The sequence below is a fragment of the Candidatus Limousia pullorum genome (assembly GCF_057405065.1).
Genome location: NZ_CM171614.1, coordinates 1,380,041 through 1,436,264, shown reverse-complemented (window position 1 = coordinate 1,436,264; position 56,224 = coordinate 1,380,041). Strand labels below are relative to the sequence as shown.

Here is a 56,224-nt window from a genome sequence, read left to right as displayed (position 1 = left end):
CTTTTTCTCCTGAGGCTTTTCTTTCTTTTTTTCCTCAGTTGTTTTTTCCTTAAAATCCTCGGAACTTATTGAAATAAAAAGCCACCTGAGCTTATATTTCATTTTTTTATCGTAGGAAAAACTCACATGTACGGAAGAAATCAGAAAAAGTATCAGCAGCAGCGCAACAGAACCTAAAATCCACAGCCACGCCAATGTACCACCCCAATTCTTTTATTAAGCCTGCGCCTGTTTTGTTATGATAAAGACTTATTTAGCCATATCAAGAAGGCTTTGAGCCTCACCGGCAAGGGCGGAAAGCTCTTCTCCGGTAAGGGGTTCTTCTTTTTCTCCCTCTTTTTCAGGCAGGCTTGGCAAATCATCCAAAGAGGAAAGACCGAAGCATCTCAAAAAGTTTTCAGTCGTTCCGTAAAGCAGAGGTCTGCCGGGAAGTTCAAGTCTTCCTCTTTCTTCAACCAAATCCTTAGCCGCAAGGCTTGACAGAACGCCGCTGCAGTCAACACCTCTCACCTGCTCCACAAAAGCCTTGGTGACAGGCTGATTGTAAGCCACAACCGCCAAAACCTCTAACGCCGCCTGGGATAACGGTGTGTTTCTCTTCAAATCCATAACGGTGCGTATCTGAGGCGCATAAGCTTTTTTAGTAACCATCTGATAGGAGTCGTTGAGCTTTATAATCTCAAGTCCTCTTTTCTCACTGTTATATTCTTCCACAAGCACTTTGATATATTCAAGTGCCTGAGCCTTTTTTATGTCCAAAGCCGACATTATTTTATCTATGGAAACAGAACCGCCGGAAGCAAACAAAATCGCTTCTATGGCGCAAATATTTTCTCTGTCTGTCATACTTTTTCACCACCTGCTTCATTTTCCGGTTCTTCATCTTTAGAGTAGGACAAATCCGCCTCTCTCTGGAGCTGTTCTATATCGCCCAAATCGTCCTTAACAACCACCTGAGCATTTTCTCCGTCGCCCTCTATTCGTATGCGCTTGCCCTTTACAAGCTCCAGCACTGCCAGGAATGTGGCAACAAGCTCTCCCCTTTCGGTACTTGTTTCAAAAAGATTTCCGTAGGTAAGGTTGTGTTCGTTTTTAAGGCGTCTGAGCACATGGACAATCCTTGAACCGACCGAAACAATCCTCTTTGCCACAATTCCGGAAAAAGCCTCTGCCGGCGGCGGAAGACGTCTTTTTCCCCTGCCGCAAGCGCTCTCGTAACCTCTGGCGATATCCTCGGGAGGATGCTTTCTTTTATAGGTGAGGTCGTACTCGACCGGAGAAGCTCCCCTGTAAAAGGTGTCAAAGTTTGCAATAGTTCCCAGCATAGCGGCTGTTTTTCTGCAAAGCTGATACTCTATAAGCTGACCCTCAAGCTCTTTTTTAAGCTCCTGAGCCTCTTCCTCGTGCTTTGGAAGCAGGAAAACCGACTTGATATAGACAAGTCTTGAAGCCATCTCCAAAAACTCGGAAGCTATATCCATGTCCTGCTCCTGCATTTTTGAAATCTGCTCCATATACTGCTCTAAAAGCTCGCTTATTTGAATATCGCAGATATTTATTTTATTTTTGGAAATCAGAGTAAGCAGCAAATCCAGCGGCCCCTCAAATTCAGGCAGCTTGTATTGCAGCACAACCGGTGAATGTTCCAACAATTATCCCTCCGCTGTAAAACTTATTATAAGAAACTAAAAGGCAAACCAGTAAGCCACATAATGCCGTTGTAAATATAGTTTGCAACAAAGTTGATAGGATAAGAAAGCACTCCCACCCACATCAAAGCCAAAACTATAAGGATAAAGTATCTTTCATAAGGAATAAACTTATAAAGTATTCTGTCAGGCAAACATGCATAGAGCACCTTTGAGCCGTCAAGGGGCGGTATTGGAATAAGGTTAAACACCGCCAAAATAACATTGATAAACACATAATTCACTAAGAAACTTAAGATGATATATCCTGCGGTATTTGTATAAATAAATCTTGCACAGAATGTAACATACATGTTTAAAAACAGTCCGCCCACAGTGGCGGCAATCAAATTGGCAAGAGGACCTGCCAAAGCCACAAGAGCCATATCTCTTTTTGGCTTTTTGAAATAGCGTGAATCAATAGGTACAGGCTTTGCCCAGCCGAAACCAAACAACAGCAGACACAAAGCGCCTAACGGGTCTATATGCTCAATAGGATTTAATGTAAGTCTTTTTCTGTATTTGACGGACACATCGCCCAGCTTGTAACCAACAAAGGCGTGAGCCCACTCGTGAAATGGCAGAACCAAAAAGATAATAAGCAGAACCGCCAGAATTGTAGCTATAGCGGATTCAAAAGTGAGTCTGCCGTTAATCAAATCGAAAAGCATAATATACCTCCTGATATACTTGATTTTGTAGTATTTTTGTTTTATACTCTGTATTTGAATACAGAAATACAGTTTAATTATATTACATTTTCCTTTTAATTACAATAGCCATAAAGGTATACATGTAAATAATGCACAAATATTGGTAATATAAAAAAATTATTGAAATAAAAAGTTAAAACCCCTTGCATTTACAGATGAAATCTGTTATTATAGCATAGTTAAAATGTTTATTATGATTCTAAGGAGGTGCAGAAGCATGGCAAAATGTGATTTCTGCGGTAAGGATATTGCTTTCGGTATAAAGGTTTCCCACTCACACAGACGTTCAAACAGAACATGGAAGCCAAATGTAAGAAGAGTTAAGGCTGTAGTTAACGGTACACCTAAGCACGTACACGCTTGCACCCGCTGCTTACGTTCAGGTAAGGTAACAAGAGCTGTTAGCGCTCCTAAGGCAGTTTAATATCAATACGCACACTTAAATCCCCGAGCAGGACTCGGGGATTTTTATTTTTGTGTTTTTTCTACAAATACATATATTAAGGTTTGTACATAATGATATCGCGAACCCTATTGACAGTCATGCGAACTCATGATATAATCTTCTCAACTCAATAAAGGGAGTGATGAATTTGATATTAACAATCCCGGGAACGGCAATATCATATAAAGAAGGTAACGAGAACAATGTATACGGTTTAATCGAACCTGTATTCAAGGCAACCGGAGGTCTTACTCTCGCCCAGGTAAGAGAGATTACGGGACTTGAAACCACCACAATCCAAAATTGGGTAAAGCGTGGCTGGGTTATGAAACCCGAAAACAAGCGTTACAAGGAACGCCATGTTATAAGAATTATTCTTATAAACAGTATAAGAGGTTCAATACAGATTGAAAAAATTATCCGCCTTATGGAATACATAAACGGCGACGTTGAAGACACCTCCGACGACCTTGTTCCGGACAGCACTCTTTTTAACTTGTTTTTCAAAACTGTTTGTCTGTGCCAAAGAGATAACTTAAACAGCGAAGAAGAAATGCTTAGGGCAATCGAAAATGAAACCCAAGGTATTGATTATCTTAATTCCGACGGAAAAGAAAGATTATCAAAAGCTTTGCTTATTATGACTCTGGCATACCAAAGCGCCGTTATAAGACAAAAGGCAGAACGTATTATAAATAATTTATTATGATTTTTAAATCAAAAAGTGAGGAAGTAGAAATGGAAGGATTCAATCCGGTAAACAAAGTAAATTCAAAGGTCAAAAAAATTATCCCCATAGTTGCGGTCATTATTGTAATAGCAATTATTGCATCATTTTCCATAGTAATCGTTCCCGCCGGAAGCACCGGCGTTGTGATGACGCTTGGAAAGGTTTCCGACAATGTAATGCAGGAGGGACTTCATTTTAAAGTTCCTTTCGTTCAGAATGTGGCGATAATAAGCAACAAAATCCAGAAACAGGAAGTTCAGGCAAACGCTGTTTCAAAGGATTTACAGACAGTTGAAAGCGAAATTGCGGTAAACTACCGTGTGGGACTTGACTCCAGCGCAAACATTTATAAGAACATCGGCGAAAGATACGAGGAAATAGTTCTCCTCCCCGCAGTTCAGGAAAGCATGAAGTCAGTAAGCGCAAAATACACAGCCGAAGAGCTTATAACTCTCCGTGCTCAGGTGGGCGAAGAAATCAAATCTTCTCTTGAAGAAAAGGTAAGCGAATACGGTATTGTTATCGAGAAATTCAGCATTGTTAACTTTGATTTCTCAGAGGAATTTAACGAAGCAATCGAAGCAAAGCAGGTTGCCGAACAGAACCTTATAAAAACCAAAACCGAGCAGGAACAGGCTATAGTTATAGCTGAGGCAGAAGCCCAGAAAAAGCTTATTGCCGCTCAGGCTGAGGCTGACGCTATCACCGCAAAGGCTCAGGCACAGGCGGACGCCAACAAGCTTTTGGCAGAATCCCTCAACGACAATGTTGTTGAATATGAAAAAATCCAGAAGTGGGACGGAAAGCTTCCGACTGTTACAGGCTCAGACGCTTTGATAAGCTTTGACCCCAACCAAAACGAAGAAGAATAATCACAATTAAAAACAATTTAGTTTTCGTCAGGCAGTGAAAACTGCCTGATTTTTTATATAATCTTGTGCAAAAAACAAGACTTAAACTCCCTCTTTTCGGCAATTATTTTTTTTGGTGTTGCACTTGACAAAATCCGGAGACATGCTATAATAATTAAAGTTATGTTAATTTTACCTGCATAACTTTCCTTGCGGCGAAAGCCGCCAAAAGTCCAAAAGGAGGTGCAACAAATGGCAGTAAAGGCTAATTACGAGACAGTAATGGTTATTTCAATGAAGCAGGGTGAAGAAGGAATCCAGGCAATCGTTGAGAAGTTTAAGGCTTTGATTGAAAAGCACGCTACACTGCTCAACGTTGACGAGTGGGGCAAGAGAAGACTTGCATACCTCATCAACAAAGAGAGTGAAGGCTATTACGTTTTGATGAACTTTGAGAGCGAAGCAGAGTTCCCGGCAGAGCTTGATCGTGTTTACAAGATCACAGACGGCGTTCTCCGTTCTCTCATCATCAAAAAAGGTGAATAATTAAGGTATTGGAGAACAACTATGCTAAATAGAGTTATTTTGATGGGCAGACTTGTTTCAGACCCTGAACTCAAGACAACATCATCAGGCATCAGCGTTACAAGCTTCAGAATTGCGGTTGACCGCAGTTATGTTAAAGCAGGCACAGAACGCCAGACAGACTTTTTTGATATAGTTTGCTGGAGAAGTACCGCAGAGTTTGTATGCAGATATTTCTTTAAAGGCTCTCTTATCGCCCTTGAAGGTCAGCTTCAGAGCAGAACCTATCAGGCAAAAGACGGCTCTAACAGATATGTTGTTGAAGTTGTGGCTGACAACGTTTCATTCACCGGTGAACGCAGAGAAGGCGGCGGATATTCCCAGGGAGGCTACTCACAAGGCGGCTACTCTCAGGGTGGTTATTCACAGCCATATGACGCAGCTCCTCAGCGTGGTTATTCTGCTCCGGCAGAACCGGCAGCTCCTTCCTACTCAAACGGTTCGGTAGGAGATTTTGAAGAGATGCCCCTCGACGACGACTTACCGTTTTAAGACCTTAACACCTTAAACAAAAACTTAACGATTAAATATATGAAAGGAGACCTTTACCATGGCTGAAAGACCTATGAATCGCAGCAGAAAGCCACGCAAGAAAGTTTGCGGTTTCTGCGTTGACAAGGTAGAAAACATAGATTACAAGGATATCGCAAGACTCCGCCGTTATATGTCAGAGCGTGGCAAGATTTTGCCTCGTCGTGTAACAGGCACATGCGCAGCACACCAGAGAGCTCTCACAGTAGCAATTAAGCGTGCTCGTCACCTTGCTCTTCTTCCTTACACAACAGACTGATAATTGTCTATGTGACTTAAAAATTACACCCTATCCAAAGGATAGGGTGTTTTTTTTTAATTAAATCAAAAGCGGCTCCAAAATATTAGAGCCGCTTTATTATTTTATAAAGTTATTACATCAAAGACTTGTAAAGAGCCTTTATCTCCTCAACTGAGGTGTCACGTGGGTTGCCAGGACGGCAAGCGTCTGCATAAGCTGACTCTGCGAGGAAGTCCAAATCCTCTTCCTTTACGATTTCTTTCAGGTCAGCAGGAATACCAACATCAGCGGAGAGCTTCTTAACTGCGTCGATAGCAGCCTTTCTGTACTCTTCAACGGTCATTTTCTCTGTTCCCTCTACGCCCATAGCTGCGGCAATGTACTTATACTTGTCGCCTGTTGCCTCTGCGTTGTACTCCATAACTGTTGGAAGAATAATAGCGTTGGCAACGCCATGAGGTGTATCATAAACTGCACCAAGAGGATGAGCCATTGAGTGAACTATACCCAAACCAACGTTGGAGAAGCCCATACCTGCTACATACTGACCGAGAGCCATTCCCTCTCTGCCCTCCGGTGTGTTTTCAACTGCACCACGGAGGTTTTTAGAGATTATCTCAATAGCCTTCAAGTGGAACATATCTGTCATATCCCAAGCGGCTTTTGTTATAAAGCCCTCGATTGCGTGGGTCAAAGCGTCCATACCTGTAGCAGCGGTAAGTCCCTTAGGCATTGATGACATCATGTCAGGGTCGATGATTGCAACAACGGGGATATCGTGTGTATCAACACATACAAACTTTCTGTTCTTCTCAACGTCTGTGATAACGTAGTTTATTGTAACCTCAGCAGCTGTACCTGCTGTTGTAGGAATAGCGATTGTAGGAACTGCTTTATTTTTTGTAGGAGCAACGCCTTCAAGGCTTCTTACATCTGCAAACTCAGGATTTTCAACAATAATGCCGATAGCCTTTGCTGTATCCATTGCGCTTCCGCCGCCGATTGCTACAATGTAATCAGCACCGCTGTTTTTGAAAGCTTCAACGCCTGTCTGTACGTTTTCGATTGTAGGGTTAGCCTTTACATTGCTGTATACTTCATAGGCAAGGTTGTCCTTATCGAGAACATCCAAAACCTTCTGTGATACTCCGAATTTAAGCAAATCAGGGTCAGTAACAACAAAAGCCTTTTTAAAGCCTCTTGCCTTTGCCTCTGTTGCAACATTGGCAATAGCGCCTGCTCCATGATAAGATGTTTCATTTAATATAATTCTGTTAACCATATGTATATCCTCCATTTCGTTATGGCTATTATTTACAATATATATTGTGGCACAGCAAATGTTAATTGTCAATATAAATCTTTTAAAAATCACCTATATTTCTATTTATATATTATGAATTTTCACACATATATCCATATTATTCTAAAAAAATCGGGACAACCGCAATGCAGTCATCCCGTGAATATCAAAGTATCATTTTGTCTGTAAATGAATCGTTGGCTGTATCTGAGTAAAGCTTCATAAGCTTTTCAAGGGTCATACCCTTTCTCTCTTCCCCGCTGAGGACCATAACAATTTTACCGCCTGACATTACAATTGTTTTATTTCCTGTTGTGAGAGCGTCGGAAATATTGTGAGTTACCATCATTGTTGTTATGTTATTTTCCTTGACAATGCTGTTTGTCAAATCCATAACCTTTTTAGCGGTAACAGGGTCAAGAGCGGCTGTATGCTCGTCCAGCAAAAGAAGCTTAGGAGTAACTATTGTAGCCATAAGCAGTGTAAGAGCCTGTCTTTGACCTCCTGAGAGCAAACCAACCTTTGTTTTAAGTCTGTCCTCAAGTCCCAGACCCAGTCTGCTGAGTGTATCCTTATAAAACTTCTCGTCGCTTTTTCTAACTCCTATTCCAAAGCCACGGCGTGTGCCTCTGCCGTAGGAAAGAGCCAGATTTTCCTCAATAGTCATGTTGGGAGCAGTTCCCTTTAAAGGGTCTTGGAAAAGTCTGCCCATATACTTTGCCCTTTTGTGGTTTGGCATATTTATAATATCCATACCGTCCAGAGTTATTTTACCGCTGTCGGGAATAAAAGTACCGGCAATAGCGTTGAGCATTGTGGACTTTCCCGCTCCGTTGCTTCCGATGATTGTTACAAAATCGCCTTTTTCCAAATTAAGAGAAACACCGTTGAGGGCAACCTTTTCATTTGCGGTATTGGGATTAAATGTAAGGTAAATATTTTCAAGACTTAACATTCTTTGTCACCCTCCTTGTTTTCTTCTTTGCTATCTTTTCACCGGTAACCTGTACACAGATTGCAATTACAACAATCAAAGCGGACAAAAGCTTGAAGTAAGAAGCCGGCAAACCGAACTGCAAAACGATTGTAATGAAAATTCTGTAAACCACAGCACCTAAAACTGCTGAGATTATGTTGTTCAAAATAGAACGCTTTCCGAAAATAGTTTCACCGATAATGATTGAAGCTATTCCCACAACTACAGTACCTGCGCCGGACTTTGCATCTGCAAAGGTCTGGTCCTGAGCCAGTACAGCTCCGGAAAGAGCCACAATTCCGTTGGCGATTGCAAGTCCCAAAACCTTCATATTGTCGGCATTTATAGAGCTTGCCTTAACCATTTCCTCATTGTCGCCTGTAGCTCTCAAAGCCATACCCACCTGAGTGCGCAGGAACCATACAAGAGCGATAACAGCAATTAAAAGTATTACAAACATAACCGGAATAATTGCAAGCTTTCTTGACACAGCGTCGCCGCCTATAAGGTCAATAGCAGGTGTAAACACTGTAGTCATTCCGTTTATGGAAACTGTAGGCTTGTCGCCCATGATAATCAGGTTGATTGAATAAAGTCCGGTCATTGTAAGTATTCCGGCCAAAAGTGCAGGAACTTTCAGCTTCGTGTGCAAAAGTCCTGTGATAACACCGGTGATTGCTCCGGCAAGAAAAGCCAAAATAAGGGACAAAATCGGGAACAAAACTCCGCCGCCGAAAGGCTGCTGAAGCTGAGTGACCATAACTGATACTGCGGCACCTGTTATAAAGGAACCGTCAACTGTCAAATCAGGTATATCAAGAACTCTAAGGGAAACAAATACGCCCAAAGCCAAAATAGCGTATATAATTCCCTGTTCTATAGAGCCAAGACCCAAGGTTAAATACTGCAAAATAAACACCTCTCAAAAATTCTTCATACATACTCATCCGCCGGAAAACTATTTTTGTTAACCGGCGGAATTATTTTAATTATTCAAAAATCACTGTCTTGTCGCTGTTCAAAATCTCATCGCTGAGTTCAACTCCGATAGCGTCTGCTGTTGTTGTATTTACATATGTGTACAAATCCTCAAAAACCATAACAGGAATATCGGAAATGCTTGTTCCTTTAAGAACCTTATCAACCATATTGGCTGTTTCAATTCCCAAATCCTCATAGGTAATACCGATTGATGCAAAACCGCCGTCCTGAACAAGAGAATCTGCTCCTACATAGCATGGGATTTTTGCATCCTTACAAATCTGAGAGAGAATTGACATACCCTCGGCAACAGTGTTGTCTGTCGGTGAGAATACTGCGTCGCACTTTGTAACAAGTGATTCAGCCGCCTGTTGAATAGCTGTGCTGTTCTCAACGTTGGCTTCAACATAGCTCAAGCCCTTTTCCTCACAATATGCCTTTGCTCTTTCAATATTTGCTACAGAGCTGTCCTCACCTGAGTTGTAGATAAATCCAAAGGTTTTGATATCCGGTGTAAGCTCCAAAGCCATGTCGATTATCTTTTCAACAGGAACGCTGTCTGAAGTACCTGTGATGTTTTTGTCAGGCTTTTCAAGGCTTGTGGTAAGGTTTGCGGCAACCGGGTCTGAAACTGCTGAGAAAATAACAGGAATCTGTGAGGAATAGTTCATAGCGGCTGTGGCAACCGGTGTGGAAATTGCAACAACGATGTCGTATCCGTCTGCTACAAATTTATCCATCATAAGAGGAATTGTTGTTGAGTCATTCTGAGCTGACATACAGGAAATCTCAGCATTTTCGCCGTCCTTATATCCAAGCTCCTCCAGTCTGTTGATAATTGACTGTTCAATGGTATTGAGGGAAGAATGTTCAACTATCTTGATAATTCCGATTTTAACTGATTCACCTGATGACTGACCATCTGTGTTTCCGCTTTCGCTGTTTCCGCCGCATCCTGTGAAAATCGCTGCGCACATAAGAATTGACAATACTATAGATAAAAACTTTTTCATTTTTACTCACCTTTCATACTTCAAAAAATTATTTTATACTGATATTTTTCTAAAAAACTTTTATGAAATACGCCATCGTTCTTTAAGTAAAATCATATTATCACCTTAAAAATAAAAATAAAAAAGTCCTCGGGTTATACAATAACCCAAGGACAGACAATCAAAATATCTGCGGTGCCACCTTGTTTGGCGAAACGCCCACTCATCGAATGCAAACACATTCTATCTCTGTAACGTGAGAACACGTTGCGGGATACTTTGTTCCCCCGCACCCTCCGAGGTCCATTTGCAATACCGGTTTCTGCCTCAATTCCAGCACCTGAGGCTCTCTGTGAGATCGTATAATGCGTTATCTCCTCATCAATGGTTTAATGTATTAAAATATTAACTGCCATTATTATATTCTCATTCATTTTAAATGTCAAGCTTTTTTTGACAATTTATTCAAAACATTACAAAATTACGTCATTAAACTATGTAACCCGCTATTATCAGCTGTAAGCAAGTCACGTCTGTCACGTTAAATTTTCCGTCTCCGTTAAAATCATAAGTTGATTTTCCGAAAAAACATTCCTTCTTTTTTGTAAGAAACTTTTGAAGAAGTTCACAGTCAAGGTTATTAACAACTCCGTCGGCGTTTAAATCTCCGGCGTTGTTGTTTTCAAACTTGTTGTAGTTCCCACCTGTGACAAAGGAATTCCCGCCAGCCTCATTAGCTTCCTGAACTTCACCTACAGAAGAAAACTCAATCCCCTTTTCATTGGCAAAGGTTTCGGCATAGGAACCGCTGTAGCCGTATATTACCAGCTTATCACAGCCGTCAAAAGCATGCTCTTCAATATATGTAGTTGCCGGAGGTATATACACATATTCAAGTGATTTACAACCGTAAAAAGCATACTCTCCTATTGACTTAACAGTTTCCGGAAGAGTAATTTCCTTAACAGAAGAACATCTGTTAAAAGAATATTTTTCTATACTTTCCGGCTGTCCCTTAATTTCAATGGTTTCGGCAGATGAACAGCTGTAAAAAGCATTTGCGCCGATTTTTGTTACCGAAGCCGGAATAATTATTTTTTTAAGATTTATACACCCTGAAAAAGCGCTGTCGCTTATGGTTTTTATAGTTTCAGGAAAGTTTACCTCTGTTATGTTTTTGTTACCGTAAAAAGCGCTCCAGGATATTTCGGTCACATCTCTGTTTGAAATCTGACTGGGTATATCCAAAACGGAAGAAGTCCCCATATATCCTGCAACGGCAATAGTTCCGTCATACCTGTATGTATACTTATAATCATCACTGGCAAAATATGTCTCTGCGCTTACAGGAAAATGGGTCAATACTGTAATAAAAAAAAGAACTGCCGCTGCCGGCAATACACCTTTTGCGCATTTCATTGATATTCCTCCCTATCAAAGGAAAAACATTTTAGTAATCCCATAGTTCCTTTTAATTCTATCTGATTTATCAAAATAAATCAAGATAATATCCTCTTTTGCGCTAAATTTCATTAACCTTTCACATAATGCGACATATTTTTCACATTAAAGCAGCAAAGAGAAACCCAAACCGAAAAACGGTTCGGATTTCTCCTGTAAATATGTTATCTTAAAAAATTATTCCTTTATCATGTCAAGAATAATTGCCTTTGCCTGCATAATAGCCTCGTCAACCTTTGTTGGGTCTTTAGCTCCTGCCATAGCCAGGTCTGGCTTTCCGCCGCCGTTACCGCCTGCAATCTGAGCAACTGCCTTAACTATCTTGCCTGCATTTGCGCCCTTCTCTCTTGCTTCCTTGCCGCATGCGCATCCGAAAGTAACCTTACCCTCGTTGATACCTGCAAGAACAATTACAGCCTTTGGAGCAACGTCGAGAATTTTTCCGCACATTTCCTTAATCATGTCACCTGTAACGTCAGTCATAGCTGCACAGATAATTCTAACGCCCTTTTCAAGCTGGCTGTTAGCCATAAGGGAATCAATCTGAGTTGCAGCAATCTTATCGCTGAGCTCCTGAATTTTTCTTGACTGCTCTTTAAGCTCGCCGGCAACTCTTTCTGCGCCTGCAACAATCTCTCTCGGATTTGAGATTTTAAGTGTAATAGCTGTCTGTGCAATCATGTTCATTGCGTTTTCAACCATAGCCAAAACGCCGTGGCCTGTCACTGCCTCTATACGTCTTACGCCTGCTGCAACAGAGCCTTCCTGTCTGATTTTAAACAAGCCGATTTTTGCTGTGTTATCAACATGAGTACCGCCGCAAAGCTCTGTAGAGATATCTCCTGCCTTTACAACTCTTACGATGTCGCCATACTTTTCGCCGAACAAAGCCATTGCGCCCATTTTCTTAGCCTCTTCAATAGGCATTTCCTTAACCTCAACAGGCATACCTGCAAGGATAACCTCGTTAACTCTCTCCTCTACAGCCATAAGCTCCTGAGCTGTCGGAGCTGAGAAGTGTGTAAAGTCAAATCTTACAGAATGTTCTGTAACAAGCTGACCTGCCTGCTCAACGTGATTTCCCAAAACCTCTCTCAAAGCAGCCTGGAGCAAGTGAGCAGCAGTGTGGTTTCTCATAATATCCATACGGCGCACAGCGTCAATTTTAGCGTCAGCAGACATACCTACAGCCACGCTGCCTGACTTTACAACACCAGCCTGGAGGAAAATTCCGCCCTGGTCCTTAGTTGTGTTTGTAACTTCAATATCAAAGCCCTCGCCGGAGATAACGCCTGTATCGCCAATCTGGCCGCCGCTTTCACCGTAGAAAGGAGTTTTATTGAGAACAAATATTGCGCTCTCGCCCTCGCCTGCAGCCTCTACACGCTCGCCGTCCTTTACAATAGCGAGAATTTCAGCCTGAGTTTCATTTTCGCTGTAGCCTACAAACTCAGTTTTTGCAACGTCTGTAAGGTCTGTGCTGTCGCTTATCCAAGCATCTGCGCCTGCATTCTTTCTCATATCACGTGAACGCTTTTTCTGCTCTGACAAAAGCTCATAGAAACGGTCTATATCAACGGAGATACCCTTTTCCTCAAGGATTTCTCTTGTAAGGTCAATTGGGAATCCAAAAGTATCGTGAAGCTTAAAGCTGTCCTCACCGGAGAGAACCTCAACATCGCCTCTGTCGATAATGCCCTGGAGCATATTCATGCCCTGCTCAACAGTGTTAAGGAAGTTTTCCTCCTCAACCTTAATAAGCTTTGTGATGAACTCCTGCTTTTCTCTAAGCTCAGGATATGCGCTTTCGTTTTCCTTAATAACAGTTTCGCAAACCTTGTAGAGGAAAGGCTCTTTCATACCCAAAAGTCTGCCGTGACGTGCAGCTCTTCTCAAAAGTCTTCTGAGAACATAGCCCTTGCCCTCGTTTGATGGCATAACGCCGTCGCCAATCATAAAGGTTGTGCTTCTGATGTGGTCTGTAATAACACGAAGTGAAATATCGCTCTTTTCGCTCTCGCCGTACTTAACACCTGTAAGCTCGGAGATGTGCTTCATAATGTTCTGAACTGTGTCAACCAAGAACAGGTTGTCAACACCCTGCATTACACAGGCAAGACGCTCAAGTCCCATACCTGTATCGATGTTTGGATGGTCAAGAGGTGTGTAGTTGTTGTGTCCGTCGTTGTTGAACTGAGTAAATACCAGGTTCCAAACCTCAACAAATCTGTCGCACTCACAGCCAACATGGCAGTCAGGCTTGCCGCATCCCTTTTCAGGGCCTCTGTCGAAATAAATCTCAGAGCAAGGGCCGCATGGACCTGAACCGTGCTCCCAGAAGTTGTCCTCTTTGCCCATTCTTACAATGTGGCTTGGGTCAACTCCAACTTCCTTTGTCCAGATGTCAAAAGCCTCGTCGTCGTTTTCATAGATAGAAACATAGAGAAGCTCCTCAGGCATTTCCAAAACCTTTGTAAAGAATTCCCATGCCCAGGCTGTAGCCTCGTGCTTGAAATAATCGCCGAAAGAGAAGTTACCCAGCATCTCGAAATATGTTCCGTGACGAGCTGTAATACCAACACGCTCAATATCAGGTGTTCTGATACACTTCTGACATGTTGTAACACGCTTTCTCGGAGGTGTAACCTCTCCTGTAAAATACTTTTTCATAGGAGCCATTCCGCTGTTAATAAGCAAAAGGCTGTTGTCGTCCTTTGGAATAAGGGAAAAGCTTGGAAGTCTTAAATGACCCTTGCTTTCAAAGAAAGAAAGAAACTTTTCTCTCAATTCGTTAAGTCCTGTCCACTGCATAATTATTACTCTCCTTGTTTTCCTTTTATCTCATTCAATAAAATAAAAAACTCCTGCCCCAAAATGGGACAGGAGATAAACCTGCGGTACCACCCAAATTGCCGTTTTAAAATTAAAACGACCCCTTGAATTTCTTTAACGCAGAAATACGTCCGGCTCATCACCGAAAGCTCAGGGGCGGCCCATAACCTTTTCCGAAGAACTTTCCACCAGCCGTTCTCTCTCTTTGCGGAAATAAAAGTTAATTAACCCCGTCAACGCCGTAATAGGTTATATAATTTTATCTTGATTATTATACTCCCAATAAATCCTGTTGTCAATACAAAACATAAATCATTCCGCTGAATAAAATTCCATTGACACACCGGAGTCAAAAACAAGCACATCCTTTGGCATTTTTGAAATCTTATGTACAACATACATATCCCCGGTAGAACCTGCGATATTATAAATCTGAATCAGATATATCACCCAAAACCATTCAATACCGCAAATCAGGTTAAGTATCATCAGCACCACGCCCCAAATCATCATGGGAGCCGGCGCAGTAACAATGTACATATTTTTATTGAAATAATCCTTGCTGCCGGCATATGCATACAAGAGAGAAAATCCGTATTTAACGGTCTTTGAACCGAAAAATTTCATTGCCATTCCATGGACAAGTTCATGCAATACCAAGTAGATAAACATGCCGGCAAATATAATTATAATTTTTACAATGTCAAAATACAGAAAATATTCTCTTGTAGTAACCACGCCGGCGATTATTCCCATTACAGCGGCAACAGCCAAAGCGGCTATATTTATTCTAAGCGCAAGCTTTTTATCCTTTTGCAAGTCCAAGGATAAAATCCTTCTGTAGCCCTGCGGCAATTCAGATAAGCATTTCATTGTTCTAACCCTCATATTTAAAACAAATTATTTTTCTCTCGCAAGTGACTGAGCCATTCTGTGGTAAGTGTGTCTTATTCCCCTTATAGCCACACTGTAAGCCATAATATTTTCAGGCAGAGCCATTCCCACATAACCTGAATCGCCTATATGGTGAATATCGGTTCCTGTCATCTTACACTCAAGGGCAATTCTCTTTATTGTGTCTGTGTCTGCGCCCTCCTGGGATGTTCCTATAGATGTTATTGTAAGCTTTCCAAGGCTGTGGGCATAGCTTACAAGTCCTCTGATATACTCTGTAGTTATACCCGGAACTGTTCCCGGCGCAGGAAGAAGAATAATATCTGCTCCCGCATCGGCAAAGCTTTTTATATCATCCTTGGTTATAATATTTTCTCCGCCCTCTCCCACAATACCGGAAGCGTGCATTTTTCCTGCGCAAAGAGCAATTCTATCCCCAACTCTTTCGGAAATTGATTTCAGAGAATCTACAATAGCCTTATTGCTTACGCCGTTTCCCGGATTGCCGGTGAGAACAATCATATCAACGCCCATATCTGCGGCAATTTCAGCATTATCTGCTGTTGCATATCTTCCTGCGCTCATTTCCCACAAGGTTTCTGCGTTTTCCTTAGCTGCTTCATCGTCAACAGGTTCAAGGTTTATTCCCACCATTCTTCCTGTAAGTCTTTTAACCTCTCTCACAGTGTCCTCCGGCTTTACTTTAGGCAGAGCCATTATATTCGGTGTTCTCACGTCAAACATATTTAAAAGTATTAAATCTGCCCCCATAGAAGCTGCAAACTCTGCATTTGTAACATCTGTAAGCAGAGGTATTGTAACGCCGATAGTTTCAGAAGCAAGTACTCTACCCTCGCTTCCTGCTATAGCGGTTAAAAACTCGTCCTTTGTAAGATTTATAAGCTCCTGTGGAACCATATTCAAAATTCTTTTTGCCAATTTTAATTCCTCCTTAATGTGGATTTTTTATTTTAATTATACCATAACGCAGACTTAACGTACAGCTTTTATTATGTCCATAATAACCGAAAAAACAGCTTTAATTTTTCACATATAAAATAAGTAAAAAACATATAATCTTATTGTAATTTTCACATAATTAGACTATAATAAAAATGTAACAAAAAACCAAAATATATGTAAGACTCAAAATTAAAGGAGGATAATAACATGAAACAAAGATTTTTTAAATGTGAACACTGCGGTAACATCATCGCATTTGTAGAGGACAAAGGCGTTCCTGTTGTATGCTGCGGAGAGAAAATGAAGGAACTCATTCCTGGTTCTACAGACGCTGCAACAGAAAAGCACGTTCCTGTTATCGCTGTTGACGGTAAGAAAGTAACAGTAACAGTCGGCGAAGTTCCACACCCAATGGCTGAAGAGCATTTCATTGAGTGGATTTCCATAGAAACAAAAGAAGGCAACCAGCGCAAAGAGCTCAAGCCGGGCGCAGAACCAAAGGCAGAATTTGTTCTCTGTGACACAGACGAAGTTATCTCTGCTTTCGCATACTGCAACCTCCACGGCCTTTGGAAAGCTGACAAATAATACTTTTATATCCGCCTTGGATGGGTTCATCTGGAGGATTACCTCCGCCATGCGGCGGGGTTAAGTTTGTTTTCCTGACTGGGAGTGGTTTACTCTATCAGAGGTGCGATTATAGTTCAATCTAAAAAACACCATATATCAGGACTAAGTTTGTTTTCCTGACTGGGAGTGGCTTTCTCTATCAGAGGTGCGATTATAGTTCAATCTAAAAAACACCATATATCAGGACTAAGTTTGTTTTCCTGACTGGGAGTGGCTTACTCTATCAGAGGTGTGATTTATGTAACTATAAAACAACACTTATAGTTCAATCTTAAAAAACACCATATGTCAGGGTTAAGCTTATTTTCCGACTTGGAACCGTTCATTTATAATTTTTAAAAAAGCTAAAACTGCCGGAAAAGTTTTTACACTTTCCGGCAGTTTATTTTTTATCTTTTTTTATAAAGCAGGTATCTTATTATAGCCAAAACGATTACACCGCCTGCTATCCAGCAAAATATATACTCCATAAAACGCCTCCGAAATCAAAGCTCACGTTTTTTCATTATTCTGACGCTCATCATATAGGATATTACAAGTATAATAACAGTTCCAAGAATTCCAGCCGCTGTCATAAGCACCATATTTTTCATAATCTCGTTTACAAAGAAATTCAATGTCTCTTCACTGTAATTTCTCAGCACCAAAATCATTGCCGCAAGCACCAGCATACTTCCGATTATAATGCACATAAGAACAGTCTTTCCGTTTATAGAACCGAATTTCAGCTGTACAGGTATTAAAACTGACATTAAAACAATCATAACCAGCCACAAAAGGCAAACTATAAGCATAAGTCCGTTAATATCCAAAGTATCTCCCTTTAAAAAGGTTACAGCCGTTACAACAGCTATTGAAAGTACTACACCTAAAATAAGACTTACAACACCCAGCAGGTATTTGCTTTTGACATATTCTTTCCTGCTGACCGGCATTGTCATCAAAAAAGACGTGCCGTTTTCCATATCATCAAAGCTTATGGTTGTTGTAAGCAGAGAAATAACCATAACTGCAACATATGCGAATAAATACACTGCCAGTCGGGTTTTTGAGAAAGCAGCCATAGACACTAAAATCGGAATAAATAGAAAAACATTTTTATTGCTGAATATAATCCTTATATCCTTTATTATAAGACCTTTCATTTATTCTCACCGCCAGTCTTTTCTATCAAAGCTCACGTTTTTTCATTATACGATTGCTTATTGCGTAAGAAAGACACAAAAGAAATGCAACTACCAAAACGCTTATAACAGTTGACATAACAGCATTTCCCAGAATTACAGTTTCAAGAAACCAGTTCAAATCCAAATTCAAGACCTCTAAAAGCTGAATAGCTCCGAAAGCACCTGCAACGCTCAAAATAACCACTGCTAAGAGAACCACTCTTCCATGTTCTCCTCCAAATTTAAGCTGAATTGGCAGTAAAATTGATATAAAAACAAGCATCATGAAAAATATCACGGCACAGGAAAATACCAGCTCGTTAAAATCAACCTGACCCTTTTTCAGCATATTTATAGCTACATTCAGAACCACAGACAACAAAATACCACAAAGCTCGGCAACAACAGCGAATACATATTTTCCCCTTACGTAATCCTTTCGGCTCACCGGAAGAGTCATCAAAAATGATATACATCTGTCGTAATCGTCATAGCTGATTGTTGTAACAACCAGAGTTGTAAAAAGGATTGATATATAGGAGGTTACAAAAGCTGATATAGCCACATCGGTAAAGGCAACCATACCCATAATCACAAGTATAACTAAAAACATACTCTTGTTGCTAAGTATGATTTTTAAATCCTTAATTAACAGGCCTTTCATGGATTTTCACCGCCTATCATCATTGTAATGACGCTGTCAATTCCTCCACGCTCCACAACTATTCCCGGATAATTATCCAGATAGAACTGTTTTTCATCGGTAAGACAGCTGACGCCGAAGTTTTCTTTTTTAATCTTCAAAATATGTGATTTATCAAGCTTTCTGTATTCTTCATCCCTGAGCTTTAATATTCCGTAACTGCTCAAAATAACGTCGGTATCCTGATGAAGAATAATTTTTCCGTTATCAATCATGTATATATCGTCGCATAAACCTTCCAAATCTCCGGAAATATGGGAGCTTATAAGTATCGCTCTCTCCCCCTGCTCCATATATTCCCTAAGCATATCAATTATACTTTCCCTTGCCATAAAGTCCATACCTGCGGTTGGCTCGTCTAAAATCAGCAAATCCGCATTGTGTGTTATGGCGATAATCAACTTAAGCCTTGCTTTCATACCTGTGGAAAACTCTTTTATTTTCTTATTCAGAGGCAGTTTCATCTGTTTGCATTTTTTCAAAAAGTCTTCCTTATCAAACTGTGAATAAACAGCGGACAAAACAGGTATTATATCATTTACCTTTAATTCTCCGGAAAAACCGCTGTCCGAAAGCAAAACGCCTATTTTTTCCTTATCCTTTGACTTAAAATCGGAAAGCTTCTTTCCGAAAATCTCAATTTCTCCCCCGTCAACAGAGATAAGTCCCAAAACGCTTTTAAAAGCCGTGGTTTTTCCGGCTCCGTTTCTTCCCACAAGACCTGTTACATACCCTGGCTTGATTTCCAATGTGCAGTCCAGAGTAAAGTCCCTGTAATTCTTTTTTACGCTTGTCATTTTAAGCATAGTTACTCCTCCAATACAAGCAGGAACAAATCTTTAAGTTCCCGGTCACTCATAGAGCAGCTTCTGCCCTTTCGGACGGCCGTTTCCATCAGAGCTTCCACCTCTTTTTTCTGTTCTTCCAACAGGAGCTGCTGATTTGCGCCGGCTACAAAGCTTCCCTTTCCATGAACGGTTATAACAAAACCGCTTTGCTCCAAAGTGTCGTAAGCTTTTTTAACCGTCAGTGCGCTTATCTTCAATTCCTTTGCCAAAGAACGAACAGAAGGCAGTATAGTGTCAATCTTCAGTGTTCCATCTGTTATCATTGCCTTAATCTGATTTACAATCTGCTCATATATAGGCTGTACAGATGAATTATTTATAATTATCTTCAATGTATATTTCCCTCCTGTTCTATAAACAGTATATAACAGTATATAACACTTGTCAAGATTTTTTTATATCCGCCTTGGAAAAGTTCATCTGGAGGATTACCTCCGTTATGCGGCGGTGGTGACTTTGTTTTCCTGACTTGGAATGGCTTGCCTTATCAAAGGAATAATTTATGTAACTATAAAACAATACCCATGGTTCAATCATAAAAAACCGTGGGTATTGTTTTATAATCAACTTAGTTTAAATAATTTATTAAAAAACTTTTAACTCAAAAATAAAAATATAAACCCCATCGAAAGCGAGCTATTCCCAAAACTAAACAGAAGGTCTCGCCCGCCTTGAAACGACGTTTATTTCATAGCTAAACCTTTGCAAGGCGGATATAAAATTCTCGCCCGACCTGCGCAGAGCCTTGCCAACAGCATAATCTTTGTAGGTCGGATATAAAATAAACCCAACCGAGAGCGAACCATTCCCAAAATTAAACAGAAGGTCTCGCCCGCCTTGAAATGAAGTCTATCTCATAGCTAAACCTTTGCAAGGCGGAAATAAAATTCTCGCCCGACCTGTGCAGAACTTTACCAATAGTAGAACCTTTGCAGGTCGGATATAAAATAAACCCAACCGAGAGCGAACCATTCCCAAAACTAAACAGAAGGTCTCGCCCGCCTTGAAACGACGTTTATTTTTAAGGCAAACCTCTGCAAGGCGGAAATAAATTAGTCGGCAAAAGAGAAATCGCCCATTCTGGCCATGCAGTCGCAGATTGATAGGTATTCGTCGCCGGCGATTATTATGTGGTCTAAAAGGGATAAACTCATAGTTTCGAGCTTTTCGGAAAGAGTGTAAGTCACGTCTATGTCCTTTTCAGATGGCAAAACGCTGCCGCTGGGATGATTGTGGGCAAGGGCTACAGACTTAGCTCTGCTTAAAATAGCCAAGTTTATTATTTTTTCGTAAGGTACGGTTGCGGCGCTAAAGTTTCCGCTGGAAATAGGAACACAGCTTAACTCTCTGCCTTTGGCGTCTAAAAACAGCGCGACAATATATTCTTCTGTTCTGCCGATAAACTTATCCTGAAAATATTCGCCAAGCATATCCCTGGTGATAACCTGTCTTTTCTGCCTTTTGTCGTCGATGTAAATACGGGAAATTTTCGGAATCATGCTGATAAATACGGCGGCGTTTTTGCTCAAACCAAAATCCATAAGCTGACTTATACTCGCATCAAAAACTCCTGCCAATGAACCGAAGTGGTCTATTAAACGGTGCGCTAATGGATTGGTGTCAACTCTGGGAACGGCATAAAAGAGTATCATCTCCAAGACCTCGTGAGGCTCAAAGATTTCAAGACCAAACTTTATGTATTTGTCTTTCATTCTTTCTCTGTGACCGCCGTGCTCATGCTTGTATGCCATATGCGCACCCCCGTTCTTATTTCATGACAATATAATCGAAGCGGAATAACCTCGTTATCCCGCTCCAAAGTAATTTTTAATTATTTAAGATATCAAACCTTACGGCTGCCTGGCTTTACAAGCTCAAGCTTGCCCTCTTTGCACAAAGGACAATTCTCAGGCTCCCAAGACTCAACCTCAACGCTGATAACAGCCTTGAAAGGAACGCCGAAATCAATTTTGCCGCCTGTTCTGTCAACGATAGAACCGATACCAACAACATCAGCACCTGCAGCCTTAACAAGCTCCAAAACTTCCTTAACGGAACCGCCGGTTGTTACAACGTCCTCAACCAAGAGAACCTTCATGCCTGGTTTTACCTCAAAGCCTCTTCTGAGAGCCATTTTTCCGTCTGCTTCTCTCTCTGCGAAGAAGTTTTCGCACTTGAGATGACGGCTAACCTCGTAAGCCATCTGAACAGCGCCCATAGCAGGTCCGATAACAACTTCTACGCCCTCAGAGCCAAACTGCTCTGCCAAAGCTGCGCAAAGTTCCTCGCTGTACTTTGTATTTCTGAAAATCTTAGCACACTGAAGATACTTGTTGCTGTGTCTGCCGGAAGTAAGTCTGAAGTGACCCTCAAGCAAAACGCCTGCTTCTTTAAGTATTTCAATAACTCTTTCATTGCTTATCATGTGAAATTACTCCTTTTTTACAAGTAAATTTTTCAAAATTATAATATCATATAATTAAATCTTTGTAAATAGATTTTTCGTCCATATGTAAAAGTAAACGAAAAAACAACACGGCATTGCTCTGCAATACCGTGTTGAAAGGAGTAAAAGTATGTTTTGTTGGTTTTAAATGTTTCCCTGTTACGATTATAATTATACAGATAGAATATGTTGATTTTTTGAAGAAACATTTAAACTTATGTGAATTAAATCAAATCATCTTCTGAAGAACCAGAGCTTTTTCCAAAGCGCCGTCTATTTTAAGCTTTCCGAAAGTAAAAGCAGTAATCGGATTCATCTTTCCTTTTGCAATCTTCAAAAGAGTATCGGCAGAGCAGGTAAACTGTACATCTCTGTCGTTATATGAATAAGGCTCAACAATAACCTTACCGTCCTTAATCTCAGCATAAAATGTTCCTGCGCCCTCGCCGGTCATGTTAAACTGAAAAGCCAGGTGCTCTTTAATCTCGCTTACATCAGCTTTCAAAAACATTGATTTGATTTCTTCAAAAACTTCCTGAAATGTCATACGTATCAATCCTTTCATAATAGAAATACAATCCTTTTTACCATACACGAAGGTTTCCCTTCACCTGTATTATACCATATCTGCATATACAGGTCAATTATATATAAATATATGAATATAAATATAACAAACAGTCATGCAAAAAGGAGATCCGAACATTGTCGAATCTCCTTGTAATTTTTCTGTTAAATTTGCTACTGGGTCGTTTCAACCTTTGACACCGTTACGTTTGCGTTATAGGTTCCGTAAACCCAAACATAACCGCTGTTCTCCGGAATTTCAATTTTCACCGGCATTTCCGACGTTCCTATAACAATTCCCTCTGTCATCTCTGACCAGTCAACATAAGCCACCAAATCTTCGCTGGTGATAGAGCTCAGAGCTTCCTCGGTACCGATAAGCTGAACATCAAGCTGTTTCAGCGGAACATCCGCCGTATAACCGTCCGGAATATTCTTCTTTTCAAACTGGGTTACCGTATAGGTTTGCATAGAAAGGCTGCTGAAATCAATGGTAACTGTTACCGTATTTATATTGCTTATATTCCTGCATGAGGAAGGAACTGCAACCTGCACTTCCACAGTGTGAACACTGTTGTCATAATTTGAAATATCGATAGGTTCAACCGGTATAGAATCCAGATTATTCATAACCGAAGCATCTCCTGCAACTCTGATAGTTGAAGGTTCAACAGTTATATATTTACTTAAATCCAAATCGCTTGGAACGCCCTCCGGCGGAACAACAATTGGAAGTTCCTTTTCAGGTTCAACAATAATTGTAACCGCAGTGGAGGTAACACTCATGGACAAGTCGCTGTTATTTATAACATCTCCGTCCTCATCCAAAAGTATAATATCGCTGGTAAGTTCTCTGGTTTCGGTGATAGTTCCGCTGATAGTATCCCTGACAACCGCCTTTGACACCTTGGAAACCACACTTTCCGGACCTGAAACCACAACAGAAGTATCCCCTAAAACACTTCTTGAATAATATCCGCTGTCTACCTTATAGACTATCTCGGAAGTTATATCCAAGGTTTTTTCCTGGTATCTGTCCACATTTACAACAATAGTTGAGGGCGATACCGCAGAAGAAAACTCATAGTCCGATTTTACACCGGTTTTGCTTGCGGCTAAGGGCAGAGTGTAAGTGCCGGCAGTTGTAATACTGCTTGTCTGCTGGGCCTTAATCTGAATATCCGATTTTGTAAGTGAACCCACAATCATTCTGTTTCCGGTAACCGAAACAGAGGCGGTGACATGATCCAATCCGAATATCTGATATCCGTTATCTATAGCTTCCTGAGAAAGTTCAACAGTGACAGGTATATCAGAAATTGTTTTAGTAAACTCGCTTCCGCTGCTGAAGCTCATTCCAATCCAGAGAAAAATCGACAACAGAACAGAAATCAAAATAAGAAACTTATCACTCTTTAAGAACTTTCTCATTTATCGTTCCCCTTCCTTTTAGTGAACAGGGACAAAAAGTCCGTTTTGTCGTTATCCTCTTTTATAAGCAGAGTTTCAAGCTCTTTGATAAGCTCGTCCCTGCTGTAATCTCTTCTCAAAACACCGTTTATAGCCAGCGAAATTGTTCCGGTTTCCTCAGAAACCACCAGTACAACTGCGTCTGACTCTTCACTCATACCGAGGGAAGCTCTGTGTCTTGTTCCGAGATTTACGTCTACATCTTTATTCTTTGTAAGAGGAAGTATACATCCTGCGGAATGGATAATTCCGTCTCGGATAATACATGCTCCGTCATGTAAAGGCGCTTTGTTAAAGAATATATTGCCAAGCAGTGCAACCGACGTAGATGCGTCAAGAATTGTGCCTGTTGCGGCAATATCAGAAAGCATTGTTTCACGCTCAAAAACAATAAGCGCACCTGTTTTTGTACGGCTGAATATGGCTGATGTATCAGCAACATCCACAATAGCCTTTTTTACACGTTCTCTCCACTCGTCACCTTTTGCGGGCTGAATGAATTTCAAGGATTTTCGAGAAATTTTGCTTCGTCCTATCTGTTCCAGCGCCTTTCTGATTTCAGGCTGAAAAATAATTGCGATAAGGATAACCGCAAACTCGAAGAACATTTTTAATAGCATGTTCAGCATGTTCAGACTGAACACTGCGGAAAGGAAATAAACCACAAGCAGAACAATTATACCCTTTAAAAGCTGTTCCGCTCTTGTTTCCCTAACCAGCTTAAACATACTGTATATGATAAACGCAATAACCGCTATATCCAGAAAATCTTTAAATTCAAAAGTCCGTGAAATGGAGAAGAAATTAGAAAACCATTCCTGCAAAAACTCCATAATAATCCCCCAAGACTTGCATAAATAGCGGCGAAAAGCTGCAAAATACATTCAAACAAACATAAAATGAACAACATCTATGTAGCAGGCTTGAAAAAACCTGCCTTTTTAAGCTTTCCCGCCGTTACTATAATTGTATCACAATATGAAAGGATTGCAAGATAAAATCTGTTATTTTTCAGATTTTTTTCAGTGCTTTTATTAAGAATTCACAGTTGGAATAATCGGTAAAAACAGAAGGGCAAATTCTTACAGTTCCCGTATTCTCCGTACCCATGCTGATATGGGCAAGTGGAGAGCAGTGAAGTCCGGCACGTGCGGCAATGTTAAATCTTCTGTTGAGAATTGCCGCTGTTTCCTCTGAGCTTTTTCCTTTTATATTAAATGAAAGTACCGGCACATGATAATTCAAATCCGGCTTTTGCGTATATAAAATTATATTATCATTCTGACAGAGCATTTTGTAAACTCTTGAAAGAAAATTCATTTCGTGCTTAAAAATATTTTCCGTTCCTTTAAATTTCACAAAATCAATTCCTGCGCCAAGACCGCAGATTCCCGTAAGATTTGGAGTTCCGCTTTCAAATCTGTCCGGAAGAAAATCCGGCTGTTCCAGACTCAGAGAACTGCTTCCTGTTCCCCCTTCTTTTAAAGGCATTGGAACAGTATCACAGTTTATAATCAAAACACCTATTCCCATGGGGCCGTAAAGGCCTTTATGTCCGGATAAACATAAATAATCTATGCAGTCGCCTTTTACGTCAATAGGCAAAACACCGGCAGTCTGAGCTGCGTCAACGCATATTTTTATTCCGTACTGGTGGCACAAAGCCGCAAGCCTTTCAACGGGAAGTCTAAGCCCGAAAACATTTGACCCGTGAGTACATACCACAAGTCTTGTGTGGTCGTTAAACTTATTTCTGAAATTGTCCAGAGTTTTGTCATGGTCACATTCACAGACCTCTGCCACATCATAAGTTATAATTCCCTCTTTTTTCAGTCTTTCAAGAGGTCGAACCACGGAATTGTGTTCAAGAGAAGATATAACCACATGGTCGCCCTTTTTCAATATTCCCTTTATAACCGTGTTAAGTGATTCTGTACAGCCGGACGTAAAAATCACATTTTCCGGCTCTCCTGCGTTAAAAAACTCCTGAACCTTTTCTCTCACCTCAAAAACCGCCTGAGATGACTGCATAGCTGCATTGTGTCCGCCTCTTCCCGGATTTGCGCCGAACTTTCTGAAAGAATTGCAGACGCTTCTTATAACATTTTCCGGCTTTGGAAATGTTGTGGCGCAGTTGTCCAGATATATCATTTCCTCACCGTTCTTTCAATTACCTTTATATTGTAATTGGCAAGGATTTCTTCGGCATCCTGAATTTTATCGGGTATATACAAACCGTATCCGCAGGACTGACCGGCTTTTTCAATGCTTACTCTTTCAACATAAGCGGTAATACCGTGTTTTCTCAAAATATCTCTTCCCTTCATAGCGTATGTTATGGTGGAAAGTACAAGTATATTATAGTTCAAAATAACACCCCATTAAAAAATTATTGTTCACTTATATAATATGTAGACAGGCTATTTCTGCCACACTGCAAAAAGATATATGCGCCTGTCTTGAAAATAATAACTTTTTTGTGATATAATTATTTATTATAATAATAGAAACGGTTCATTAACAGTAAACGAGGTTATAGGAATTATGAAGGAAATCGAAAACAGCCTTGATACAAAACAGGTATTGACTGTAGTAGAGCGTTACAGTCATGCTCTTGATTTGCTGGACGCATACGATCATCAAAACATGAAGCGTCCAGACGGTACAAAAGCAACCTATGTTTTGACATATGAGGAATGCCGCAAGGTTATTAATGAAATGAAGTTTAGCGACACAAGTTCTCTGTTCGGAAATGAAAAAGACGAGTCCTTTAAAGGAAGTATAGGCGCTGTTTATCAATGCTTCGGCGGTGCAGAATTATATCCCACCTTAGAGGAAAAAGCTGCCAACTTACTTTATTTCGTAACCAAAAACCATAGCTTTTCTGACGGAAATAAAAGAATAGCGGCGACAATGTTCCTTTATTTTCTCGATAAAAACAATGCATTATTCAGAGACGATAAAAAACTAATTGATGACCACACCTTAGTTGCATTGACGATTATGATTGCCCAGTCAAATCCAAAAGAAAAAGAAATGATGATAAGCGTAATAATGAATTGTATGAATTTATTCTAATAAATCCAAATTTCAACGAGGTACAAAGTATGACAAAAGTAATGTTTATCTGCCACGGCAATATATGCCGTTCACCTATGGCAGAATTTTTATTTAAGGACATGGTGGAAAAATTAAACCGAAAAGATGAATTTATAATCGCCTCCTGCGCCACCAGCACAGAGGAAATCGGAAATCCCGTTCACCACGGCACAAGAGAGATACTTTCAAAGCTGGGAATTTCCTGCAAAGGAAAATACGCCGTTCAGCTTACAAAAGCCGATTACGATAAATACGATTATTTCATTGTTATGGACAGCAACAACATGCGCAATACAATGAGAATATTCAAAACCGACCCTGACAAAAAGGTTTACAAGCTTCTTGATTTTGCAGGCGGCGGAAATGTTGCAGACCCTTGGTACACAGGAAATTTCGATGTTACATACGACGACATAACAAGAGGTCTAAAGGGATTTTTAAAGCATATAGACAAACAAAAATAACGGAGTTCTGATATATATGGCAAAGACAAAATACAACAAAATCTATCACGAGTTAAAAATGAAAATTGAGGACGAGGAATACCGACACGGCGACCTTATCCCCTCTGAGTCAGTTTTGGTTGCAGAATACGACTGCTCAAGAAATACCGTAAGACGAGCCATAGCCGAACTGGTGTCATTGGGATATCTTCAAAGCATAAAAGGCAAAGGCGTGCGTGTTATTTACCAGCCTGACGAGCCTTCTTTCTATTCCCTTGGAAAAATCGAATCCTTTAAAGAAGCCGCAATACGCAACAGAAAGAACGTTGTCACAAAAATACTTCTGTTTAAGGAAATCACCGTTGACGAACAGCTTCACAAAAAAGTCCCATTTGAAGTAGGTGCAGAGGTTTATTATCTGCAAAGGCTGAGATTTATAGACGGAAAAGCTTCAACAATCGACCATAACTATTTCCTGAAATCCGTAATGCCCGGCTTTAATCAGACCATAGCAGAACATTCCATATATGAATATCTTGAAGACATACTTCATGTTGAAATTGTAAGCACAAGAAGAATTGTAAAGGTCAAGAGGATAAACAAGCTTGACGAGGAAACCCTTGAGCTTAACGGAGCAAACTGTGTGGCGGCTGTTGAAAACTACACATACAATTCCGACGGCATTATGTTTGAGTTTACGGAATCAAGACACACACCGGATGACTTTGTATTCTATGACAGAGCCCACCGAGTAAAAGAGCTTATAGACTTTTAAATTCGGTGAAATTTTTGATTTTATATCTCGATTTACAAAAAATTCCTTTATAAAAATGAACGTTACAAATTTCTCCACAGTGAATTGACAGCCTGTGGAGTATTTTTTTGCCGATTAACCTGTACCAATTTATAAAATAGGTTAATTTAATAATAACAAATTAAAATTCTAAATTTGGTTATTATGTAAAAGTCAATGGTAATAATAAATAAAGTCATAGCAGGTATTTTTTAATATAATTTGTCTTTTTTCGGTTGACAACCTGTTTGAACAACTGTATAATATAGACAAGATTTAAAACTTGTTTAAACAACGTGCAACTTATAAGAACAAGTTTAAAAAGACAGGAGGTTATTCTTAATGGCAAAGTACGAAAAAGAAGTTAAAGAACTGCTTGAGTATGTAGGCGGCAAAGAAAACATAGCGTCCCTTATGCACTGCGTGACCCGTCTCAGGTTTGTTCTCAAAGACGAATCAAAGGTAGACATCACAAAAATCGAAGCACTGCCCACAGTAAAGGGTACATTTACACAGGCAGGACAGTTCCAGGTAATCATCGGCAATCAGGTTTCCGAATTTTACAAGGAATTTGCGGAATATGCAGGAATCCAGGCGGTTTCCAAAGAAGAGGTTAAGCAGGCGGCAAAACAAAATCAGAATTTAGCTCAAAGAGCTGTTTCAAACCTTGCGGAAATTTTTGCTCCTCTTATCCCGGCAATCATCGTTGGCGGTTTGCTTTTGGGCTTTAGAAGCGTTATCGGCGATATCTACATGCTCAACGACGGAACAGCAACACTGAAAGACGTTTATCCATGGTGTCAGGGACTTTACGATTTCCTCTGGCTCATCTGCGAAGCGGCTCTTCACTTCCTGCCAATAGGTGTTGTTTGGAGTATAACAAAGAAGATGAAGGGTACAGAAATCCTCGGTATCGTTACCGGTGTTACACTTGTTTCTCCTCAGCTTATCAACGCATATCAGGTTGCAACAGCTGAAAATATTCCGATTTACGATTTGGGAATTTTCCAGATTGAAAGAATCGGTTATCAGTCACAGATTATCCCTGCAATCCTTGTAGGCTTTACACTTGTATATCTTGAGAGATTTTTCAGAAAAATCACACCTCAGTCAATACAGATGATAGTTGTTCCTTTCGGAGCACTTGTTCCAACAGTATTCCTTGCCCACGCAGTTTTAGGCCCTGTAGGCTGGCAGCTTGGCGAATGGATTTCACAGGGCGTTGCATGGGGCTTCCAGTCCTCAGTTGGCTGGCTCTTCGGCGGACTTTACGGTCTTTTCTATCCGGTGCTTGTTATCACAGGTCTGCACCACACAATGCTGGCAATCGACCTTCAGCTCTGCGCAGACCCGATAATCAACGGAACATACATGTGGCCGATACTTGTTCTCTGCAACATAGCACAGGGTTCTGCATGTCTTGGCTATATCCTCATGAACAGAAAAAACGAAAAAGACAAGCAGGTTGCAGTTCCGGCAGTTATCTCCGCATATCTTGGAGTTACAGAGCCTGCAATCTTCGGTATCAATCTTAAATATGTTTACCCATTCATAGGCGGTATGCTGGGTTCAGGCATAGGCGGACTTTTCTCAATGTTCTTTGTCTGCAAAGCTTCCAGCGTAGGCGTAGGCGGTATTCCGGGAATTCTTTCCATGAAGATAGAGAGTATCCCAATGTTTGCAATAGCAATGGTAATAGCCCTTGTGCTTCCGGTGCTGTTCACAATGATACTTTCAAAAACAAAGCTCAACAAGTTTGGAAAAGCATAAAACACATCCTTTCTCACAAATATAAATATCGTTTTGACTTAAAGGAGAATAACTATGGAATTTAAAAAACAGACTGTTTATCAGATATATCCAAAATCCTTTAACGACTCAAACGGCGACGGACTCGGTGACCTTAAAGGGGTCACCGATAAGTTGCTTTACTTAAAGGAATTAGGCATAGATTATATATGGCTCACACCGTTTTTTGTATCGCCCCAAAACGACAACGGTTACGACGTTGCGGACTACAGAAACATAGACCCACGCTACGGCACAATGGAGGACGCAGAAAACCTTATTTCAGAAGCTGGAAAGCTGGGTATCGGAATAATGCTTGATATGGTTTTCAACCACACCTCAACAGAGCATGAGTGGTTCAAAAAAGCCATGGAGGGCGACCCGAAGTACATGGACTACTACATTTTCCGTGACCCAAAGCCCGACGGCTCCGCACCCACAAACTGGGTTTCAAAGTTCGGAGGAAACGCATGGGAATACGTTCCAAAGTTCAATAAATACTACCTCCATCTTTTCGACAAGACACAGGCTGACCTTAACTGGGAAAACCCACAGGTCAGAGAAGAATTAAAAGACATTTTAAAATTCTGGCAGAACAAAGGCGTTAAAGGCTTCCGCTTCGACGTGGTAAACCTTATTTCAAAACCTGACACTTTCGAGGACGACTTCGAAGGCGACGGCAGAAGATTTTACACCGACGGAATAAGAGTTCATCAGTATTTAAAAGAGCTTTGCCGTGACAGCGGACTTAACGAAAACGGAATGGTGACTGTGGGAGAAATGTCCTCCACCACCATTGACAACTGCATAAGATATTCAAACCCCGAAGAAAAAGAGCTTTCCATGTGCTTCAGCTTCCACCATTTAAAGGTTGACTATAAAAACGGAAATAAATGGGAGCTTCAGCCCTGCGACTTTATGGCTTTGAAAAATCTTTTGAACAAATGGCAGACAGGCATGGAGGAGGGCAACGGCTGGAACGCACTTTTCTGGTGCAACCACGACCAGCCCCGTGTGCTTTCAAGATTCGGCGACGATAAGAACTACCCGACAGAATCCGCCGAAATGCTTGCCACAATGATACACCTTATGCGTGGAACACCTTATGTTTATCAGGGTGAAGAAATCGGCATGACAAACGCCTATTTCGAGGACATTTCCCAGTATAAGGACGTTGAAAGCCTCAACTATTTTAAAATACTTAAAGATGAAGGCATACCTGAGGATGAAGTTTACGAAATTCTCCGCTGCCGCTCAAGGGATAACTCAAGAACCCCAATGCAGTGGGACAACAGCGAAAACGCAGGCTTCACCACAGGCACACCATGGATTGAGGTAAATAAAAATTATAAAATAATCAATGCAGATAATGCTGTAAAGAACAAAAACTCCGTGTTCCACTATTACAAGAAGCTTATCGCTCTGAGAAAGGAAAACGACGTAATCGCATACGGCTCATATAAACCTGAAATGGAGAACAACACAAATGTGTTCGCCTATTCAAGAGAATATGAGGGCAAAAAGCTTTTTGTAGTCTGCAACTTTTACGGAACAGAAACAAAAATCTCCCTCCCCGATGAATTTGTGGGAAAAGAGATTTTAATATCAAACTATAAGGATGCAAAGGCAGAAAAAGAGGTAACACTCCGCCCCTTTGAAACCTTTGCGGTAATAAAGTAATATAAAAATTCACTCTCGCCTTTTTTTCAATTATCTCCTATCATTAAAACCGGCTGACATGATTTTTTAACATGTCAGCCGGTTTATTTTTTCAAAGTGACTTTGTCAGAATATTTTCATTCAAGTTCTTATTCAACAGCCCTTGGCTTTTCATAAAAGCTTATCACATTTCCGTGGTCCATTTCTCTTACGGTGTCACAGAGGTATTCTATGTCGCCCTTATTGTGGCTGGCAAGGAGGATTGTTTTTCCCTCATTTCTCAGGTTTAAAAACAGCTCTCTCATTTCCTCCACGCCCTCATTGTCAAGGCCGTTCATAGGCTCGTCAAGTACAAGGATGTCCGGGTCCTCCATAATGGCCTGAGCAATTCCCAAACGCTGGCGCATACCTAATGAATACTTGTTAACGTGCTTTTTGCTTTTGGGGTCAAGGCCAACCCTCTCCATTGTTTCCATAATTTTTTTATCGTCAATTTTTCTTTTGATACAAGCCAAAAGCTTCAGGTTTTTAAAACCGCTGTAATTTGGAAGAAAGCCCGGGGTTTCTATGATAAGTCCCACATTGTCCGGTATGTCCGCATCTTTTCCGATAACCTTGCCGGAAACAGTGATTTTACCCGATGTCATTGGCATAAAACCGCAGATACATTTGAAAAGCACGGTTTTTCCGCTTCCGTTTCTTCCGATAATTCCGTGGATTTTACCCTTTTCAAAATTTATACTTACGCCGTTTAAGGCGTTGTTTTCCTTGAATTTTCTAACAACATTTTCAACTTTAATAATAACCTCTGACATTGCTCTCCCTCCTTAATCATGTGGCAATATTTCAACTATGTATCTCTTCATAAATAACCTTGCAATAATAATCAGCGCAATTATTGCAATAAAGAGGAATGTATACGCATACACAAAGCTCACCCTGCCTGTTATTGGGTTGTTGGAAATATTGTCTATTTTACACCAGCAGGTGGGTATTATCTTTTTAAGTACATCCGTAAAGCTTCCCAAGTTGTTGTAAATGCTTGAACCGCCGCCCAAAAACGCAACGAAGAGAGCAAGTCCCGTTCCGAAATATTTAGGCAGTTTCAAATTTAAGGCAAACATCAGCAGGCAAAGAAAAATTGAATTAAGCCAAAACAAGCTTGTTGACAAAAGCGTTGCAATAACAGGAGAGTATCTTCCTATTATTTCCGGTGATACGTTAAAATTCAGAATACTTCCGCTTTCCATTATAAAACCTTGACTTGCAAGCTCTGTGTAAACTCTTCCCCACTGGTCGGAAAGGGCAAACCTGTCGATTATAGGAAGAATTGAAAAAAACACTATTAAAAGCAGGCAGATAAAAGTACCTTTTATTATGTAAACAACCTGTCCATAAAACCAAACCGTTCTGCCGCTTCTGGCTATAGTGTAGGGCTGATGTTCGTCCATAAAAGGTGCGTCGCAAAACCAAACAACCACCATCATAAGAAGCATTGCCAAAGTCAAATCCGTATTGAAAATAAAAGGAATAGACCACGGCGATACGCTCAAACCAAGCTCCGCTGACTTATAGCGCACGGTCAAAAAAGCGTCCCACATATGAAAACCCAGCAGGAAAATCATAACCCAGATTTTGGGATTTCTCATAAGCTTTTTCAGGCTCAGCTGAGAAATAAACCAAGCGACCCTAATTTTATTAGCCATAATAAATCCTCCTTTTCGCCTTATTGACAAAAATATAGGAAAAGAGAGTTGTCAGTAAAAGTGTATAAAGCAAAGTTACAAGATACCCGGGAATAGCTATACCGGAATTTAGATGATTCAATGAAAATACGCTGTGTATATACAAATCGCTCAGCGGCAGATAAAGTGAAAAATAACGCACATAATAGACAAGCAGATAAGGCGATACTATTACAAGGAACTTGCTTTCTGTAAAAGCAGAAACGCACAGAGCACCCAATGCCCAAATCCCCATCTCAATACCTCTTATGGCGGTATCAAGTAAAATTGCCGCATAATCTCCAAACTGATTTATTATCATTCCGCTCAGCGTGCTTGCTCCGGCTTCCGAAGAAGTTGTGAGAAGAAATTGTCCGGTAATTAAAAACACAAAAAAGTAAATAAATACCGAATATAACAAAGACGCCATAAAATAAACTGCATATGCGGAGAGAAAAACCGTTATAATTTTTGAAGCCGTATAACATTCCGTGCCGGTTCGTATTACAACGCTTCTAAAATTCCTGTTTTCAAAGTCTGTGCAAAAGCTATGGGCATATGGCAAAGCAGCTATTGTCGTTGCAAAGATAGAATATCCTGCTACCACATCAGAATACCACACATCAAAAACAGATAAATGTATCTGTCCGTCTGCCATTAAAAGACTTTTTCTTTCCCAAGCCCATGACAACTCAAAATTGTTTATAAAGTCATTTACAAAGAACAAACACATCATAAGGAAAATCGTGGCGATAAACACGGGATTTATAAAAGCTCTCTTTAAGTCCATTCTAAATGCGCCAATAAACCGCTTCATTTCTTATCCCTCCTAATAATATAAAATAAGCTTGCCGGATTCCTTTTGAGAAGCCGGCAAGCAAATAATTCCCGGTTTGGATTTTAAGATAAATTATTTAAATATCGCTTCAAAAAATCAAATTTCAACCAATTAAGCCTGCCAGGAACCCTCAACAACATTAACTCTATAAGGGGTCGGATTCGTTGCAATAATTCTAAGTTTATAATTACTATCATTTGGTACAATATCGTTAGCATCGTAATATGAAACTGTAGCCAATCCTGTTTCGTTTGCTGAGATCTGACTCGCTCCATAATTCCAAACCGGGAAAATATTTCTTTAAATTCTATTCAAATAATATCTAACTATAGCCAAAAGTAAATTCTCCTGTAACAGCGTCAACTGTCCAATCTATAATTTCAGTTTCTGTCAGATTTCCATCCAGAGGCAATGGTTTTTCAGAGATTACAATATCGTCGTTTCCAACCGTCCTTACATATATTTTCCAAACAGGTCGGATTTCATAATTTTTATTTTCCCTTAATGTTCTTCCCTTTTTATAGGGAACATAATTAAGGCTTATCTGGAATACCTCTGCGTCAAACAAACTGCACATTGAATCAATGCTCTCTTTGACATTTTCCAATGCTTCTTCCGGACCTATTATTTTATTTCCCTGGGTCGCAACTGAATTTAACTTCATGTCAAATTCAACCGTCGGTAATGTATAGCTTATAACACCGTCCTCCGTAATCCAAACAAAGGCACAAGTCAGATATTTCAACGGAAGTTCCGACGTCGCATCCGTAACCGAGTTTACATAAGGAAAATCTATTCCGTCAACCGTATATGTATAGTAAATCAGATAGCTGTCTTTTGTTTCATAGGGAGATGTGTAGTCCCATTTTTCATTTAACAAATCCAGCGTCTCCTTTTCTACCGAAAGCACATGGGTTATATTGTAATCAAAATTTGTCACACTGCTTATGATGTTTTCCGCTTTGGCTTTTGCCTCTTCCCTTGTCATAAAGTCAAAGTCCTTTCCGCAGTCCACCTCATCTGCCGACTCCCGGGTTATTCCCAAATAATAAAGACTGCGTATTTCGCACTGCGACTCTGTAAAATCATGATAAAAGAATTCATCTCCGCCCCAGGATAAACTTCCTCTATACATATTTCCCGCATCTCTGTTGTCTGCATTATATATAGTATATCTTTTGACCTCAAATTTAAAATCTTCGGGACAATCATCATAATCGGTTTCGTTTGCCTCATAATAAAGCTCCAGCACTCTGTTGTCCTTTATTTCAAAAAGTTCCATAGGGTCGCTTTCCTTAAACAAGCACGCCTCTGCGTTGTAGGTGTTCATATTTGAAAAGTCCACACCCTCAGGCACAATAACATCCGCATCAACTGTTACCTTATCACTTATAACCATATCAATATGCTTGGGAAACTCTTCATTGTTTGCAAAACCATCCTGTGTTTCCCCTTCGACCGTTGGAGCCTCAGTATAGTCCACATCTCCTCCGCATCCGCTTAAAATTAAAAGAAAAATTGCTAATACTATAGATGTTACTTTTTTAACATTCCTTTTCAAAATAACCACCTCCAACCCTCTATTTATGATAAGATTATAACATTATATTTTAACTCTGTCAATAACTTTAATGTAAAATTAACAAACTTTTAATAATTATAATTATTATAATAGTTTAATTTATAATTGTACTCTTAATCTTTATATTTTTGTACAACAACCGGTTTTTGTACAAAATCAGCCAAAATATGCCATATTGTTTCAAAATTATAGCAATTTTTATTTTTCATCTTGTACAGTAGGTGAAAATTTGATATAATGTTTTTAAATATCGTCTTTAAGCTTAATTGTGACAAGACAAAATACTACAGAAAGGTTTATATTATGAAAAACAATCAATGGTCAAGCAGACTGGGCTTTGTTCTCGCCACTGCGGGAGCCGCAATCGGTCTGGGAAATTTATGGAAGTTCCCCTATATAATGGGGCGAAACGGCGGGTTTTCTTTCCTTATCGTTTATCTTTTATTTATTGTAATCTTGGGACTTCCGGTTATGATGCTGGAAATGAGCTTGGGAAGATATTCCGGAAAAAACCCCGTTGAAAGCTACAAGAAAATCAGCAAGAAAGCCGGTATAGTAGGCTTCTTAGGCGTATTTGCAGCTTTTGTAATATTAAGCTACTACAGCGTTATAGGCGGCTGGATTTTAAAATATCTTTTCAGCTATGTGACAACAGCCAACGCTCCGGCAGATTTTGCGGCGTTCTCCGCAAGCAACGAAACTGTTTTCTGGCATTTCCTGTTTATGGCTTCTGCGGTTATTATCTGCCTTATGGGTGTTAAGGGCATTGAAAAAGCCAGCAAGTTTATGATGCCGGCTTTGTTCATCCTTATGATTATTATTATTGTAAGAACCGTAACACTGCCAAATGCTGTGGAGGGTTTGAAGTTTATGTTTGTTCCCTCCGACAATTCTTCTTTCACATTCACATCCATCAGCGAAGCTTTGGGACAGGTTTTCTACTCTCTGAGCTTATGTATGGGTATCACCATAACCTACGGAAGCTATTTGAAAAAGGACGAAAACATCCCAAAAAGCTGTGCACAGGTTGCTGTTATGGATACAGCCATTGCGGTTTTGGCAGGTATAGCCATATTCCCTGCTGTGTTCTCCTTTGGACTTGACGTTCAGCAAGGCCCTGGACTTATCTTCGGAACATTGCCGAAAATCTTCAGCGAAATAGGCGGCGGATTTATCTTTGCAATCGCTTTCTTTATTCTTGTATTCTTTGCCGCTGTAACAAGCGCCATCGCTTTACTTGAGGTTCCGGTTTCCTACGTAACTCAGAAATGGAATATAGGCAGAAAGAAAGCTGTTTTGGGAGTAGGTCTTGCGGTATTTCTTTTGGGCGTTCCAAGCTGTCTGGCAACAGGCGCACTTTCAGGCTTTACAGTTGCAGGATACAACTTCTTCGACCTTATGAGCGTGTTCACAGACAACATTCTTCTTCCTCTCAGCGGACTTTTGATGTGCTGGTTTGTAGGCTGGAGATGGGAACCGAAAATCCTTGCCAACGAAATGGCCTTAGGCGCAAAGAAATTCAAGCTTGCAAAGGTATGGGTATTCACAATAAAGTACATTACCCCAATACTGATACTTGTGGTAACAATAAGCGGATTTGTAAATATATACAACACCGTTACCGCTTAAAACTTCATATTAAAAAATTAAGGGCTGTGCGTTTGCACAGCCCTGTTTTTATAGAATTAGCTATTTGCTATAGCAGTTTGAATTGCAGTTACATCCGCAACACTTATAGAACCGTCGTTGTTAAAATCAGCAGCCGCAGTCTGTTTGTCATTAAAGCTTACGATTTGCGCCAGATAGCTTTGAACCATTGTGGCGTCTGCTATGGAAAGAACACCGTCAAGATTTACATCACCCATAAGAGTTTCTTCTTTCTTTCCAACAGTTATAACGCAGGTGTCCTTAAGCCCTCCGTCCTCTGACATTGCGGTTATTGTGACTGTGCCGTCTTTCAAAGCAGTTACCACACCGTTTGGGCTTACCTTGGCAACTGTTTCGTCAGATGTGCTCCAATAAACCATAGCGTTTTTCGGCGCTGTAGGCTGTAATGCCGCACCAAGCTTTAAGGTTTCACCAACTGCCATGTCAGCACTGTTTTTATCAAGCTTAATTGATGTAATTTCGCTTTTTCCGCCCTCTGAATACACATCTGCAATAACAGAACGGTAGGAATAATCTACAAGCTCTCCTGTAGCCTTATCCTTTACATTTTTCAAAGTAACAAGATAAACATCACCCTCTGAAACCGACAGACCTGAGTCATAAAAGCTCATCTGAGAACCTGTTCTGTAGAAATAGTGAGAGTTTGTATTTTCCTCGCTGTCACTAAAATTCCACTCTCTTCCTGTGTTGAGATGCTTTACATTAACAGAAGAGCTGTCAGTAAGGCTGTAATCGGAATAAAATACTGTAGTCCAGTTAAATGTATCCCTGTAAAAAGCGCCTACAGGTGTAACTCCCTTTGACGGCCAGCTTATCAAATCCACATCGGATTTCTGATTTCCGGAAAACTTGTGAACGCCCTGAGAGGACATACTGTTTGAAGTAGATGTTCCAATTCCTATATTTGTGTAACTGGGGTCAAGAAGATTATAGCGGTGGCCTGCATTTATCGGGTCGCCTGCGGAATCATCCAAAGCCTTATAAATACTTGACAAAGCCTCTCCCCAGAAAAGGTTCTCGCCGTAACCAAGTTGACAAAGCTCATAAAACTCGTCGCTTATGCCCTCAACCTTAGGCGGATTGTGAGGTGACGGGTTTGAAATACCGTTTCTGGAAAGATAAGCGGTATATGTTGCTTTTGCCTGTGCTCCCTGACAAAGCTCTTCATCCATCTGCAGCTCACTAAGTCCGGCTCCCACTCTTATGCAGTTTAAGAACAACACAGCACCTTTAAGCACGTTTTCGTTTATCTTTCCCGCTGTTATTGGCAGAGTGTCATAGGATGGCTGCTCCACATAATAATTACTTACACCGGAGTTGTACAGCTCAACTGATTCAACATATATATCGTGCATTTTGCTTATTGTTTCTTTTTCCTCATCGGTATATTCCACTTCTGTTAAATCAAACATATCAGGATTTACATATCCTATCACATAATAAGCTGTACCGTCTTTCATATAGAATATAAATGCGGCATTATTTATATTATCCGGAACCTTGTATCTTCTTGCGCCGTTCGCAAAATCAAGGGGATTAAAAAAGCTTCTGTAAGGGCCTGACATTCCCATTACACTGTATTTTACATATCCTTCTTTTCCTGTATTATTCGCATACTCAATCAAATTGCTTCCGTTTTCCGCAAGCTGAAGATTATAAGCATATGTATTTTCATCAAATACCACCGGTGTATCATAGCCGTACAGCTTTGAAACTCCGTTGAACATCAAAACAGCATGGCGGCACAAAGCTGTGTCATACTTATCAATATCAGAGAAAAACTTATCCTGATATGCCTGCTGTGACAAATCTATATTCGGGTAATAATATCCAACATACCCCAGAATATTGCCATTGTCGTCGGTCATCCTTGTACCTGAAACATAATAGTCATCCTTATCCCCAAAGCTGTACTTGGGAGTTCTGTAACCCTCGGAAATACTTCCGAAAGCTGCTATTCCGTCCTGAGCATTTGTTTCTATATAGAGATAATCACTGTAGTTATCACCATAGAAAGTACATGCCTTTCCTCCGAAAGGAGACACGGTTTCAAGCTTAGGCTCTCCGAAAAGCTTCTTAACATCGGAAAGACCCATATCCTTTGTTACTGTTTTTCCGCCCACAATTATAAGGGCATTATCTGGGAAATCATCTGCCGCAGCAGCTGTCACAGGCAATACGCTTACAATCAATGAAAAAACCAAAAATAAAAGCAATCCTTTTTTTAATAGATTTTTCACTTATTATTCCTCCTCATTTAGAATTTGCTTTTAATTCTATTATAGCACCTTAATAAACAAAGTCAATTATAAAAGATATAAATGAAAAAGCAGAACCCCGAAAACAGGGTTCTGCCGAAAATAAACTATTAAAATTACAAAATGCTGTTGAGGAAGTTTTTGCATCTGTCGGTTTTCGGGTTTGTGAAAAACTCCTGAGGTGTGTTTTCCTCTATCATTTTTCCCTGGTCCATAAAGATAACCCTTGTTGCCGCTTCCTTTGCAAAGCCCATTTCGTGAGTAACAATTATCATTGTCATTCCGGATTTTGCAAGGGCTTTCATAACGTCCAAAACCTCTCCAACCATTTCAGGGTCAAGAGCTGATGTAGGCTCGTCAAAAAGCATTACGTCCGGCTCCATGCACAATGCACGAACAATAGCTATTCTCTGCTTCTGACCGCCGGAAAGCTGTGAAGGATAAGCGTTTGCTCTGTCCTCAAGTCCTACTCTTTTGAGAAGCTCCATTGCCTTGGCCTCTGCCTCAGCCTTGCTCTTTTTCAAAAGCTTCATAGGAGCCAAGGTCATGTTTTTAAGTATTGTAAGATGTGGGAAAAGATTGAACTGCTGGAAAACCATTCCCATTTTCTGTCTGTGCTTGTTGATATCAACCTTTGGGTCTGTGATGTCTGCGCCCTCAAAAATAATCTGTCCTGATGAGGGAACCTCCAAAAGGTTTAAGGAGCGCAGAAATGTAGATTTACCTGAACCGGAAGGGCCGATAATTACTACAACCTCGCCCTTTTTAATCTCTGTGCTTACACCGTTAAGTGCGTGAAGCTGTCCGTAGCTTTTTACAAGGTCTTTTACTGTAATCAATGCATCAGTGCTCACTCTTACGCAGCCTCCTTTCAACTATTCCCACAAGCTTGGTAAGGATAATAACTATCACAAGGTAAATAACCGCAATACTGATATACGGGAAGAAAGGCTCGTAAGTTGCGGTCTGAATCTGCATAGCCGCTCTTGTAAGGTCTGTACCTGCAATGTAACCTACAACTGATGTTTCCTTGAGCAAAGCTATAAACTCGTTGAGAAGAGCAGGCAAAACGTTTTTAATTGCCTGAGGAAGTATGATAAATATCATTGTCTGGAAATAATTAAGTCCCAAGCTTCTTCCGGCTTCATTTTGTCCACGGTCGATTGACATGATACCGGAACGGAAAATCTCTGCAACATATGCAGCTGAGTTAAGACCGAAACCAACAACAGCAACCGCCAAAGCGTTTACCACGCTGGTAAGTATTATAAAGTACAAAATCAAAAGCTGAACAACAATAGGAGTTCCTCTGAAAATTGTAAGATAGAGCTTGCTAAATCCGTTAAAGAATTTAAGCAAAAAGCTTCCCAAACCCTTTTTCTTTGTAAGCTCTTCCTTTCTCAAGTCGTGTGTTGTTCTTACAGCCGCTATAATAAAGCCCAAAGCAATACCGATTATGGCAGCAAACAAAGTGATTAAAAGTGTGTTTCCCAAACCCTCAAGGATCATTTTGTATCTGTCCTGTGTGATGAAGGTTGCTACAAACGGATCAGCGACACTGTCTTGCCACCATGCGCCGATGGAATCAAAAAAATTCAATCATCTCACCCTTTTCCTTTAATTAAAAAATCGTCCGAATATAAAACCTTTAAAAAAAAGAGACTGCCGAAACGACAGCCTCTTAGATTTACACATCTGTCATTAGAAAGATATGAAATTTTTAAATCACTCTCTAACGATGATTACGTTCTTTGATGTTGCATATGTGTTTGTAAAGTCAACGCTCTTAAGTCTTTCTTCGTTAACAGTCATACCTGCTGCACCGAAGTCAGCCTTACCTGAATCAACAGCTGCGATGATTCCCTCAAATTCCATGTTAAGGATTTCAAGCTCGTATCCAAGCTTGTCGCAGATAGCCTTTGCGATATCAGCGTCAATACCTACAACCTTGTTGTCCTGGATGAACTCATATGGTGGGAATGTAGCGTTTGTAGCCATTACCAATTTGCCGTTAGGATACTCTGTTCCTTCCGGAGTTTCATAAGGTGTTTTACCAGCGTTATCGCCGATGTAGTTGTCCTTAATCTTCTGGAGAGTTCCGTCAGCCTCAAGCTCTGCCAAAGCAGTGTTGAACTTGTCGAGAAGCTCTGTGTTGCCCTTCTTTACGCAGATAGCGTAATCTTCCGGCTCAAAAGTATCGTCAAGAATTTTGATACCCTCATTAGATGCAACATAGTTCTTTGCAGGCTCTTCGTCGATAATAACGCAGTCTACCTTGCCCTGCTTCAAAGCCTGAACAGCGAGGATACCGCTGTTGAACTGTGAAACTGTTGCGCCCTCGTTTGCTGCATAGTCAGCTGCAACAACTGTGTCGCCTGTTGTTCCGATCTGAACACCGATTGTCTTTCCTGCAAGATCTTCCTTGCTGTTTACAGTGTTTTCAGGAGCAGAATTTCCTCCGCATGCTGCAAGGCTCAAGCACATAACAACTGCGAGAACGATAGAAATAACTTTCTTCATTTTGTTAGTCCCCCAAACTTATTATATCTACTTTTTATATTCAGACAAATAAAATGTCTACGTTATAATTTACACTTTTACGTCACAGTTGTCAATAGAAAAAGAGAATTTTTGAATAAATATTCAGCATAATACAGGAAAAACGTCAATATTCTGTGATTATTTCCGATGGAAGTTTAGCTTTTTCTTTTTTGAATATTATAAGAAGCCTTAAGCAGGATTTTTTCACTTACAAATCTTCTGAAAAATAATCCGACCTTCATTGTAATTCCCGGAATTATCACAAGCTTTCCTTTTAATGTTTGGTCTATGGCATACTTTGCCACAGCCTCACTTTCCATGCCGCTGAGGCTGAAATTTACATGGGCGACCTTGTCAAATTCTGTCTTTACAGGGCCGGGACAAAGTACGCTGATTTTAACAGCACTGCCCTGTCGTCTTAATTCCTCGTAAATTCCCTCTGAAAATCTCAAAACATAATTTTTAGTGGCATAGTATGTATTCAGCATAGGTCCCGGGAGAAATCCCGCAGAGGATGCGACATTCAAAATCTGACCTCTGTTTCTTTTCATCATATCCTTTAAGAAAAGCTTTGTAAGAATATGCACAGCGGCAATGTTTGTTTCAATCATCTCAAGCTCCTTTGAAAGAGGTATCTCAGAAAAATATCCGTGATATCCGAAACCTGCGTTGTTTATAAGCAGGTCTATTTTCTCGCCTTTTACGAGCTTGTAAAGTCTTACGCACTCTTTTCTTTTGGACAAATCACATTCCACATAGAATGCCTGTCCCCCGTCCTTGCTGTTGATTTCTTTGGCAATTTCTTTTAAGCGCTGTTCACGTCTTGCAACAAGTATAACATCATATCCCAATGAAGCAAGATAAAAAGCCATATCCCTGCCCATTCCAGAACTTGCTCCGGTAATCAAAGCTTTCACAATGCATCATCCTTTCCGTTTCTTCATGTTTTTTAACATTATAACACGGAAAACTATCGTATTAAAGGGAAAAAGGCGTTTACATTTAAAATAACTACATGATATAATGATAAAAATTACCGTAACGGAGGATTTTATGGGACTTAATGATGTTATTGTAGAAATAATACTTATATGTATATTTGCTGTACTGGGACTTATGTATCTGAGCGGCAAATGCAATTTTCTTATACCTAAATACCGCCTGCTTTCTGATGAGATGAAAAAACGAACCAACGTTAAAAAGCTTTCCAGACTTTTCGGATTCGCTTCCCTTTTCGCCGCTTTGTCCATAGCCGTAATGATAACAGGAGGACTTTTAAAAATCCATCTGCTGTTTTTCGGAGGAATTATAATGCTTGGCGCAGATGTTTTCTATATTTTCAATAAGGGAAGCCGCAGCGAAAATTTCCTTTTGCCCAAGGACAACTCAGAAGAATCAACACATGGTGACGAAAATGGAAAATAATAAATTTGCAAAAGGAAGGGTTGCCGCATTTGTTATAATTGCGGTATGTGCAGTTTTTCTTGTTTTCTTTTTGTCAAAGGGAAATTCAGAGGATTTCAAGTTTCTGGACAGTCTGTTTTCGGATGTAACAGAAAACGGATTTAAGGTCACAAAAATCATAGACGGAGATACAATTATAGTTGATTTCCACGACAAAGAAACGACCATAAAACTTATAGGTATAGACGCTCCCGAAGCCGTCAGCGAAGAGAAAAGCTGTCCATACGGAGAAATATCAAAGGAATATTTAAAAAACCGACTTGAGGGAGAATACGTGGACATAGAGTACGACAATGACACCACCGACAGTTCAGGCAGAAACCTCGCATACATATATATAGGAAATGAAATGCTCAATGAAACACTTGTTAAAAACGGATACGCTGTTTTTTCACAAAGCACAGAGGACACAAGCCGATACAACAATCGTCTTATTGAAGCTCAAAAGTACGCACAAGAGAATAAACTGGGAATGTGGAGCAATGAGGTTTCAGACCAGGATACAGGAAATATGAAAAGCAGCAGTAAAATTTAATAATCAAAAAATTAAGACCGACGCATTAAAGCAATCGGTCTTTTTCATTGTCCCCTTTTTAATTGTGCATTGATGTCATCAGTCATCATGTATTTCAGATAAAATTTCTTCCTCAATAAGATTTACAAGCTCGTGTGGTGTAATCCCCAAAGCATTTGCTATTTTCCAGATAGTTTCGAGATTTGCTTTTTTGTTTCCGCTTTCTATCATTGCCAAATGGCTTCTGGCAAGACCTGCAAGGCCGCTTAAAACCTCCTGTGATAATTTCCGCTCTTTTCTAAGACGGCGAATTACCACACCTACCGCATATTTATTAAATTCTATCATCAATGACAACCTCCCTTGGGATTAGTGTAAGCAGAAAATGCGCTATAATTGTCTATGATAGTAGATATTTTTATAAATATGTGATATAATCAATGTGACAGGGGAGTTGATGTACGCCAACCTTTTGGCACTTATTTTTTATAACATATTATTAAATATTTTATCACACAGGTTTTTAAGTGCTAAGAAAAACATTAAACAATATAAGACTCAATCCACGGTCTGTTATCGTTGATAATAATTAACTTGATTTTTGTCCCAACTTCCCTGAAATGCAAAGAAGCTGTTGTAAAGGATTAACTTTACAACAGCTTCTTTTTTATTGGCTATATGCCAAGCTATATTTTTTAATTAGAAATATCTCTTGAGGAGACCTGCGAAACCGCAGCCGTGACGAGCTTCGTCCTTAGCCATCTCGTGAACTGTGTCGTGGATAGCGTCGAGGTCAGCAGCCTTAGCTCTCTTAGCGAGGTCGAACTTGCCCATGCAAGCGCCAGCCTCTGCCTCTGCTCTCATCTCCAGGTTCTTCTTTGTGCTGTCTGTGAGAACTTCACCGAGGAGCTCTGCAAACTTTGCTGCATGCTCTGCCTCTTCAAATGCGTATCTCTTGAAAGCCTCAGCAACTTCCGGATAGCCCTCTCTCTCAGCAACTCTTGACATTGCAAGATACATACCAACCTCTGCGCACTCGCCGTTGAAGTTAGCTCTGAGATCTTCCATGATATCCTCAGAAGCGCCCTGTGCGATACCTACAACGTGCTCAGTTGCATATGTAGCGCCTTCCTGAACCTGTGTGAACTTTGATGCAGGAGCTTTGCACTGAGGACATACCTCCGGAGCCTCTGGACCTTCGTGAATATAACCGCATACGTTGCAAACCCATTTTGCCATAATATAAATCCTCCTAAATTTCGTTAATTTTTTGTTTTAATAAATTTATTGATATCAAACCAGCCGCTTATTTACATTTATCGCATACACCGTAGTAGGTGACGCTTTTGCTTTCTACATTGAATCCGTCCCCTATAAGGGCAGTTTCAGCCGCAGTCGGTTCGTTATCCTCTACATCGTAAATTCTTCCGCATCTGTTGCAGACAAAGTGAGCATGTGGGTCTGTGCGACCGTCTATTCTCTCTTCACCGTCAACAGTTGCCACGTACTTAACTATCCCCTGTTCTTTGAACAGGCTGATATTTCTGTAAACTGTTCCCAAACTCAGATCAGGGCGGTCATCTTTAAGATTGTCATAGACCCACCTTGCGCTGGGATGGCAGTCTGTACTACAGATAACATTGTAAATAGCAAGTCTTTTACTGCTGAAATTTAACCGCCTGATAAAATCACCTCAAATCAATAATTATTACTGAATTTGTTGAATTTATCATACCACATCGGAATTGATTTGTAAAGACCTTTTTGTAATATTTTTTAATTTTCAAAAATATACATATAATATCTGAAAAAAGGTGATGCAGTTTGTACGCAAATATTAGATTAAAGCCGGCAGGTATACTTATAGCCGTACTTACATTTTTTTCTTTAATTTTAACCATGTGCGGTTTTATATTTACGTCAAAAGAAAACACGGAAAAAGAAGTCACTCTTCCAATACTTATGTATCATTCCCTGCAAAAGGACAGCAAAGCTCAAGGTACATATGTAATATCCCCGGATGATTTTGAAAGAGATATGAAGTACCTTAAAAACAACGGATATACATCTGTCACTTTTAAAGAGCTTATAGACTTTGTTAAAAACGGAACTCCCCTGCCACAAAAGCCTATAATGATAACCTTTGATGACGGCTACTACAACAACATACTTTACGGAAGTCCCATACTTAAAAAATACGGTTACACCGCCGTGATTTCCCCCATAGTGAGCTGTACAGCCGAATATTCAAATACAGACTCAATATCCCCTGTTTACGGCTGCGCAGGCTGGGAAGAGCTTAAAAACGCCATAGAAGATGGAACTTTCTCTGTGGAAAACCACACATTTAATTTACATTCTCTGAAAGGCAGAAAAGGGATTTCAAAGCTTCCCGGTGAAAGTTATGAAAGCTATAAAAACACAGTAGGAACGGATATATCAAAAGCTCAAGAACTGATTTATGAAAATCTGGGATTTTATCCAGTCTGTTTTACATATCCCTACGGAGCTTTTGACGACTATTCACAGCAGCTTGTAAAAGAGCTTGGTTTTTCCGCATCCCTCATATGTACGGAAAAATTGAACACAATAACATCTGACAGCGACAGCCTGTACGGCTTAGGCAGATACATAGTGACGCCGGAAAACTCAGCAGAAGAGATACTGAAAAGAATTGGTCTTGAAAAATGAAAATCAACATAGTATTAAACAAAAAGCTTGCCAAAAAGATTTTTATATATTTTCTGACGGCATCACTTTGCGCCGTTTATCTTATGTTTATGAAAGGAAGAATTTCTATGCCCAAAATATTTTTAAGCCCCTCTCTCCAGGAATGGAACCCCTATGTGGACGGAGGAAACGAAGAATACTACATGAATTTGATAGCCGACGCAATGGAACCTTACCTGAGGGCAAGCAATATTGAGTTTGACAGAAACTCCCCTGAGCAAACCCTCACCCAAGCCATTGAGCAGTCCAACAAAAGCAACTATGATTTACACTTCGCCATACATTCCAACGCTGCGCCGGAAAATCTCGCCGGCAAGCTCAGCGGAGCTGATTTTTATTTTTACCCCGCCAGCAGTAAAGGAAAGGAAGCTGCGACGGTCATTTCCGAGAATTACAAAAAAATATATCCCAACCCCTCCAACGTGGAGATAATACCCACCACAACACTGGCGGAGGTAAAGCGCACCAAAGCGCCGGCTGTACTGGCGGAAGTTGCCTACCACGACAACCCAACCCAAGCCCAGTGGATACGTGACAATATAAACGAAATAGGAAAAAATCTCGCCGAGGGTATCGCCCTTTACCTTGGAGTTCCCTTTGTAGAGCCTTGACCTTGTAAAAAATAAATAAAATTTTATTCCCGGAATAATAAAAACATTCCGGGAATACTAATATTAAGCTATTTCCCGTAAAAAACAATATTTTTTCCAAAAAGGTATTGACAAATGCATATAGGTGCGGTATAATGTACAAGCTGACAACGCAACAGCGTGTCAATAACCAATGCGCCAATAGCTCAGCTGGATAGAGCAACTGCCTTCTAAGCAGTAGGTCAGGGGTTCGAGTCCCTTTTGGCGCGCCATATGGTGGGTATAGCTTAGTTGGTTAAAGCGCCAGTTTGTGGCACTGGAGACCGTCGGTTCGAATCCGACTATCCACCCCATTTGACTCATTAGCTCAGTTGGCAGAGCACTTGACTTTTAATCAAGGTGTCCGGAGTTCGAATCTCCGATGGGTCACCAATAACCCCCGATGTACCAAATCGGGGGTTAATTTGAATATTGGGCTATAGCCAAGCGGTAAGGCAACGGACTTTGACTCCGTCATTTCGCTGGTCCGAATCCAGCTAGCCCAGCCAAAACCTGTCTGAAAAGGCAGGTTTTTTATTTTATTAAATATTATTTTGTGATATAATAAGGTATACAAAACTTTAAGGAGGGATAATTATGAAATTTTCAAAGCCTCTCTCCTATCTTTTGTCCTTTTTCTATCCCAGCCGCTGTCCCTTCTGCGGAAATGTGTCACAGCCCCTTGTAACCTGCTGCGATAACTGTCGGCATAAAATAAAAATTCAGACGGGAAAGTATTTTATAGGAAACCGATGGCTTTGCACATCACCATTTAGATATAGCGGTCTACCGAAACAGGCAGTGCTAAAACTAAAATTCAACAGCTGCGGACAGATTTCCTGGGCTATGGGGAAATATATGACCGACGCCATAAAGGAAAGCTTTTCGGATTACAGCTTTGACGTGGTGACCTTTGTCCCCATGCACAGAAAAAGAAAGAGGAAATCCCTTTACAACCATTCAAAGCTTTTGGCTTCCTCAATAGCCAAAAATCTGTCACTTCCTATGAAAAATCTTTTGATAAAGACAGAATACAACAAACCCCAGCACAAGCTCAACAGGGACGAAAGAATAAAAACTATAAAAAACACATTTCGTGCCGACAGCAAATCACTGGATTTTATCAAGGGCAAAACCATACTGCTGTGCGACGATGTTTTAACCACCGGCTCAACCCTCAGCGAGTGCTGCAAAGTTTTAGAAAAAGCCGGAGCCAAGGACGTGTTCTGCGTCGCTTTTGCAAAGGCTTAATAATATGGAGGTTCAAATGAAATTACATACAACTATAGACATAAACTCTTTAAGAGAGGTAAAAAAACACATTTTAAGCAGGAAATTAAAAACAACATGTATTGTTTTCGCCATTGTATTTTTTATATTGGCTTTGATTCTTTTTGCAGTTAAGGTATATTTTCAGGCTGCAATAATACTTGTTATCGCATTTGTTTTATTTTTCGAGATAATATTCTTTGAAAACCTTCTTGTAAAAAAGAATTTAAAGAATATAAGGGAGCTTTACGGCACTGAAAAGGTGGATGGAACCGTGGAATTTTTAGACGACAAAATGATTGTTGCAAATTCAGCAACCAACGGAACCCTCCCTATAAATTATCAGATAATTTCAAGAGTTGTGGAAACTTCAAATTATTTTACTATGTTTACAAAACAGAATTCCATGATAATAATAGATAAATCCTCTATGAGCAAAGATGAAACCGCCGATTTTTTAAACATAGTAAATACAAAAATGATGAAAGCAAAGTATGTAAAAGGCAAATAATATTTATAGTCTTAAAAATCTTAAAACCGCCTGTAGGTATGGCTGTTCCTACAGGCGGTTTTTGTGTGCATTATTTCAAATTTAAAAAAGTGGGATAGAAGTCTGTTTTAATGTTATAAGTTAAAATGTTATCCGTTTACTTTATGATAAATTCATCAAGCTTTCCGAGAACCTCATCAAGCACCGCTTTATCATCGCAGTGAATAACAAGTGCAAGATCGTTTTTCAGGTCAAGGCTGAAAATACCGATCATGGATTTAGCATCTATTATATAACGTCCCGATGTCAAATCGAAATCAAATTCATATTGTGAAATTGTGTTGACAAACTTTTTAACTTCTTCAACCCCGTAAAGTTTAATGCCTACTTTAAGCATAGTAATTTTTTCTCCTTATAAAATCAGCTTTGCATAATGTTTCAGAAGTCATATTTATCAAGTCAAGATACATCAGGAACGGACTTTGGTAATGTGCATTTCTATAGGGCTGTAATCTCCTGAGGTTTTAGGAACAAGCACTCCGCCGCTCATAAGAGCCTTGCCGGTGTATGTTTCACTGCCGTTGTTGATTACATATTCTGCGTTTTCATCAAGGCCTCTCGGCTTTATAAGATATCTCACAAAATTCGGTTTTGTGAAAAATACCATTCCGTGAATAAGAGCTTCGGATTTATCCTCTGAAACAAATTCCCATGCGGCGTATTCATCCTTCATAGGATTGCTCAGTCTGTAGTATTCACCGTTGTGGATAAGAGGCTGATATTCTTTGAAACGCTTTATTTGATTTTTAACACTTTCCTTTTCCTCAGAGCTGAGTGTATTCAAATCCAGCTCATAACCGAAGCTTCCTGCCATAGCGGTAACCGCTCTGGTTTCAATAGGAGTAATTCTTCCGGTCTGGTGGTTAGGCACTGTAGACACGTGAGAACCCACTGCAGAAATCGGATAGAAAAAGGATGTGCCGTACTGTATTTTTGTTCTTTCATAAGCATCAGTATCGTCGCTGCACCAAATCTGCGGGCAATAATAGAGCATACCTGCGTCAAATCGTCCGCCGCCTCCGCAGCAGCCTTCAAACAACACATCAGGGAATGAAGAGGTAAGTCTTTCAAGGAGAGAATAAACACCTAAAACATATCTGTGAGGCATTTCCCCCATATTCTCAGAATTAAGACCATAGCTGAACCAATCCGAAATACTGCGGTTCATATCCCATTTCACATAGGATATATCGGCAGATTTCAAAACATTGCTTACAGCTTCGTATATATAATCCTGAACATCTTTTCTCGACATATCAAGTACAAGCTGACAACGACTTCTTACAGGCGCTCTGTCAGGAATTTTAATAGCCCAGTCCGAGTGATTTCTGTAAAGGTCGCTGTCCTCTGAAACCATCTCAGGTTCAAACCAAAGACCGAATTTCATTCCCATGGCTTTTACCTTATCAACAAACTTTTTCAAAGAACCGCTGAGTTTTTCCTCGTTTACAAACCAATCACCAAGTCCGGCTGTTTCGCCGTTTCTTTGTCCGAACCAGCCATCGTCAAGAACGAACATATCAACTCCAAGCTCAGAAGCCTGCTTGGCTATATTATATAGTATCTCTTCGTTAAAGTCAAAGTAAGTGGCTTCCCAGTTATTTATAAGAACCGGACGTGACTCAAGCTTATACTTGCCTCTGCATACGTTGTTTCTGATAAACTTATGGAAGCAGTGGGAGAGCTTTTCAAATCCCTGTGAGCTGTAGCTTAAAAACGCCTCAGGAGTGCAGAAGCTCTCCCCTGCTTTAAGATTCCATTTAAACATTTCAGGATTTATTCCCATGACCATTCTCACCTGGTCGAGCTGGTCAAGCTGAACTCTCGCTTTAAAGCTTCCGCTGTACATAAGCATTGCCCCTATACAGCTTCCTGAAATTTCCGTGCAATCAGCTGAACAAAGTACTATTGCGGGGTTTTGCTGGTGGCTTGAAGCACCTCGATTGCTGGAGCTTTCCTGAATACCGTGTATAAGTGACGCACGCTCAAGCTGTCTTTCCATTGCGTGTCTTCCCTGGAAGTGTACCCACTGCCAGTTTCCGAAAGGAATATCAAGACAAACGCTTGAAGCATTTTTGAGATATACACTGTTATCTCCTTTGTTGGTGATAACTGCGCTTCTTGTTATAATATCGGTATTTTCAAAAACTCCGTATTTCAGCACAACCTCTATTTTTGAAACCTTGTCCTCCAAAGTTATCTCAAGGGTTTCTGCTTCATTGTTATTATCATAGGATGCCGGAAGTTCCGGGATAGAATACTTTCCCTTTTTAACGTCCCAGCCTTTAAACCTCAAGTCAACCGAGCTGTCGCCATCCTTGTTGAGTACGGACAATGAAGAAATTCTGTAATCACCCGTACCCTCGCAGGAATATTCCTGAGGCAATGTATCAAGTGAATAGGTCTGTTTCGGAACCTGACATAATTACAAGAGGAGTCATAACATCGTTCCATGTTCCCAAAGCAGTCAAAACAGCAACTGTTGCGTGCATAGGCTTCATCATTGGGAAGATGATTGTCCAGTATGTTCTCCATGTAGAAGAGCCGTCAACCTCGGCAGCCTTTTCAATGGCAAGAGGTATATTTTTAAGATAACCGGTATAGAGCATAACATTCATAGGCATGTAGAATACCACGTAAAGAATAATTACACCGAACATGTTGTCAATTCCCATAATAGCTGTCTCTTTAACAAGTGGCATCATAAGAATTGCAAAAGGAACAAACATACCGCTTACTATATAGAAATAAACGAGCTTGAAACCCTTGTGGCGCATCATGCATTTGCCGATTGCATAACCTGCCATGGAGTGGATAACCAGTGAAAGAACTATTGTAACACTGGTGATGATAAGGCTGTTTGCCAGAGAGTGCCAGAAATCTGTAACTCTCATAGCCTCTGCAAAAAGGAAGTGTATACACGCTGTCCTCAGGGATAAACTCAAGGGATTTTTCGATTTCCATATATGCCGGCTTTATATCGTTTATGCCCTCAAAATCGGAAATATCCATGAAAAGGTCAGCGTCTAAGAAGTTTGAATAGTTGATATCTCCGCCAATACCAACAATGTCAGGATAATCTTCCTTAATCAAACGTGTTTTCAGAACAGTCATAGCCTCGTTTGGAGATTCGATTCTCAGCTCGATATCGTCATGAGTTGCATTGAATCGTTCCTCAATTTCTTCAAAAGCCGCAACCGCCTCCGGCTTGTACTGAAGCATTGTGATGACCGTCTTTCCGTTTTCACCTCCTTGTGAAGAGCAGCCTGCCACAGCAAAACTTGTTGTTATCAGCGCCGCAATCAATGCCAAAACAGCGAATTTTCGTTTAAACATAACATTTCCTCCTTTTTCACATGTTTTTTTACGACTATTCATTGTTTTCTTGCTGTGTATACATTATATCATCCATTTTGCTATCATTGAATACCATGAATCATGATGTTTTATATCATTTTGCGATTTTTGTCCCTGCATTTTAAAATAATATCGCATTTTGGTATATTTCGTGATATAATATAAAAAACATCAACTTTTGTGGAGGGGTTTTAAATGAGTGGTCTAATTTTTTCTATTTTTCCTCTTGAAAATTTCATCGACCTGGGACTGTGTCAATTCGGCAGAGAGCAGTGTTCTCCCTCTCATTCTTTCGGCCCTGCCGCAAGAAACCACTTTCTTTTTCACTATGTTCTGTCAGGCGTCGGCACCTTAATGGCTCAGGACAGCGACGGAATTACACAGACGTATTCAATAAAAAGTATGCAGGGATTTATGATTTTCCCCGGTCAGATAACAACCTATATCGCCGACAACGAAATCCCCTGGGAATACCTGTGGCTGGAATTCGACGGTCTCCGTGTAAAGGGTATGCTTGAAGCCGCAGGAATCACTCAAAACTCACCTGTGTACCGTGCAAGAAAAAAAGAACTCCGTGACGACATGGTAAACGAAATGCAGTACATAATAGAACATACAGATTCCTCACCATTTCACATTATAGGACATCTCTATCTTTTTCTTGATTACCTTATCCGTTCTGCGGCTGATTTCCGAGTATCCAGCGGAAGCCAGCTGAGAGATTTCTATATTCACGAAGCCATACACTATGTAGAACACAACTATCAAAACAATATAAGTGTAGAGGATATCGCCGCTGTGTGCGGACTTAACAGAAGCTATTTCGGAAAAATTTTTAAGCTGGGCATCGGCAAAACACCTCAGGAATTTTTGCTGAACTACCGAATGTCAAAAGCCGCCGAGCTTTTAAAGCTAACCCAGCTTTCCATAAACGATATAGGAATAGCCGTAGGTTATGACAACTCCCTCCACTTCTCAAGGGCATTTAAAAACATATACGGAATTTCCCCAAGAGAATGGAGAAATCAGAATAAAATGAAATAAGTAAAATCCACCTTTAGAGCAGCTCTAAGGTGGATTTTCTCATTTAATCACTTTTAATTACTCAAAGAACCTACCTTTGAAGAAATTTTCGTTTCCCAATTTCTTTGCGGTAAGACGGAACATAACACATCCGTCAGGACATACAATATCCTTGCAGTATTCACCGCTTCCGCCTATGTTCGTAAGGTCTCCGCCGCTTCTTACCGCCTCCATAATTGGATAAAGCATCATCATGGTTTTTGAACAAATTCCATAGCCGTCCTTATTGACAGGACATCCATATGTGCAGGTGTACTTGTCCCCTATCTCTTCACCGTTGCGGCAATAATGTTCAGTCCTTTCACCACGTAGAAAGCCTGTCACTTCAATTTCAAATTCATATTCTTCATCGTACCACTTTTTCATAGCTAACCTCCGGTTTTAATAACACTTTCTCAACATTCTGTAATAGGAAACATCGCCGCTGTCCGCCTTGGTAACAGTCTCCAGCATACCGTTTTTGATAAACTCTTCTATTCTCAGGGCAATAAGACCGTCCCCTATACCAAAGGCGTATTCACCCAAAACATTTCCGATAACCTTAGCCTCCATAAACTCCTTTTCCTGAGCATCAATTTCTTTAATAATAAAGTCATCATAAAAGTTTTCTGAAACACTGACAAGCTGATGATTAACTACAGCTCTCAGTACAGAATTTTCCTTTTGTAGCTTCTGCCACCTTAAAGAAAATCCATACATATAATCAGCAGGAAGCTTTTTCCCAAACTTAGCCAAATGTCCCCACTGATGAGGAGAAACCTCTCCCCAACTTGAATATACAGCAACAGTGCCGTCAGGCATAACATGAAAATCAGGAAGCTTTACACAGGTGATATCCAGATTGTCAAATCCCACCGGCTTTAGCTGTTCTATCATCCAGCAAATACCACAGACCTCGTCAGGCGTATCGCTTGTCCAAACACGGATCTCTTCTCCCTTTTCGGCACAGGAAATAAGCTCTTTTAAGTTTTTCTCAGAGCTCTTTATCATCTCCTGTGAAGCTCCTTTTACCTCCTCCGGATAAATGCTAAAAAGCTCGTTTAGAGCCTCTTCCCTTTGCTTACCAATTCCGTTCTCATCAATACTGCCAAAGCTGAGAGCCAGCGGAAAACAAAGAATATCTCTTCGCTTTATGTTGAGAGGAACAGCGCTCTCCCAGTTTAACCGTTCTTTTTCTTCCTGTTCTCTAATTATCTTTTCTATTTTCTCCTGATTTGGAAAGCCGTCCTGCTCGTCTGCAATTATAGCAGTGCTGACGCCGCCCATATGTTTGTTATTGATAGCAGCAAACCCAAGGCTTCCCCCTGCGCTCTCGCTAAATACAACCTCGACCATAAAAATCACCTTTATTACCTGTACACAAAATCGATAAAACGAATCAAATTATAATATGATTTTATCATATTTAATTTTAGGCTTCAATAGACAAAATGTATTCATAAAAACAAAAAAGATGCTGTCTGTAATATTCAGACAACATCTTCTTTACGATTATTGATAAATAATTATTGAGCTTCCGTCGTAGGCTGTTATTTCTATATTCATATCTGAACTATAATTTTCTGTCAACAGCGTTAGCTCATAGCCGGTTTCTGTTTCTATCATATCGTATTCTTCACCGTCTAATGTAACCCAAACATATTGGAATACATCGTCTGTATCCCAGAAAATTCTTGTAAGCTCCTCCTTGTTTTCAACATATATATCTTCAGTATCTAATACCTGCCAATCTTCGGACAAACCCCAAGACTCTATTTCAGAAATTGTCGGATTCATATCCAGTTCCATCATCTTATCATACTCAAAATAAATATCTGAAAAAGTGTACTCCGCCATTTCAAAAATTACGCAGTCAGGTTTAAAGATATTAAAGTAATAATCCAAATCAAAAACATTCTGATAGTCGTGTACGTATACATATTCACCAAAGGCATTTTCCAGATACTTATAGCCGTAATTATTCATATAGCTGCCCTGGAAAACAAGAGCGCTGGGGGAACCCTCTTGGATTTTCTCGGGGTTTTCATAATATCCAAAAGTTTGATAAGATGGGTCCATTTCAATTTCGTCTTTAAACAGTTCAGTATTATTTATCAGCTTATCTAAGTCTATTTCAATTTCAGGAACCAGTTCATCTATAGGAAACTGTGAAACAGGCAATGATGTTTGAAGCACTTCCGAAACGGTAAAGTCCTCAATATCATTTAACTCTATTTCCG

62 protein-coding genes, 4 tRNA genes and 2 other annotated features (2 of these 68 cut by a window edge) are annotated in these 56,224 nt (G+C 40.2%); of the genes, 24 read left to right on the top strand and 42 right to left on the bottom strand.

Annotation, left to right across the window (positions count from 1 at the left end; all coding sequences use genetic code 11):
* The 4 genes in view from CGICJO_RS06380 to CGICJO_RS06365 are tightly spaced (at most 54 nt apart) and all read right to left on the bottom strand, a layout consistent with a single transcriptional unit that may run on beyond the window.
* Nucleotides 1-195 carry the 5' end (the start) of a DUF2953 domain-containing protein gene (locus CGICJO_RS06380; protein WP_486498261.1) on the bottom strand. 525 nt of this gene lie to the left of the window's left edge, so 195 of the gene's 720 nt are visible here — the first part of the coding sequence; its start codon is at nucleotides 193-195; its stop codon lies beyond the left edge, outside the window.
* A gap of 54 nt (nucleotides 196-249) precedes the next feature.
* On the bottom strand, nucleotides 250-846 hold the full coding sequence (gene scpB / locus CGICJO_RS06375; protein ID WP_087377297.1) for an SMC-Scp complex subunit ScpB: 597 nt from the start codon (nucleotides 844-846) through the stop codon (nucleotides 250-252).
* Nucleotides 843-1,652 (bottom strand): segregation and condensation protein A, encoded by an 810-nt coding sequence (locus CGICJO_RS06370; protein ID WP_486498260.1) that lies wholly within the window; start codon nucleotides 1,650-1,652, stop codon nucleotides 843-845. Before CGICJO_RS06370 ends, scpB begins: the two co-directional genes overlap by 4 nt.
* A gap of 23 nt (nucleotides 1,653-1,675) precedes the next feature.
* On the bottom strand, nucleotides 1,676-2,359 hold the full coding sequence (locus CGICJO_RS06365) for a site-2 protease family protein (protein WP_486498259.1): 684 nt from the start codon (nucleotides 2,357-2,359) through the stop codon (nucleotides 1,676-1,678).
* A gap of 259 nt (nucleotides 2,360-2,618) precedes the next feature.
* Between CGICJO_RS06365 and rpmB the strand changes: the two genes are divergently transcribed.
* From rpmB to rpsR, 6 genes are all read left to right on the top strand, one after another.
* Complete coding sequence (gene rpmB, locus CGICJO_RS06360) at nucleotides 2,619-2,825, top strand: 50S ribosomal protein L28 (protein WP_087377293.1); 207 nt, start codon at nucleotides 2,619-2,621, stop codon at nucleotides 2,823-2,825.
* A gap of 169 nt (nucleotides 2,826-2,994) precedes the next feature.
* A complete protein-coding gene (locus CGICJO_RS06355; protein ID WP_486498258.1) occupies nucleotides 2,995-3,555 on the top strand; it encodes a DUF1836 domain-containing protein in 561 nt (186 codons plus the stop codon).
* A 29-nt stretch (nucleotides 3,556-3,584) separates the two neighbouring features.
* Nucleotides 3,585-4,448 (top strand): prohibitin family protein, encoded by an 864-nt coding sequence (locus CGICJO_RS06350; protein WP_158096231.1) that lies wholly within the window; start codon nucleotides 3,585-3,587, stop codon nucleotides 4,446-4,448.
* A 231-nt stretch (nucleotides 4,449-4,679) separates the two neighbouring features.
* Complete coding sequence (rpsF, locus tag CGICJO_RS06345) at nucleotides 4,680-4,973, top strand: 30S ribosomal protein S6 (protein WP_087377288.1); 294 nt, start codon at nucleotides 4,680-4,682, stop codon at nucleotides 4,971-4,973.
* Nucleotides 4,974-4,994: 21 nt separating this feature from the next.
* The gene (locus CGICJO_RS06340) at nucleotides 4,995-5,504 is read left to right on the top strand and encodes a single-stranded DNA-binding protein (protein ID WP_486498257.1); all 510 of its coding nucleotides are present in this window, start codon (nucleotides 4,995-4,997) and stop codon (nucleotides 5,502-5,504) included.
* A 58-nt stretch (nucleotides 5,505-5,562) separates the two neighbouring features.
* A complete protein-coding gene (gene rpsR, locus CGICJO_RS06335; protein ID WP_087377284.1) occupies nucleotides 5,563-5,802 on the top strand; it encodes a 30S ribosomal protein S18 in 240 nt (79 codons plus the stop codon).
* A 115-nt stretch (nucleotides 5,803-5,917) separates the two neighbouring features.
* Here rpsR and fucO read toward each other — a convergent pair whose 3' ends face one another.
* From fucO to CGICJO_RS06295, 8 genes are all read right to left on the bottom strand, one after another.
* Nucleotides 5,918-7,066, bottom strand: a complete 1,149-nt coding sequence (gene fucO, locus CGICJO_RS06330; RefSeq protein ID WP_087377278.1) for a lactaldehyde reductase — start codon at nucleotides 7,064-7,066, stop codon at nucleotides 5,918-5,920.
* Between the two features lie 187 nt (nucleotides 7,067-7,253).
* Nucleotides 7,254-8,042, bottom strand: a complete 789-nt coding sequence (locus CGICJO_RS06325) for an ABC transporter ATP-binding protein (RefSeq protein ID WP_486498256.1) — start codon at nucleotides 8,040-8,042, stop codon at nucleotides 7,254-7,256.
* A complete protein-coding gene (locus CGICJO_RS06320; protein WP_087377274.1) occupies nucleotides 8,029-8,973 on the bottom strand; it encodes an ABC transporter permease in 945 nt (314 codons plus the stop codon). The genes CGICJO_RS06325 and CGICJO_RS06320 overlap by 14 nt, the downstream gene beginning before the upstream one ends.
* Before the next feature lie 79 nt (nucleotides 8,974-9,052).
* Complete coding sequence (locus tag CGICJO_RS06315) at nucleotides 9,053-10,057, bottom strand: ABC transporter substrate-binding protein (protein ID WP_486498255.1); 1,005 nt, start codon at nucleotides 10,055-10,057, stop codon at nucleotides 9,053-9,055.
* Nucleotides 10,058-10,202: 145 nt separating this feature from the next.
* Nucleotides 10,203-10,430, bottom strand: a binding site (T-box leader).
* A 95-nt stretch (nucleotides 10,431-10,525) separates the two neighbouring features.
* Nucleotides 10,526-11,455 carry a leucine-rich repeat protein gene (locus CGICJO_RS06310; RefSeq protein ID WP_087377271.1) on the bottom strand — a complete coding sequence of 310 codons (930 nt, stop codon included), beginning with the start codon at nucleotides 11,453-11,455 and terminating at the stop codon, nucleotides 10,526-10,528.
* 219 nt (nucleotides 11,456-11,674) lie between these two features.
* The gene (gene alaS, locus CGICJO_RS06305; protein ID WP_486498254.1) at nucleotides 11,675-14,308 is read right to left on the bottom strand and encodes an alanine--tRNA ligase; all 2,634 of its coding nucleotides are present in this window, start codon (nucleotides 14,306-14,308) and stop codon (nucleotides 11,675-11,677) included.
* 61 nt (nucleotides 14,309-14,369) lie between these two features.
* Nucleotides 14,370-14,575 (bottom strand) — a binding site (T-box leader).
* Nucleotides 14,576-14,641: 66 nt separating this feature from the next.
* A complete protein-coding gene (locus tag CGICJO_RS06300) occupies nucleotides 14,642-15,202 on the bottom strand; it encodes a DUF3267 domain-containing protein (protein ID WP_486498253.1) in 561 nt (186 codons plus the stop codon).
* 27 nt (nucleotides 15,203-15,229) lie between these two features.
* Nucleotides 15,230-16,162, bottom strand: a complete 933-nt coding sequence (locus tag CGICJO_RS06295; protein WP_486498252.1) for a DUF7916 family protein — start codon at nucleotides 16,160-16,162, stop codon at nucleotides 15,230-15,232.
* Between the two features lie 231 nt (nucleotides 16,163-16,393).
* On the opposite strand from CGICJO_RS06295, the gene CGICJO_RS06290 reads away from it, so the two are divergent.
* Complete coding sequence (locus tag CGICJO_RS06290; protein WP_486498251.1) at nucleotides 16,394-16,774, top strand: desulfoferrodoxin family protein; 381 nt, start codon at nucleotides 16,394-16,396, stop codon at nucleotides 16,772-16,774.
* Nucleotides 16,775-17,301: 527 nt separating this feature from the next.
* Here the strand turns inward: CGICJO_RS06290 and CGICJO_RS06285 are convergent.
* The 11 genes from CGICJO_RS06285 to CGICJO_RS06235 all read right to left on the bottom strand — a co-directional run bounded on the left by CGICJO_RS06285 (nucleotide 17,302) and on the right by CGICJO_RS06235 (nucleotide 26,385).
* Nucleotides 17,302-17,961, bottom strand: coding sequence for an ABC-2 transporter permease (locus CGICJO_RS06285; protein ID WP_486498250.1), 660 nt, complete (start codon nucleotides 17,959-17,961; stop codon nucleotides 17,302-17,304).
* Nucleotides 17,962-17,986: 25 nt separating this feature from the next.
* Nucleotides 17,987-18,646 (bottom strand): ABC-2 transporter permease, encoded by a 660-nt coding sequence (locus CGICJO_RS06280; RefSeq protein ID WP_486498249.1) that lies wholly within the window; start codon nucleotides 18,644-18,646, stop codon nucleotides 17,987-17,989.
* The gene (locus CGICJO_RS06275; RefSeq protein WP_486498248.1) at nucleotides 18,643-19,491 is read right to left on the bottom strand and encodes an ABC transporter ATP-binding protein; all 849 of its coding nucleotides are present in this window, start codon (nucleotides 19,489-19,491) and stop codon (nucleotides 18,643-18,645) included. The genes CGICJO_RS06280 and CGICJO_RS06275 overlap by 4 nt, the downstream gene beginning before the upstream one ends.
* Nucleotides 19,492-19,493: 2 nt before the next feature.
* Entirely contained in the window at nucleotides 19,494-19,865 is a 372-nt protein-coding gene (locus CGICJO_RS06270; protein ID WP_486498247.1) for a GntR family transcriptional regulator, read from the bottom strand.
* Nucleotides 19,866-20,585: 720 nt separating this feature from the next.
* Nucleotides 20,586-21,284: a JAB domain-containing protein gene (locus CGICJO_RS06265; RefSeq protein ID WP_486498246.1), complete on the bottom strand. Its 699-nt coding sequence runs from the start codon at nucleotides 21,282-21,284 to the stop codon at nucleotides 20,586-20,588.
* 92 nt (nucleotides 21,285-21,376) lie between these two features.
* Nucleotides 21,377-21,958, bottom strand: coding sequence for an orotate phosphoribosyltransferase (gene pyrE / locus CGICJO_RS06260; protein WP_486498245.1), 582 nt, complete (start codon nucleotides 21,956-21,958; stop codon nucleotides 21,377-21,379).
* A 250-nt stretch (nucleotides 21,959-22,208) separates the two neighbouring features.
* Nucleotides 22,209-22,526 (bottom strand): SCP2 sterol-binding domain-containing protein, encoded by a 318-nt coding sequence (locus CGICJO_RS06255; RefSeq protein WP_087380252.1) that lies wholly within the window; start codon nucleotides 22,524-22,526, stop codon nucleotides 22,209-22,211.
* Between the two features lie 194 nt (nucleotides 22,527-22,720).
* Nucleotides 22,721-23,977 carry a CdaR family protein gene (locus tag CGICJO_RS06250; RefSeq protein WP_486498244.1) on the bottom strand — a complete coding sequence of 419 codons (1,257 nt, stop codon included), beginning with the start codon at nucleotides 23,975-23,977 and terminating at the stop codon, nucleotides 22,721-22,723.
* Nucleotides 23,974-24,849, bottom strand: a complete 876-nt coding sequence (gene cdaA, locus CGICJO_RS06245) for a diadenylate cyclase CdaA (protein WP_087380246.1) — start codon at nucleotides 24,847-24,849, stop codon at nucleotides 23,974-23,976. Before cdaA ends, CGICJO_RS06250 begins: the two co-directional genes overlap by 4 nt.
* A gap of 178 nt (nucleotides 24,850-25,027) precedes the next feature.
* On the bottom strand, nucleotides 25,028-26,167 hold the full coding sequence (locus CGICJO_RS06240; protein WP_486498243.1) for an aminotransferase class V-fold PLP-dependent enzyme: 1,140 nt from the start codon (nucleotides 26,165-26,167) through the stop codon (nucleotides 25,028-25,030).
* Nucleotides 26,164-26,385: a putative Se/S carrier-like protein gene (locus CGICJO_RS06235; protein WP_087380241.1), complete on the bottom strand. Its 222-nt coding sequence runs from the start codon at nucleotides 26,383-26,385 to the stop codon at nucleotides 26,164-26,166. The genes CGICJO_RS06240 and CGICJO_RS06235 overlap by 4 nt, the downstream gene beginning before the upstream one ends.
* 175 nt (nucleotides 26,386-26,560) lie before the next feature.
* Here CGICJO_RS06235 and CGICJO_RS06230 point away from each other — a divergent pair, with 175 nt between their 5' ends.
* The 5 genes from CGICJO_RS06230 to treC all read left to right on the top strand — a co-directional run bounded on the left by CGICJO_RS06230 (nucleotide 26,561) and on the right by treC (nucleotide 31,819).
* Entirely contained in the window at nucleotides 26,561-27,094 is a 534-nt protein-coding gene (locus CGICJO_RS06230) for a type II toxin-antitoxin system death-on-curing family toxin (protein WP_486498242.1), read from the top strand.
* Between the two features lie 29 nt (nucleotides 27,095-27,123).
* Entirely contained in the window at nucleotides 27,124-27,579 is a 456-nt protein-coding gene (locus tag CGICJO_RS06225) for a low molecular weight protein-tyrosine-phosphatase (protein ID WP_486498241.1), read from the top strand.
* A gap of 16 nt (nucleotides 27,580-27,595) precedes the next feature.
* Complete coding sequence (locus CGICJO_RS06220; RefSeq protein ID WP_486498240.1) at nucleotides 27,596-28,333, top strand: UTRA domain-containing protein; 738 nt, start codon at nucleotides 27,596-27,598, stop codon at nucleotides 28,331-28,333.
* A 360-nt stretch (nucleotides 28,334-28,693) separates the two neighbouring features.
* Nucleotides 28,694-30,121, top strand: coding sequence for a PTS system trehalose-specific EIIBC component (gene treP / locus CGICJO_RS06215; protein ID WP_486498239.1), 1,428 nt, complete (start codon nucleotides 28,694-28,696; stop codon nucleotides 30,119-30,121).
* Between the two features lie 54 nt (nucleotides 30,122-30,175).
* A complete protein-coding gene (treC, locus tag CGICJO_RS06210) occupies nucleotides 30,176-31,819 on the top strand; it encodes an alpha,alpha-phosphotrehalase (protein WP_486498238.1) in 1,644 nt (547 codons plus the stop codon).
* Nucleotides 31,820-31,947: 128 nt separating this feature from the next.
* Here treC and CGICJO_RS06205 read toward each other — a convergent pair whose 3' ends face one another.
* The 4 genes from CGICJO_RS06205 to CGICJO_RS06190 form a co-directional block, all read right to left on the bottom strand.
* Nucleotides 31,948-32,613: an ATP-binding cassette domain-containing protein gene (locus CGICJO_RS06205; RefSeq protein WP_087380222.1), complete on the bottom strand. Its 666-nt coding sequence runs from the start codon at nucleotides 32,611-32,613 to the stop codon at nucleotides 31,948-31,950.
* A gap of 12 nt (nucleotides 32,614-32,625) precedes the next feature.
* On the bottom strand, nucleotides 32,626-33,504 hold the full coding sequence (locus CGICJO_RS06200; protein ID WP_087380220.1) for a hypothetical protein: 879 nt from the start codon (nucleotides 33,502-33,504) through the stop codon (nucleotides 32,626-32,628).
* Nucleotides 33,497-34,339, bottom strand: a complete 843-nt coding sequence (locus CGICJO_RS06195) for a hypothetical protein (RefSeq protein ID WP_486498237.1) — start codon at nucleotides 34,337-34,339, stop codon at nucleotides 33,497-33,499. Before CGICJO_RS06195 ends, CGICJO_RS06200 begins: the two co-directional genes overlap by 8 nt.
* Nucleotides 34,340-34,682: 343 nt before the next feature.
* A complete protein-coding gene (locus CGICJO_RS06190) occupies nucleotides 34,683-35,921 on the bottom strand; it encodes a hypothetical protein (RefSeq protein ID WP_486498236.1) in 1,239 nt (412 codons plus the stop codon).
* A 324-nt stretch (nucleotides 35,922-36,245) separates the two neighbouring features.
* Here CGICJO_RS06190 and CGICJO_RS06185 point away from each other — a divergent pair, with 324 nt between their 5' ends.
* Entirely contained in the window at nucleotides 36,246-37,571 is a 1,326-nt protein-coding gene (locus CGICJO_RS06185; protein WP_486498235.1) for a sodium-dependent transporter, read from the top strand.
* Between the two features lie 56 nt (nucleotides 37,572-37,627).
* Here CGICJO_RS06185 and CGICJO_RS06180 read toward each other — a convergent pair whose 3' ends face one another.
* The 5 genes from CGICJO_RS06180 to CGICJO_RS06160 all read right to left on the bottom strand — a co-directional run bounded on the left by CGICJO_RS06180 (nucleotide 37,628) and on the right by CGICJO_RS06160 (nucleotide 43,326).
* On the bottom strand, nucleotides 37,628-39,850 hold the full coding sequence (locus CGICJO_RS06180) for an Ig-like domain-containing protein (protein WP_486498234.1): 2,223 nt from the start codon (nucleotides 39,848-39,850) through the stop codon (nucleotides 37,628-37,630).
* A 134-nt stretch (nucleotides 39,851-39,984) separates the two neighbouring features.
* Nucleotides 39,985-40,707, bottom strand: coding sequence for an amino acid ABC transporter ATP-binding protein (locus CGICJO_RS06175; RefSeq protein WP_143256401.1), 723 nt, complete (start codon nucleotides 40,705-40,707; stop codon nucleotides 39,985-39,987).
* 4 nt (nucleotides 40,708-40,711) lie between these two features.
* Nucleotides 40,712-41,377, bottom strand: coding sequence for an amino acid ABC transporter permease (locus CGICJO_RS06170; RefSeq protein ID WP_486500001.1), 666 nt, complete (start codon nucleotides 41,375-41,377; stop codon nucleotides 40,712-40,714).
* A gap of 216 nt (nucleotides 41,378-41,593) precedes the next feature.
* Nucleotides 41,594-42,388 (bottom strand): transporter substrate-binding domain-containing protein, encoded by a 795-nt coding sequence (locus CGICJO_RS06165; RefSeq protein ID WP_486498233.1) that lies wholly within the window; start codon nucleotides 42,386-42,388, stop codon nucleotides 41,594-41,596.
* A gap of 176 nt (nucleotides 42,389-42,564) precedes the next feature.
* Complete coding sequence (locus CGICJO_RS06160) at nucleotides 42,565-43,326, bottom strand: SDR family NAD(P)-dependent oxidoreductase (RefSeq protein ID WP_486498232.1); 762 nt, start codon at nucleotides 43,324-43,326, stop codon at nucleotides 42,565-42,567.
* 136 nt (nucleotides 43,327-43,462) lie between these two features.
* On the opposite strand from CGICJO_RS06160, the gene CGICJO_RS06155 reads away from it, so the two are divergent.
* Entirely contained in the window at nucleotides 43,463-43,834 is a 372-nt protein-coding gene (locus CGICJO_RS06155; RefSeq protein ID WP_486498231.1) for a DUF3784 domain-containing protein, read from the top strand.
* Nucleotides 43,824-44,408: a thermonuclease family protein gene (locus CGICJO_RS06150; RefSeq protein WP_486498230.1), complete on the top strand. Its 585-nt coding sequence runs from the start codon at nucleotides 43,824-43,826 to the stop codon at nucleotides 44,406-44,408. Before CGICJO_RS06155 ends, CGICJO_RS06150 begins: the two co-directional genes overlap by 11 nt.
* Nucleotides 44,409-44,486: 78 nt before the next feature.
* On the opposite strand, the gene CGICJO_RS06145 is transcribed toward CGICJO_RS06150, so the two are convergent.
* From CGICJO_RS06145 to CGICJO_RS06135, 3 genes are all read right to left on the bottom strand, one after another.
* On the bottom strand, nucleotides 44,487-44,735 hold the full coding sequence (locus CGICJO_RS06145) for a helix-turn-helix domain-containing protein (protein WP_486498229.1): 249 nt from the start codon (nucleotides 44,733-44,735) through the stop codon (nucleotides 44,487-44,489).
* Nucleotides 44,736-45,086: 351 nt separating this feature from the next.
* Nucleotides 45,087-45,626, bottom strand: coding sequence for an NADH peroxidase (locus tag CGICJO_RS06140; RefSeq protein ID WP_087379312.1), 540 nt, complete (start codon nucleotides 45,624-45,626; stop codon nucleotides 45,087-45,089).
* A gap of 67 nt (nucleotides 45,627-45,693) precedes the next feature.
* Nucleotides 45,694-46,071, bottom strand: a complete 378-nt coding sequence (locus tag CGICJO_RS06135) for a Fur family transcriptional regulator (protein ID WP_087379309.1) — start codon at nucleotides 46,069-46,071, stop codon at nucleotides 45,694-45,696.
* A gap of 140 nt (nucleotides 46,072-46,211) precedes the next feature.
* On the opposite strand from CGICJO_RS06135, the gene CGICJO_RS06130 reads away from it, so the two are divergent.
* The 8 genes from CGICJO_RS06130 to CGICJO_RS06095 all read left to right on the top strand — a co-directional run bounded on the left by CGICJO_RS06130 (nucleotide 46,212) and on the right by CGICJO_RS06095 (nucleotide 49,526).
* Nucleotides 46,212-47,078, top strand: a complete 867-nt coding sequence (locus CGICJO_RS06130; protein WP_486498228.1) for a polysaccharide deacetylase family protein — start codon at nucleotides 46,212-46,214, stop codon at nucleotides 47,076-47,078.
* Nucleotides 47,079-47,185: 107 nt separating this feature from the next.
* Nucleotides 47,186-47,728, top strand: coding sequence for an N-acetylmuramoyl-L-alanine amidase family protein (locus tag CGICJO_RS06125; protein WP_486498227.1), 543 nt, complete (start codon nucleotides 47,186-47,188; stop codon nucleotides 47,726-47,728).
* Nucleotides 47,729-47,902: 174 nt separating this feature from the next.
* Nucleotides 47,903-47,979: transfer RNA gene (locus CGICJO_RS06120), tRNA-Arg, on the top strand.
* Between the two features lie 4 nt (nucleotides 47,980-47,983).
* Nucleotides 47,984-48,060 (top strand) — tRNA-His (locus tag CGICJO_RS06115).
* A 3-nt stretch (nucleotides 48,061-48,063) separates the two neighbouring features.
* Nucleotides 48,064-48,139, top strand: a tRNA-Lys gene (locus CGICJO_RS06110).
* Nucleotides 48,140-48,179: 40 nt separating this feature from the next.
* Nucleotides 48,180-48,255, top strand: a tRNA-Gln gene (locus CGICJO_RS06105).
* Nucleotides 48,256-48,343: 88 nt separating this feature from the next.
* Entirely contained in the window at nucleotides 48,344-48,997 is a 654-nt protein-coding gene (locus tag CGICJO_RS06100; protein WP_486498226.1) for a ComF family protein, read from the top strand.
* A 16-nt stretch (nucleotides 48,998-49,013) separates the two neighbouring features.
* Nucleotides 49,014-49,526, top strand: a complete 513-nt coding sequence (locus tag CGICJO_RS06095; RefSeq protein WP_486498225.1) for a YcxB family protein — start codon at nucleotides 49,014-49,016, stop codon at nucleotides 49,524-49,526.
* 136 nt (nucleotides 49,527-49,662) lie between these two features.
* On the opposite strand, the gene CGICJO_RS06090 is transcribed toward CGICJO_RS06095, so the two are convergent.
* From CGICJO_RS06090 to CGICJO_RS06075, 4 genes are all read right to left on the bottom strand, one after another.
* Nucleotides 49,663-49,902 (bottom strand): HPr family phosphocarrier protein, encoded by a 240-nt coding sequence (locus tag CGICJO_RS06090; protein ID WP_486498224.1) that lies wholly within the window; start codon nucleotides 49,900-49,902, stop codon nucleotides 49,663-49,665.
* Between the two features lie 72 nt (nucleotides 49,903-49,974).
* A complete protein-coding gene (locus tag CGICJO_RS06085; RefSeq protein ID WP_486498223.1) occupies nucleotides 49,975-51,951 on the bottom strand; it encodes an alpha-galactosidase in 1,977 nt (658 codons plus the stop codon).
* Nucleotides 51,952-51,955: 4 nt separating this feature from the next.
* Complete coding sequence (locus tag CGICJO_RS06080; protein ID WP_486500000.1) at nucleotides 51,956-52,342, bottom strand: ABC transporter permease subunit; 387 nt, start codon at nucleotides 52,340-52,342, stop codon at nucleotides 51,956-51,958.
* The gene (locus CGICJO_RS06075; RefSeq protein ID WP_486498222.1) at nucleotides 52,254-52,901 is read right to left on the bottom strand and encodes a hypothetical protein; all 648 of its coding nucleotides are present in this window, start codon (nucleotides 52,899-52,901) and stop codon (nucleotides 52,254-52,256) included. Before CGICJO_RS06075 ends, CGICJO_RS06080 begins: the two co-directional genes overlap by 89 nt.
* Nucleotides 52,902-53,117: 216 nt before the next feature.
* On the opposite strand from CGICJO_RS06075, the gene CGICJO_RS06070 reads away from it, so the two are divergent.
* Nucleotides 53,118-53,966, top strand: coding sequence for an AraC family transcriptional regulator (locus tag CGICJO_RS06070; protein ID WP_486498221.1), 849 nt, complete (start codon nucleotides 53,118-53,120; stop codon nucleotides 53,964-53,966).
* 57 nt (nucleotides 53,967-54,023) lie between these two features.
* Here the strand turns inward: CGICJO_RS06070 and CGICJO_RS06065 are convergent, their stop codons facing one another.
* The 3 genes from CGICJO_RS06065 to CGICJO_RS06055 all read right to left on the bottom strand — a co-directional run.
* Nucleotides 54,024-54,371, bottom strand: coding sequence for a TIGR04076 family protein (locus tag CGICJO_RS06065; RefSeq protein ID WP_087379279.1), 348 nt, complete (start codon nucleotides 54,369-54,371; stop codon nucleotides 54,024-54,026).
* A 15-nt stretch (nucleotides 54,372-54,386) separates the two neighbouring features.
* Nucleotides 54,387-55,340, bottom strand: a complete 954-nt coding sequence (locus tag CGICJO_RS06060) for a DUF3658 domain-containing protein (protein WP_486498220.1) — start codon at nucleotides 55,338-55,340, stop codon at nucleotides 54,387-54,389.
* 156 nt (nucleotides 55,341-55,496) lie between these two features.
* Nucleotides 55,497-56,224 carry the 3' portion of an alginate O-acetyltransferase AlgX-related protein gene (locus tag CGICJO_RS06055; protein ID WP_486498219.1) on the bottom strand. Its footprint extends 676 nt past the window's final position, so only the last 728 of its 1,404 coding nucleotides appear in the window; its start codon lies beyond the right edge, outside the window — the gene reads right to left on this strand; it ends in the stop codon at nucleotides 55,497-55,499.

What these genes read in the sequence shown, in the direction of transcription:
- scpB (WP_087377297.1), bottom strand. Translation starts at nt 846, where the DNA reads ATGACAGACAGAGAAAATATTTGCGCCATAGAAGCGATTTTGTTTGCT.
- CGICJO_RS06365 (WP_486498259.1), bottom strand. Translation starts at nt 2,359, where the DNA reads ATGCTTTTCGATTTGATTAACGGCAGACTCACTTTTGAATCCGCTATA.
- rpmB (WP_087377293.1), top strand. Translation starts at nt 2,619, where the DNA reads ATGGCAAAATGTGATTTCTGCGGTAAGGATATTGCTTTCGGTATAAAG.
- CGICJO_RS06350 (WP_158096231.1), top strand. Translation starts at nt 3,585, where the DNA reads ATGGAAGGATTCAATCCGGTAAACAAAGTAAATTCAAAGGTCAAAAAA.
- rpsF (WP_087377288.1), top strand. Translation starts at nt 4,680, where the DNA reads ATGGCAGTAAAGGCTAATTACGAGACAGTAATGGTTATTTCAATGAAG.
- CGICJO_RS06340 (WP_486498257.1), top strand. Translation starts at nt 4,995, where the DNA reads ATGCTAAATAGAGTTATTTTGATGGGCAGACTTGTTTCAGACCCTGAA.
- rpsR (WP_087377284.1), top strand. Translation starts at nt 5,563, where the DNA reads ATGGCTGAAAGACCTATGAATCGCAGCAGAAAGCCACGCAAGAAAGTT.
- fucO (WP_087377278.1), bottom strand. Translation starts at nt 7,066, where the DNA reads ATGGTTAACAGAATTATATTAAATGAAACATCTTATCATGGAGCAGGC.
- CGICJO_RS06325 (WP_486498256.1), bottom strand. Translation starts at nt 8,042, where the DNA reads ATGTTAAGTCTTGAAAATATTTACCTTACATTTAATCCCAATACCGCA.
- CGICJO_RS06315 (WP_486498255.1), bottom strand. Translation starts at nt 10,057, where the DNA reads ATGAAAAAGTTTTTATCTATAGTATTGTCAATTCTTATGTGCGCAGCG.
- CGICJO_RS06310 (WP_087377271.1), bottom strand. Translation starts at nt 11,455, where the DNA reads ATGAAATGCGCAAAAGGTGTATTGCCGGCAGCGGCAGTTCTTTTTTTT.
- alaS (WP_486498254.1), bottom strand. Translation starts at nt 14,308, where the DNA reads ATGCAGTGGACAGGACTTAACGAATTGAGAGAAAAGTTTCTTTCTTTC.
- CGICJO_RS06300 (WP_486498253.1), bottom strand. Translation starts at nt 15,202, where the DNA reads ATGAAATGCTTATCTGAATTGCCGCAGGGCTACAGAAGGATTTTATCC.
- CGICJO_RS06290 (WP_486498251.1), top strand. Translation starts at nt 16,394, where the DNA reads ATGAAACAAAGATTTTTTAAATGTGAACACTGCGGTAACATCATCGCA.
- CGICJO_RS06285 (WP_486498250.1), bottom strand. Translation starts at nt 17,961, where the DNA reads ATGAAAGGTCTTATAATAAAGGATATAAGGATTATATTCAGCAATAAA.
- CGICJO_RS06280 (WP_486498249.1), bottom strand. Translation starts at nt 18,646, where the DNA reads ATGAAAGGCCTGTTAATTAAGGATTTAAAAATCATACTTAGCAACAAG.
- CGICJO_RS06275 (WP_486498248.1), bottom strand. Translation starts at nt 19,491, where the DNA reads ATGCTTAAAATGACAAGCGTAAAAAAGAATTACAGGGACTTTACTCTG.
- CGICJO_RS06265 (WP_486498246.1), bottom strand. Translation starts at nt 21,284, where the DNA reads ATGGCATACAAGCATGAGCACGGCGGTCACAGAGAAAGAATGAAAGAC.
- pyrE (WP_486498245.1), bottom strand. Translation starts at nt 21,958, where the DNA reads ATGATAAGCAATGAAAGAGTTATTGAAATACTTAAAGAAGCAGGCGTT.
- CGICJO_RS06255 (WP_087380252.1), bottom strand. Translation starts at nt 22,526, where the DNA reads ATGACATTTCAGGAAGTTTTTGAAGAAATCAAATCAATGTTTTTGAAA.
- CGICJO_RS06250 (WP_486498244.1), bottom strand. Translation starts at nt 23,977, where the DNA reads ATGAGAAAGTTCTTAAAGAGTGATAAGTTTCTTATTTTGATTTCTGTT.
- cdaA (WP_087380246.1), bottom strand. Translation starts at nt 24,849, where the DNA reads ATGGAGTTTTTGCAGGAATGGTTTTCTAATTTCTTCTCCATTTCACGG.
- CGICJO_RS06240 (WP_486498243.1), bottom strand. Translation starts at nt 26,167, where the DNA reads ATGATATATCTGGACAACTGCGCCACAACATTTCCAAAGCCGGAAAAT.
- CGICJO_RS06230 (WP_486498242.1), top strand. Translation starts at nt 26,561, where the DNA reads ATGAAGGAAATCGAAAACAGCCTTGATACAAAACAGGTATTGACTGTA.
- CGICJO_RS06225 (WP_486498241.1), top strand. Translation starts at nt 27,124, where the DNA reads ATGACAAAAGTAATGTTTATCTGCCACGGCAATATATGCCGTTCACCT.
- CGICJO_RS06220 (WP_486498240.1), top strand. Translation starts at nt 27,596, where the DNA reads ATGGCAAAGACAAAATACAACAAAATCTATCACGAGTTAAAAATGAAA.
- treP (WP_486498239.1), top strand. Translation starts at nt 28,694, where the DNA reads ATGGCAAAGTACGAAAAAGAAGTTAAAGAACTGCTTGAGTATGTAGGC.
- treC (WP_486498238.1), top strand. Translation starts at nt 30,176, where the DNA reads ATGGAATTTAAAAAACAGACTGTTTATCAGATATATCCAAAATCCTTT.
- CGICJO_RS06205 (WP_087380222.1), bottom strand. Translation starts at nt 32,613, where the DNA reads ATGTCAGAGGTTATTATTAAAGTTGAAAATGTTGTTAGAAAATTCAAG.
- CGICJO_RS06200 (WP_087380220.1), bottom strand. Translation starts at nt 33,504, where the DNA reads ATGGCTAATAAAATTAGGGTCGCTTGGTTTATTTCTCAGCTGAGCCTG.
- CGICJO_RS06195 (WP_486498237.1), bottom strand. Translation starts at nt 34,339, where the DNA reads ATGAAGCGGTTTATTGGCGCATTTAGAATGGACTTAAAGAGAGCTTTT.
- CGICJO_RS06185 (WP_486498235.1), top strand. Translation starts at nt 36,246, where the DNA reads ATGAAAAACAATCAATGGTCAAGCAGACTGGGCTTTGTTCTCGCCACT.
- CGICJO_RS06170 (WP_486500001.1), bottom strand. Translation starts at nt 41,377, where the DNA reads ATGATCCTTGAGGGTTTGGGAAACACACTTTTAATCACTTTGTTTGCT.
- CGICJO_RS06165 (WP_486498233.1), bottom strand. Translation starts at nt 42,388, where the DNA reads ATGAAGAAAGTTATTTCTATCGTTCTCGCAGTTGTTATGTGCTTGAGC.
- CGICJO_RS06155 (WP_486498231.1), top strand. Translation starts at nt 43,463, where the DNA reads ATGGGACTTAATGATGTTATTGTAGAAATAATACTTATATGTATATTT.
- CGICJO_RS06150 (WP_486498230.1), top strand. Translation starts at nt 43,824, where the DNA reads ATGGAAAATAATAAATTTGCAAAAGGAAGGGTTGCCGCATTTGTTATA.
- CGICJO_RS06145 (WP_486498229.1), bottom strand. Translation starts at nt 44,735, where the DNA reads ATGATAGAATTTAATAAATATGCGGTAGGTGTGGTAATTCGCCGTCTT.
- CGICJO_RS06140 (WP_087379312.1), bottom strand. Translation starts at nt 45,626, where the DNA reads ATGGCAAAATGGGTTTGCAACGTATGCGGTTATATTCACGAAGGTCCA.
- CGICJO_RS06125 (WP_486498227.1), top strand. Translation starts at nt 47,186, where the DNA reads ATGCCCAAAATATTTTTAAGCCCCTCTCTCCAGGAATGGAACCCCTAT.
- CGICJO_RS06100 (WP_486498226.1), top strand. Translation starts at nt 48,344, where the DNA reads ATGAAATTTTCAAAGCCTCTCTCCTATCTTTTGTCCTTTTTCTATCCC.
- CGICJO_RS06095 (WP_486498225.1), top strand. Translation starts at nt 49,014, where the DNA reads ATGAAATTACATACAACTATAGACATAAACTCTTTAAGAGAGGTAAAA.
- CGICJO_RS06090 (WP_486498224.1), bottom strand. Translation starts at nt 49,902, where the DNA reads ATGCTTAAAGTAGGCATTAAACTTTACGGGGTTGAAGAAGTTAAAAAG.
- CGICJO_RS06080 (WP_486500000.1), bottom strand. Translation starts at nt 52,342, where the DNA reads ATGCGCCACAAGGGTTTCAAGCTCGTTTATTTCTATATAGTAAGCGGT.
- CGICJO_RS06075 (WP_486498222.1), bottom strand. Translation starts at nt 52,901, where the DNA reads ATGTTTAAACGAAAATTCGCTGTTTTGGCATTGATTGCGGCGCTGATA.
- CGICJO_RS06070 (WP_486498221.1), top strand. Translation starts at nt 53,118, where the DNA reads ATGAGTGGTCTAATTTTTTCTATTTTTCCTCTTGAAAATTTCATCGAC.
- CGICJO_RS06065 (WP_087379279.1), bottom strand. Translation starts at nt 54,371, where the DNA reads ATGAAAAAGTGGTACGATGAAGAATATGAATTTGAAATTGAAGTGACA.
- CGICJO_RS06060 (WP_486498220.1), bottom strand. Translation starts at nt 55,340, where the DNA reads ATGGTCGAGGTTGTATTTAGCGAGAGCGCAGGGGGAAGCCTTGGGTTT.